Origin of the sequence: Pseudomonas sp. EA_65y_Pfl1_P113 (genome assembly GCF_963970525.1) — a bacterium.
Lineage (GTDB): Bacteria > Pseudomonadota > Gammaproteobacteria > Pseudomonadales > Pseudomonadaceae > Aquipseudomonas > Aquipseudomonas tritici.
The window spans coordinates 171,814-218,744 of the sequence record NZ_CAXAQM010000007.1 but is presented as its reverse complement, the minus strand read 5'-3'; the positions used below and the strand labels follow the sequence as shown (position 1 = coordinate 218,744).

Here is a 46,931-nt window from a genome sequence, read left to right as displayed (position 1 = left end):
TCCCACTCGGGTGCTGACACACCAGTGCTGGCTACGGCCTTTGCCCCGCACGCGTTCTATAACCTTACGATGAACCAGTTTGATGCGCGACAGCGCTACGTCGAAGATGTAGTGGGGCCTCCCACATTTATTTTCAGCGGTCTCAGGACCGAGTCCGACACATAAACACAACTCGTCCTCCCTCCCGTCCTACAGTTGAAATCCCCCTCGCCACCCCCATATCAGTTTCCATCAGGGCATTTTCGCCCCGCTGCGTGGAGACTCTCCCCTTGACCACCATCGTTTCAGTACGTCGCCACGGCAAAGTCGTCATGGGCGGCGACGGCCAGGTTTCCCTTGGCAATACCGTGATGAAAGGTAACGCCAAGAAAGTGCGTCGCCTTTACCACGGCCAGGTTCTCGCGGGCTTTGCCGGCGCTACCGCCGACGCCTTCACCCTCTTCGAGCGCTTCGAAGGCCAGCTGGAAAAACACCAGGGCCACCTCGTGCGCGCCGCCGTCGAGCTCGCCAAAGAATGGCGCACCGACCGTACGCTCAGCCGCCTGGAAGCCATGTTGGCCGTCGCAAACAAAGATGCCTCCCTGATCATCACCGGTAACGGCGATGTGGTTGAGCCCGAACATGGCCTGATCGCTATGGGTTCCGGCGGTGGTTACGCCCAAGCGGCAGCCAGCGCACTGTTGAAAAAAACCGAACTGTCGGCCCGCGAAATCGTCGAGACGGCCTTGGGCATTGCCGGCGATATCTGCGTGTTCACCAACCACAATCAGACCATTGAGGAGCAGGACCTCGCCGAATAAGCCGTAGGCTTATTCTCGCTTGAGGCCGCCAAACACTATGTCCATGACTCCCCGCGAAATCGTCCATGAACTCAACCGCCATATCATCGGCCAGGACGATGCCAAGCGCGCCGTTGCCATCGCGCTGCGTAACCGCTGGCGCCGCATGCAACTGCCCGAAGAGCTGCGTGTTGAAGTAACGCCGAAAAACATCCTGATGATCGGCCCTACCGGCGTCGGTAAAACCGAAATCGCCCGTCGCTTGGCCAAACTGGCCAATGCACCGTTCATCAAGGTCGAAGCCACCAAGTTCACCGAAGTGGGCTACGTGGGCCGCGACGTCGAGTCGATCATTCGTGACTTGGCCGATGCCGCGCTGAAACTGCTGCGCGAGCAGGAAATGACCAAGGTCAGCCATCGCGCCGAAGACGCCGCGGAAGAACGTATCCTTGATGCCCTGCTGCCACCGGCACGCGCGGGTTTCAACGAAGACGCCGCACCGGCCTCGGATTCCAACACCCGCCAGCTGTTCCGCAAGCGCCTGCGTGAAGGCCAGTTGGACGATAAGGAAATCGAGATCGAAGTCGCCGAAGTCTCCGGTGTCGACATCTCCGCCCCGCCGGGTATGGAAGAAATGACCAGCCAGTTGCAGAACCTGTTCGCCAACATGGGCAAGGGCAAGAAGAAAAGCCGCAAGCTCAAGGTGAAGGAAGCGCTGAAACTGGTACGAGACGAAGAAGCCGGGCGCCTGGTGAATGAGGAAGAGCTCAAGGCCAAGGCCCTGGAAGCGGTCGAGCAACACGGCATTGTGTTTATCGATGAGATCGACAAAGTCGCCAAGCGCGGTAACTCCGGTGGCGTCGACGTGTCCCGCGAAGGCGTGCAGCGCGACCTGCTGCCGCTGATCGAAGGCTGCACCGTGAACACCAAGCTGGGCATGGTCAAGACCGACCACATCCTGTTTATCGCCTCCGGTGCCTTCCACCTGAGCAAACCAAGCGATCTGGTGCCGGAGCTGCAAGGCCGCCTGCCGATTCGCGTCGAGCTCAAGGCACTGACCCCGGGCGACTTCGAGCGCATCCTCAGCGAGCCGCATGCTTCGCTGACCGAGCAATACCGTGAGTTGCTGAAAACCGAAGGCTTGGGTATCGAGTTCCAAGCGGACGGCATCAAGCGTCTGGCGGAGATCGCCTGGCAGGTCAACGAGAAGACCGAGAACATTGGTGCGCGTCGACTGCATACCCTGCTTGAGCGTTTGCTGGAGGAAGTGTCCTTCAGCGCCGGCGACCTGGCCGGTGCGCAGAATGGCGAAGTGATCAAAATTGATGCGGATTACGTCAATAGCCACTTGGGCGAATTGGCGCAGAACGAAGATCTGTCGCGCTACATTCTGTGAGCTCAAGCTGTAAGCTACAAGCTTCAAGTTGAGCCCATTCAACTTGCCGCTTGTAGCTTAAGGCTGGCCGCTGGAGGCTCCCATGTCCAAATTCCCTACAGCTGTAAACCTGCACAAAACCTCCAACACCCTCGGCCTTACCTACGGGCCCGACGAGGTGTACCAACTCCCCGCCGAACTGCTGCGCACCCACTCGCCTTCCGCAGAAGTCCAGGGTCACGGCAAACCCATCCTGCAATTCGGCAAACTCAACGTGCGTTTGGTCAAAATAGAACCGGCCGGTCAGTACGCACTGAAATTGACCTTCGACGACGGTCATGACAGCGGACTGTTCACCTGGGACTACCTCTACCAATTGGCCGTGCGCCAGGACGCGCTGTGGGCCGACTACCTTGCCGAACTCAAAGCGGCCGGCAAAACCCGCGATCCAAGTCAGTCGGTCGTGCGGCTGATGCTCTAGCCCAGGCGTCTTGCTCTTTAGAGGGCATTTTCTAATTTCATCTGCTTGAATGCCCTGTCGCGTGACCAACGCTTGGTCCGCTTGCGAAAAAAATTAAACTCGGGTAACCAATGGAGCTGGCAAGTTCCCTGCATTTGACGATGCGGTATCAACGGTCACCCGAGTCGCAGTACCTGGCTTGTGTTGTGTATCGAAACTGGGTGCACAGCGGCAGTAACGGGTACTCGTCTTTCGGACAATGGAGCGTCGTAGATGAGTAACAAGAATAACGATGACTTGAAACGCCAGGCCTCGGAAAACACCCTGGGGCTGAACCCGATCATCGCGTTACGTAAAAAGGATTTACTCGCCTCGGCGAAGATGGTGCTGACCCAAGCCATCAAGCAACCGTTGCACAGCGTCAAACACGTCGCGCATTTTGGCGTGGAATTGAAGAATGTGATGTTCGGCAAATCGCAGCTGGTACCCGAAAGCGACGACCGTCGTTTCCATGACCCTGCCTGGAGCCAGAACCCGCTCTACAAACGTTATTTGCAGACCTACCTGGCGTGGCGCAAGGAACTGCACGACTGGATCGGCGACAGCAACCTGTCGGAACAGGACGTCAGCCGCGGCCACTTCGTGATCAACCTGATGACCGAAGCCATGGCCCCGACCAACAGCGCGGCCAACCCGGCGGCGGTCAAACGCTTTTTTGAAACCGGCGGCAAAAGCCTGCTTGATGGCCTTTCCCACCTCGCCAAGGACATGGTGCACAACGGCGGCATGCCGAGCCAGGTCAACATGGGCGCCTTTGAAGTGGGCAAGAGCCTGGGCACCACCGAAGGTGCCGTAGTGTTTCGCAACGACGTGCTGGAGTTGATCCAGTACAAGCCGATCACCGAACAGGTGCACGAGCGCCCGCTGTTGGTGGTGCCGCCGCAGATCAACAAATTCTATGTGTTCGACTTGAGCCCGGATAAGAGCTTGGCGCGTTTTTGCCTGCGCAATGGCCAGCAGACGTTTATCGTCAGCTGGCGCAACCCGACCAAGGCCCAGCGCGAATGGGGCCTGTCGACCTATATCGAAGCGCTCAAGGAAGCGGTCGACGTGGTCACCGCGATCACGGGCAGCAAAGACATCAACATGCTCGGCGCCTGCTCCGGTGGCATTACCTGCACCGCGCTGCTGGGCCACTACGCGGCGCTGGGCGAGAAGAAAGTCAACGCACTGACCCTGCTGGTGAGCGTGCTGGACACCACGTTGGACACCCAGGTGGCGCTGTTTGTCGACGAACAGACCCTGGAAGCGGCCAAGCGCCATTCCTATCAAGCCGGCGTGCTGGAAGGCCGCGACATGGCCAAAGTGTTCGCCTGGATGCGCCCCAACGACCTGATCTGGAACTACTGGGTCAACAACTACCTGCTCGGCAACGAGCCGCCGGTGTTCGACATCCTGTTCTGGAACAACGACACCACGCGCTTGCCGGCCGCCTTCCACGGCGACCTCATCGAACTGTTCAAAAATAATCCACTGGTCCGCGCCAACGCCCTGGAAGTGTGCGGTACGCCGATTGACCTCAAGCAGGTCACCGCCGATATCTATTCACTGGCCGGCACCAACGACCACATCACGCCGTGGCAGTCTTGCTACAAGTCGGCGCAGCTGTTTGGTGGGAAGGTTGAATTCGTGTTGTCCAGCAGCGGTCACATCCAGAGCATTCTTAATCCACCGGGCAATCCCAAGGCGCGTTACCAGACCAGTGACAGCCTCACGGCGAAACCGCTGGAATGGCAGGAGAATGCAACCAAGCACACCGATTCCTGGTGGCTGCATTGGCAGGTATGGCAGGCGGAGCGGGCGGGGAAGTTGAAGAAAGCACCGACGGCATTAGGTAATAAAAAGTACGCCGCAGCCGAAGCGGCGCCGGGAACATATGTGCATGAACGATAGCTGCAAGCTACAAGCCTCAAGCTGATTGAGTTCAGCTTGTAGCTTGAAGCTCGCAACTGCCCCCCCTAACCCGAAGGGTTCCCCCATGCCTCAACCGTTCATCTTCCGTACCATCGACCTGGATGGCCAGACCATCCGCACGGCGGTGCGCCCGGGCAAGCCTCACTTGACGCCTTTGCTGATCTTCAATGGCATCGGCGCCAACCTTGAGCTGGTGTTTCCGTTCGTCCAGGCGTTGGACCCGGACCTGGAAGTGATCGCCTTCGATGTGCCCGGCGTGGGCGGTTCGTCGACGCCCAACCGGCCCTACCGTTTTCCCGGCCTGGCCAAACTTACCGCGCGCATGCTCGATTACCTGGACTACGGCCAGGTCAACGCAGTGGGTGTGTCGTGGGGTGGCGCGCTAGCGCAGCAATTCGCCTACGACTACCCGGAGCGTTGCAAAAAGCTGATCCTCGCGGCCACGGCAGCGGGTGCGGTGATGGTGCCGGGCAAGCCCAAAGTGCTGTGGCTGATGGCCAGCCCACGCCGTTACATCCAACCGTCCCACGTGGTGCGCATTGCGCCGATGATTTACGGCGGCTCGTTCCGCCGCGATTCGAAACTGGCCGCCGAACACGCGAGCAAAGTGCGCTCGGCCGGCAAGCTGGGTTACTACTGGCAGCTGTTTGCCGGGCTGGGTTGGACCAGCATCCATTGGCTGCACAAAATCCGCCAACCCACCCTGGTGCTGGCCGGGGACGACGACCCGCTGATCCCGCTGATCAACATGCGCATGCTCGCCTGGCGCATTCCCAATGCGCAGTTGCACATCATTGATGATGGCCACCTATTCCTGATCACCCGGGCCGAAGCCGTGGCGCCGATCATCATGAAATTTCTCGAAGAGGAGCGCATGCGCGCGGTGATTCATCCGCGACCGGCGGTGTAAGGACCACACCGCCGCGCAACTTGCCAGGAACCGACTATGGTTCTGAATTGGCGTGCCTGTTGATGGCTTGACGAAGGAGTGTTGGCTCATGCGAGAAAGACCCGTGACGAACCCGGCGCCCCCCCCTGCCGCGTTCATCAATGCGCAAAATGCGATCACCGGCCTGCGTGGCCGGGATTTACTGTCAACCCTGCGCAGCGTCGCCGCCCACGGCTTGCGCAACCCGGTGCATACCGCGCGCCACGCCGTGGCGCTGGGCGGGCAATTGGGCCGTGTATTGCTGGGCGAAACCGTGCATGCGCCCAACCCCAATGACAGCCGCTTCACCGACCCCACCTGGAAACTCAACCCCCTGTACCGGCGCAGCCTGCAAGCCTATTTGAGCTGGCAGAAGCAATCACGCCAGTGGATTGACGACAGCACCCTGAGCGACGATGACCGGGCACGGGCGCATTTTGCGTTCTCCCTGTTCAACGATGCCGTCTCGCCCTCCAACAGCCTGCTCAACCCGCTGGCCATCAAGGAACTGCTCAACTCCGGTGGCAACAGTGTGGTGCGCGGCGTGAGTAACCTGCTCGAGGACCTGCTGCACAACAATGGCCTGCCACGCCAGGTGAGCAAGCACGCGTTCGAAGTGGGTAAGACGGTCGCCACTACACACGGCTCAGTGGTGTTTCGCAATGAGCTGCTGGAGCTGATCCAGTACAAGCCCATGAGCGAAAAACAATATGCCAAGCCCCTGCTGGTGGTACCGCCGCAAATCAACAAGTACTACATTTTCGACCTGAGCCCGGCCAACAGCTTTGTGCAATACGCCCTGAAAAACGGCCTGCAGACCTTCATGATCAGTTGGCGAAACCCGGACGTGCGGCACCGCGAATGGGGCCTTTCGACCTACGTCGCCGCCGCAGAAGAAGCGCTCAACGTGTGCCGGGCGATCACCGGCGCCCGCGAGGTCAACCTGATGGGCGCCTGCGCCGGCGGTCTGACCATCGCCGCACTGCAAGGCCACCTGCAAGCCAAGCGTCAGTTGCGGCGCGTCTCCAGCGCCAGCTACCTGGTCAGTCTGCTGGACAGCCAGATCGACAGCCCCGCCACACTGTTCGCCGACGAGCAAACCCTGGAAGCCGCCAAGCGCCGCTCTTACCAGCAAGGCGTGCTGGATGGCCGCGACATGGCCAAAGTCTTTGCCTGGATGCGCCCCAATGACCTGATCTGGAACTATTGGATCAACAACTACCTGCTGGGCAAGGAACCGCCGGCCTTCGACATCCTGTACTGGAACAACGACAACACGCGCCTGCCCGCCGCGCTGCACGGCGACCTGCTGGACTTCTTCAAGCACAACCCACTCAGCCATTCCGGCGGCCTGGAGGTGTGCGGCACGCCTATCGATCTGCAAAAGGTCACGGTGGACAGTTTCAGTGTGGCCGGGATCAACGACCACATCACGCCGTGGGACGCGGTGTACCGTTCGACCCAACTGCTGGGCGGTAAGCGACGCTTCGTGCTCTCCAACAGCGGGCATATCCAGAGCATCCTCAACCCGCCCGGCAACCCAAAGGCCAATTACGTCGAAAACTCTAAGATGAGCAGCGACCCGCGCGCCTGGTACTACGACGCCCACCACGTCGAGGGTAGCTGGTGGCCGCAATGGCTGGAGTGGATCCAGCAACGCTCAGGCGTGCAACGCGAAACCCTCACCGCCCTGGGCAACCAGAATTACCCACCGATGGAAGCAGCGCCTGGCACCTATGTTCGGGTGCGTTGAGCTCAACGATCACATTAAGAAGACTGGATGAAGACGCGCGACCGTATCCTTGAATGTGCCCTGCAGTTGTTCAACCAGAAGGGCGAGCCAAACGTGTCGACCATGGAGGTGGCCAATGAAATGGGGATCAGCCCCGGCAACCTTTACTACCACTTCCATGGCAAGGAGCCGCTGGTCCTCGGCCTGTTCGAGCGCTTTCAGAATGAGCTGGCGCCGCTGCTCAACCCACCCGCCGACGCACAGCTGGAAGCCGAGGATTACTGGCTGTTCCTGCACCTGATCGTCGAGCGTATGGCCCATTACCGGTTCCTGTTCCAGGACCTGTCGAACCTGGCCGGGCGCCTGCCGAAGCTGGCCAAAGGTATTCGCAACCTGCTCACGGCGCTCAAGCGCACCCTGGCTTCGTTGCTGGCGAGGCTGAAGGCGGCGGGGCAGTTGGTGAGTGGCACTCAAGCCTTGGGGCAACTGGTGGAGCAGATCACCATGACCTTGTTGTTTTCCCTGGATTACCAGCGGATTCTCGACCGTGAAGGCGAGGTGCGGGTGGTGGTGTACCAAATCATGATGTTGGTGGCGCCGCATCTGTTATTGCCGGCGCGACTCGCAACCGAGACGTTCGCGCTGAAATACCTGGATGACCCCATCTGAAAATGTGAGAGCTGGCTTGCCTGCGAGAGCACTTGACCCGTCAGCTCACGTGGGGCCTGACACCCCGCAATCGCAGGCAAGCCAGCTCCCACCCATAAAAATGCCCGACCTTTGCAGGCCGGGCATTTTTTGTGTCCTGGGGAAAATCAGGACTGACTGGATGGCGTCGGGGTTGCCGGCGTTGCAGTCGGGGTCACAGCAGCAGGCGTCGGTGCGGACACCGAGTTGGCTGTGGAAGCGGTTGGTGCCGGAGTAGCAGGCTTGGGTGCGGCTGGTTTTTTCGCTACTGCTGGCTTCTTCGCGGCAGCAGGTTTCGCGACCGGCTTCGCGGCGGCGGGCTTGGATGCTGGTTTGGCAGCAGGCTTTGCAGCTGCGGTTTTAGCCGCAGGCTTGGCGGCTGGTTTTGCTGCTGCCTTGGCGGCGGGCTTAGCAGCAGCTTTAGCGGCTACCGGTTTAGCAGCAGGCTTTGCGGCGGGCTTGGCAGCTGCCGTTTTTGCCGCAGGCTTGGCGGCTGGTTTAGCAACAGCTTTGGCTGGTGCCTTGGTCGCAGCTTTGGCAGCCGGTTTGGCGGCAGCTTTCACGGCAGGTTTGGCAGCAGCGGTTTTAGCAGCCGGCTTGGCAGCGGGTTTAGCGGCGGCAGTTTTCGCCGGAGCTACTTTGGCACCCGTCAGCTTTTCAATTTGCTTGGTCAGGGTATCGACCTTACTGTGCAGCGTCTTCAGTTCTGCTTTGCTAGGCACGCCCAGTCGCGAAATGGCACTGTTAAGGCGCTTGTCGAAAGTTTCTTCCAACTTGCCCCAAGTGTCAGAAATGCTCGATTTGGCGGAACCGGCAGTTGCCTTGGCCGCATCAACTTTTTTACCAACCGTGGTTTTGGTCAACTTCTCGGCCTTCTCGCCGTCCTTGACCAAAGTCTCGAAGTACTTGCCACCGTCACTGCTAACCTTCGAGTACACGCCTAAACCAGCAAGCCAGATCTTACGGGAATATTTTTCAACTTCCCCGACCCACGAGCTGCCTTCTTTCTGAGTAGTCTTTTTAACAGCCATCCCGATGTCTCCTTAGTGTTTACGCGCGACACGTTCTAGCAATGTCGTCAGCTCTTCGAGCTTAGCAGAGAGTGTCTCAACGTCATGTTTAGATGCAATGCCGATTCGATTCAAGGCACTTGCAACACGAGTATCAAAAGCTTTTTCAACTTTATCCAGCTGAACTTCTACCAGGCCTTTGACGGAGGAGACATTACTCTTGACTTGATCAATCTGACTGTTGGCGGCCTCAAGTTGTTCAACTGCAACTTTTTTGCCTTTACTTTCAACATGTTGACCAGTTTTAACCAGCTCTTTGAAATACTCGCCGCCCTCACTTCCAACCTTGGCATAGGCACCAAGTCCTGCCAGCCAGATCTTGCGGGCGTAGGATTTAACGTCGCTCAGCGTAGTGGTCTCGACGTCGATTTTTTTCTTCAGGATAACTTTGGCCATGGTGCACCTCACGCAGAATAGGGTGGAGGAACGGCCCGCAGGAGTTGAGGGCTTGGGCACAAAGTAGGGTGAAAAATTAGAATCGGCACCCTAAGAACGAGCGGATCACGCCAGCGCCTTATCCAGCGCCTTTTCAATTTCAGACTTGATGGAGCCGCTCATGGCCGACATCAACAGGCCCAGCTCCACATCAATGCGTAAAGAATCGTCGGCCACTACTACCGTGCCTTTCACCCCTGAACGCTTGAGGTTCAAGGTGTCCCCGGACCACGACGGCTCGAGGCCGTATTGCTCCTTGAGTTTTTGCGCCAACTTTTCGGCCTTTGCCCGTGCGCCTTCTTTACCCAGGGAATGTGCACGCTCAACGGTTATACGGGCCATTGCAATGACTCCTCTTTATAGCGACGTTGTAAACCTTCCATGCGGCAAAAGGTCTCTGTGATGACCTATCTTACCTGCAGCCTTGCCAAGACAAAGCAGGCCTTGGGGATTATCATGTGCCGCATTCTCTTTTGGTGACAGCGATATGACTGATCAGCGCAAAGGCAGCGATGCCGAACCCACCACTCACTTCGGCTTCAAGAACGTCCCGGAAAGCCAAAAAGCGGAAAAAGTCGCTGAGGTGTTCCACTCTGTAGCCGCCAAGTACGACCTGATGAACGACGTGCTGTCGGGCGGTATGCACCGCCTGTGGAAGCGCTTCACCATCGAGCTGTCGGGTGTACGCACCGGCAACCGTGTGTTGGATATCGCCGGCGGCACGGGCGACCTGGCAGCGAAGTTCTCCAAGCTCGTTGGCCCGACCGGCCAGGTGGTGTTGGCGGACATCAACGGTTCGATGCTCAAGGTCGGTCGCGACCGCCTGCTCGACAAAGGCGTGGCCGGCAATATCGAATTCGTCCAGGCCGACGCTGAAAAGCTGCCGTTCCCCGACAACCATTTCGACTGCGTGACCATCGCTTTCGGCCTGCGCAACGTGACCCACAAGGAAGACGCGATCCGCTCGATGCTGCGCGTGCTCAAGCCGGGCGGCCGCCTGTTGGTGCTGGAATTCTCCAAGCCGACCAACGCGCTGATGTCCAAGGTCTACGACACCTACTCGTTCGCCTTCATGCCGTTGATGGGCAAGCTGATCACCAATGACGCCGAGAGCTACCGCTACCTGGCCGAATCGATCCGCATGCACCCTGACCAGGAAACCCTCAAGTCGATGATGGTAGAGGCCGGTTTCGACCGCGTGACTTACCACAACATGACCTCGGGCGTCGTCGCGCTGCACCGCGGCATCAAGCCCTGATGGTGTTCGCCGGACTTCTCGCCAGCGTCGAACACGGCCTCAATCGTGTACTGCGCCTGGACAGCACCGCCCTGGCGCGGCTTGCGCACCTCAACGGCAAAGTCATTGCCGTCGATTGCCGCAGCCCCGCCTTGCAGCTGTTTATCCTGCCCAGCGATGAAGGCCTGATGCTTGCGAGCCAATGGGCCGCCGAGGCCGATTGCACCTTGCGTGCGCCGGCATCGAGCCTGTTGCACCTGGCCCTGAGTCGCAACAAGACCGCCATCCTGCACAGTGCCGAAGTGGAGCTGGAAGGCGACAGCGCGGCGCTGATGGACCTGGCCGCCGTGTTGCAAGACCTGGAACTGGACTGGGAATACGAGCTGTCCCGCTGGATCGGCCCCGTGGCTACCCAGTTGATCAGCGGACACCTGCGCAGCAGGTCGCGTTGGTACCAGCAAGGGTTCGCCAGCCTCAACCAGAACCTTGCCGAATACCTGAGCGAAGAATCGCGCACCCTGGTCGGAGAACGGGAAGCGCAAGCGCGCTTTCGTGAACTCGACAAGGCCAAAATCGACCTGGAACGCCTTGAGGCACGCTTCGAGCGCCTGAGCCGTTCCCTTGATCCAAGCGATAACGCATGAAGCTGCTTGCCGTCCGCCGTTTGTTTCGTATCCAGCGCGTCGTAATCCGCTACCGCCTTGATGACCTGCTGTTCGCCCTGCCCCTGCCGTGGTTCCTGCTTGCCGTGCGCTATGTGCTGCCATGGCGTTGGTTCCCGCGTAAACAGCTGGAGCTGAGCAGGGGCGCACGCCTGCGCCTGGCCTTGCAGGACCTGGGGCCGATCTTTATCAAGTTCGGGCAGATCCTCTCGACCCGTCGCGATTTGTTACCGGAAGACATCGCCGACGAGCTGATGCTGCTGCAGGACCGCGTGCCACCCTTCGATTCCCAGCAATCGATGAAGCTGATCGAAGAGCAGCTTGGCAAGAAGATCAGCGAAGTCTTCAGCCGCTTCGACGTCGAGCCACTGGCCTCGGCCTCGGTCGCGCAAGTGCACGCAGCGCGGCTCAAGACCGGCGAAGAAGTGGTGGTGAAGGTGATCCGTCCAGGCCTCAAGCCAATCATCGGACAGGACCTGGCGTGGTTGTTCATCCTCGCCCGCGCCGCCGAGCGCTTCAGCGCCGATGCGCGCCTGTTGCACCCAGTGGACGTGGTCGCCGACTACGAAAAAACCATCTACGACGAACTCGACCTGCTGCGCGAAGCGGCCAACGCCAGCCAGCTCAAGCGCAACTTCGAAGGCTCGCCGTTGCTGTACGTGCCGCAAGTGTATTGGGACTGGTGCCGACCCAAAGTGCTGGTGATGGAGCGCATCTACGGCGTGCAGGTCACCGACCTGGCGACCCTGGCCGACCAGCGTACCGACATGAAGATGCTCGCCGAGCGTGGTGTGGAGATTTTCTTCACCCAGGTGTTCCGTGACAGTTTCTTCCACGCCGACATGCACCCGGGCAACATCTTCGTCAGCACCGTCAACCCGTGGAGCCCGCAATACATTGCGATCGACTGCGGTATCGTCGGCAGCCTGACCCCCGAGGACCAGGACTACCTGGCGCGTAACCTGTTTGCCTTCTTCAAGCGTGACTATCGCCGCGTGGCGCAGTTGCACATCGACTCGGGCTGGGTACCGGCAGAAACCAAACTCAACGAATTCGAAGCGGCGATCCGCACCGTGTGCGAGCCGATCTTTGAAAAACCGTTAAAAGATATTTCATTCGGCCAGGTGCTGATGCGCCTGTTCCAGACCGCTCGGCGCTTCAATATGGAAGTGCAGCCGCAACTGGTGCTGTTGCAAAAGACCCTGCTGAACATCGAAGGCCTGGGCCGTCAGCTGTACCCGGACCTCGACCTGTGGAACACCGCCCAACCGTTCCTGGAGCGCTGGATGCGCGAGCGGATGAGCCCGAAGACCATGCTGGGCAACCTGCACAGCCAGATGGAACAACTGCCGCATCTGGCCAACATGACCCGCGACTTGTTGGAGCGCATGTCCCAGCCCCACGCCAAGGACCCGGCGCCGCCGTGGCAGAAACGCAAGGACGACTGGTTCCTGCGCCTGCTGGGTGCAGCCCATCTGGTCGGCGGCGTAATGCTGGCGATTGGGGCCCCGCTGAACCCACTGGGGCACTGGCCGGCTGGCATCATGGTCGCCGTGGGTGTTTATCTGATCGTGCGTCGATAGCCAATCCGGTTATACACTGTCGCAAATTGCCGGAGCCGAACATGAAAGACTGGCTGGACGAGATCAAGTGGGACAGTGACGGCCTGGTGCCGGCCATTGCCCAGGACTACAAGACCGGGCGCGTGCTGATGATGGCCTGGATGAACCGCGAGGCCCTGAGCCTCACTGCCGCTGAGCAGCGCGCCATCTACTGGTCACGCTCGCGTGGCAAACTGTGGCGCAAGGGCGAAGAGTCCGGGCATGTGCAAACCTTGCACGAGCTACGCCTGGACTGCGACGCCGACGTGGTGATCCTCAAGGTCGAGCAGATCGGCGGCATCGCTTGCCATACCGGCCGTCACAGCTGCTTCTATCGCGTGTTCGAGCATGGCGAATGGAAGATCGTCGAGCCGGTACTCAAAGACCCGCACGCCATCTACCCGGCAGGACACTAGACATGAGCGATACCCTGAACCGTGTGGCCCAGGTGCTGGAGGACCGCAAAGGTGCGGATGCCGACAGCTCCTATGTCGCCAGCCTGTATCACAAGGGCCTGAACAAGATTCTGGAAAAACTCGGCGAAGAATCCGTCGAGACCATCATCGCGGCCAAAGACGCGCAAATCAGCGGCGACTGCAGCGATGTGATCTACGAAACCGCCGACCTTTGGTTCCACAGCCTGGTCATGCTCGCCCAACTGGGGCAGCATCCGCAGGCTGTACTGGATGAACTGGACCGTCGCTTTGGCTTGTCCGGGCATGCCGAAAAGGCTTCGCGTCCGTCCACTTGAATAACGTTGACTGAGGATTTGCAGCATGGGCATTTTTGACTGGAAACACTGGATCGTCATTCTGGTGGTCGTGGTACTGGTGTTCGGCACCAAGAAACTCAAAAACCTCGGTACCGACGTGGGCGAGTCGATCAAGGGCTTTCGCAAAGCCATGAACGATGATGAAAAACCGGCCGACCCGGTCGCCAACCCGGTACCGCCGGCCCAGCCTGTGCACCCGCAGGCCGCCCAGCCGATCACCGAACGTCGTACCTTCGACGTGCAGGCTGAGAAAGTCGAAGAGCCGACCCGCAAAGACTCGTGAGCACTGACTAATGTTTGGTATCAGCTTCTCTGAACTGCTGCTCGTCGGCCTCGTGGCCTTGCTGGTATTGGGGCCGGAACGCCTGCCCGGTGCAGCGCGCACGGCCGGCCTGTGGATCGGGCGCCTGAAACGCAGTTTCAACGCCATCAAACAGGAAGTTGAACGGGAAATCGGCGCCGACGAGATTCGTCGGCAACTGCACAACGAGCACATTCTGTCGTTGGAACAGGAAACGCGAAAGATTCTGTCGCCCGTGCAGGAGCCCGCCAAACCGGCGCAGCCTGTGGCCGAACACAGCATCGCGCCCGTCGCTGAAACCGCCCCCGTGGCACCGACCGCGCCAACCGAGCCTGCGCCGACGCCCGTTGCGTCGCCCGCGCCCCATGACCCTACATTGCCGCCGCGAGCCCCATGAGCGCTGATAAACCGGAAAACGACCAGCATATGCCGCTGGTCTCGCACCTCACTGAGCTGCGTACCCGCCTGCTGCGTTGCGTAGCGGCCATCTTCATCATTTTTGCCGGGTTGTTCGCCTTTACCCAGCAGATCTACACCTTTGTTTCGACGCCACTGCGCCAGTACCTGCCGGCCGGCGCGACGATGATCGCCACCGATGTGTCCTCGCCGTTCCTCACGCCGTTGAAGCTGACCATGATGGTTTCGCTGTTCCTGGCGATCCCGGTGATCCTGCACCAGATCTGGGGCTTTATCGCGCCAGGCCTGTACAAGCATGAGAAGCGCATCGCGGTGCCGTTGCTGGTGTCGAGCATCCTGCTGTTCTACACCGGCATGGCGTTCGCGTACTTCCTGGTGTTCCCGTTGATCTTCAAGTTCTTCGCCGCAGCCACTCCGGCCGGCGTGGAGATGATGACCGACATCACCAGCTACCTCGACTTCGTGATGACGTTGTTCTTCGCCTTTGGCGTGGCCTTCGAAATCCCGGTGGCCGTGGTGCTGCTGGTGTGGATCGGCGTGGTCAACGTGTCGTACCTGAAAAAGATCCGCCCCTACGTGATCATCGGCTGCTTCGTGGTCGGCATGATCCTCACGCCGCCGGATATCTTCTCCCAGACGCTGCTGGCCGTGCCGATGTGGATGCTGTTCGAAATTGGCATCCTGTTCAGTGCCTTGATCAGCAAGCGCGGCGAACACCGGGATGATCAACCCGCCGACGACGACCAGCCGCCAGCGACCCAGCCGTGAACCTGCTGCTGCTGGAAGAGGCCGATTTTATTACGGCCGAGCGAGTGGTGCTGCGCGATCGGCGCCTGGTGCATATGCAGGAAGTCCACCGCGCCGCCGTCGGCGACAGCCTGCGGGTCGGCCGTATCGGCGGGCTGATGGGCAATGCGCAGTTGCTGCGCCTGGACGCCGGTGAAGCCGAGCTGCAAGTGAGTGTCGATCAGCCGCCACCGGCCAAACTGCCGCTGACCCTGTTGCTGGCCCTGCCGCGCCCGAAAATGCTGCGCCGGGTGCTGCAGACCGTGGCCGCCATGGGCGTGCCCAAGGTAGTGCTGCTGAACAGCTACCGGGTCGAAAAGAGCTTCTGGCAAACCCCATTCCTGGAGCCCGAGGCGATTCGCGAGCAATTGATCCTGGGCCTGGAACAGGCGCGGGATACAGTGCTGCCCGAGATCGTTATCGAAAAGCGCTTCAAACCGTTCGTCGAAGACCGCCTGCCGGCCATGACTGAAGGCACCCTGGGCCTGATCGGTCACCCCGGCGATTACCCGGCCTGCCCGCGTGGGCTGGATGAGCCGGTGACGCTGGCGATTGGCCCGGAAGGCGGCTGGATCCCCTACGAAGTGGACTTGCTGGCCAAGGCCGGCATGCAGCCCGTGCAGCTCGGCGCGCGCATCCTGCGCGTCGAAACCGCCGTCACCGCCCTCCTCGCCCGACTTTTCTAACTACTCGGTCCAACAGACGCTCCCACATTGGAGCTGTGTCGCTACAGAATACTGCGTGCGTGCCGATACCCTTCGAATAAGTCCAAGCCTTGTTCCAGGGGAGTTTGCAGCATGTATCGATGGTTAGCCGAAAGGCTGGGGAATGTGAGTGTCAAAACCAAGCTGGGCGTAGGCTTCGGGCTGGTATTGCTGCTGACGCTGATGATCACGTTCACCGGCTGGACCGGGCTCTCCGGCGTGATCAGCCGCGGCGACAAACTGGGGTATATCGCCAGCCTCAACGACCTGAGCAAGGAATTGCGCATCGCGCGCCTGGATTTTGAAATGCGCCGTGGCGAGCAGGGTCCGACGACGGTCAATGGTTTTCTCGGCCAACTGGAAAGCGGCCTGAAAACCGCACGTACACTCATTGAGCAGCCCGCTGAGATTGCCTTGATCGATGATCAACTCGCGGCGGTCGACCAGTACAAGGGCGCATTCGAGGCCATGGTGCAGGCCGGCGCCAACCGGGAAAACGCCCGCAGCAAACTAGGCGACACGGCCGACAACGCAGTGGCCAACGTGAGTGAGGTTGAAAAAGCCCTGCTGCAAGGCGACAGCGTCAGCCAGTTCAACAGCGTTGTCGATTTGAGCAAGCTGATCCAGCAAGCCCGCTTCCAGGTGCGTGGCTACACCTATAGCGGCAGGGTCGAGGCCGAGCAACCAGCGCTGGACGCCATCGACAACGCCTTGAAGAAAATCACCGCCCTCGATAGCCAGCTACCCGAGCAATATACAAAAAACCTGCAACAGGCCAGCGTTTCGCTGCAAGCTTACCGTGCAGCGGTGAGCCAATACCGTGACTCTCAAGTCTCCAGCGCCGAGGCCTTGAAAATCATGGTCAACCAGGGCGAACTACTGCTGGACCGCAGCAACAAACTGACCGCCTCGCAAACGGTTGTGCGTGATACAGACGCCGCACGCGCCAAACAGTTGTTGCTGTTGGCCGCGACACTCGCGCTGATCTTTGGCCTGGTCGCCGCATGGGCCATCACCCGTCAGATCATCCTCCCGCTGAACGAGACCCTCCAGGTGGCCGAGCGCGTGGCCTTGGGTGACCTGAGCCACAACCTGACCTCCCTGCGCCAGGACGAACTGGGCCAACTGCAACGCGCCATGCAAAGCATGACCGTCGGCCTGCGTGAGCTGATTGGCGGGATCAGCGACGGCGTCACCCAGATCGCCAGCGCCGCCGAGCAACTGTCTGCCGTTACCGAGCAGACCAGCGCCGGGGTCAACAGCCAGAAGATCGAGACCGACCAGGTCGCCACTGCCATGAACGAAATGGCCGCCACCGTGCAGGAAGTCGCGCGCAACGCCGAGGAAGCGTCCGAAGCCGCCGTGGCCGCAGACCAGCAAGCCCGTGAGGGCGATAAAGTGGTCGGTGAAGCCATCGCTCAGATCGAACGCCTGGCCACCGAAGTCGGCAACTCCACCGCTGCCATGGGCGACTTGAAGCGCGAAAGCGACAAGATCGGCAGCGTGCTCGACGTGATCAAGTCCGTGGCCCAGCAAACCAACCTGCTGGCCCTCAACGCCGCGATTGAAGCCGCGCGTGCCGGTGAAGCCGGGCGTGGCTTTGCGGTGGTGGCCGATGAAGTGCGCAGCCTGGCCCAACGTACGCAGAAGTCCACCGAAGAGATCGAAGAGCTGATTGTCGGCCTGCAAAACGGCACCCAACAGGTGGCGACCATCATGGATAACAGCCGTGGCCTGACCGACAGCAGCGTTGAACTGACCCGCCGTGCCGGCAGCGCCTTGGCGAACATCACCCGCACGGTCTCGACCATCCAGGCAATGAACTCGCAGATCGCCACCGCCGCCGAGCAACAAAGCGCCGTGGCTGAAGAGATCAATCGCAGCGTACTGAACGTGCGCGATGTGTCGGAACAAACCTCTTCGGCCAGCGAAGAAACCGCCGCGTCCAGTGCTGAACTGGCACGTCTGGGCATCTACTTGCAGACGCTGGTCGGACGTTTCCGTATCTGATCGGTCCTACGCGGCGGCCAGTCGAGGCCGCCGCAAGTTGTGAAACTTCCTACGTAGTTATCAGCCCGCCATCACCCCGAATCGATTTAGCGTTGGTCTACGCGCTTTTTCAGATTTGGAGGTTCACCATGTTTCCTCGGCTGACCCGCTTGCTGGTCAACGCCAGCGTCCGTATCAAACTCGCCCTGGGATTTGGCCAGGTGCTGGTCCTCAGCCTCGTCATCGCCGTGACCGGCTGGCAGGCCCTGAATGACGTACTTCTGCGCTCAAGCAACTTGTCGACACTGGGCCAACTGGCGGCTGTCGCGGAGGCGATGCGCGCCGACCGTATCGTTTACCGCACCCTCACTGACACCGCCAGCCTGGGCAAGATGGCGCAACAGATTGAAACCATCGACCAGCATCTGCGCGACCTGGCAAACCACCTTGAGGACCCAGCAGAACTGCGGCGCATCCAGGAAGCGGAACGCCTGGTGGCCAGTTTCAAAGCCACGCTCGTAGAACTGCCACCCTTGATCGAACGGCGCGACAATACTCGCCCGCCGCTCCACGCGATGGCGCTGCAGGCCAGCGACACCCTCGCGCAGCTGGCCAGCGAACTGCCTGACCAGCAAGACCAGCAAGCACTGGATGCGATTGAAAACCTGCGCCACGTCATGGAGCAGGCCGCGGATCGCGCCCAGAGCCCCGCCTGGGCGGCCGAAACGTTGCAAGCCTACGCCGACGCCGTCAGCAACACCCTCGACGCGCTGGACGTTGCCCAGGCCGCCGTGACCCGCCTGCCTGTCGATTCGGCCCTGCTCAAAACAGACCTGGCGAACTACCGTGCGCAGCTCCTCACGCTCAAGGAAGCCCAGCTCACCACTGAGACCGTACAGAACCGCTTTGAACAACAACTCAACCAGTTACTGGAACACAATGAATTGCTGAGCCAAAGCCAGACCATCAAGCGCGACAGTGAGGCTGACCATACCCGCACCTTGCTTTCGAGTGTCACGGTGGCCGCCTTGTTGCTGGGTTCATTTGCCGCCTGGTGGATCGCCCGGCAGATTGCCGTGCCGCTGCGCGAAATCCTCACTGCCGCTCACCGTGTCGCCGACGGCGACTTGAGCCACGACATCCAGGTGGAACGTCGCGACGAACTGGGCCAGTTGCAGCAAAGCATCGGACAAATGACCCGCAACCTGCGCAGCCTGATCAGCAGCATTGGCGACAGCGCCCGGCAGATCGCCAGCGCCGCCACGCAGCTCTCAGCCGTCACCGAGCAGACTCGCGCCGGGATCAATGATCAGAAAGACGAAACAGACCAGATGGCCACAGCGATGAATGAAATGCTCGCCACCGCCCAAGAAGTCGCACGACATGCCGAACAAGCATCGGCGGCGGCCAATGAGGCCGATCAACAAGCCAGCACCGGGGACAAGGTCGTCGGGCAGGCGGTGGAGCAAATTGGCCATCTGGCCCACGAAATGGCGCGCTCCAGCCAGGCGATGATTGCATTGCAACGCGAAAGCCAAAAAATCGGAGGTGTGTTGGACGTCATAAAATCAGTGTCTCAACAAACCAACCTGCTGGCCCTGAACGCGGCCATTGAAGCGGCGCGTGCGGGCACGGCAGGCGAAGGGTTTGCTGTGGTCGCCGATGAAGTCCGCAGCCTGGCCTTGCGCACGCAGGCATCCGCTGAAGAAATCGAAGGACTGATCTGCGGCCTGCACACCGGCACCCAACAGGTGGCAGACATTTTGGACGGCAGCCGCGCGCTGACCGACAACAGTGTCGACCGGAGCCGCGACGCAGGCGATGCATTGGTAGCCATTATCCGTACAGTCTCGATCATCCAGGAAATGAACCCGCAGATTGCCGCTGCCGCCGAACAACAAAGTGCCGTGGCCGAGGAAATAAATTGCAGCGTGATGAAAGTGCGGGACGTGTCGGAGCAAACAGCGGCCGCCAGCGAGGAAACGGCGGCGGCCAGTGTTCAGTTGACGCGGCTGAGCCTGGACCTGCAGACACTGGTCGACAAGTTCCGGCTTTGACCTGTGGTTTGCGACATCAGAGGACTTGGCGCAGGAACGCCTGGGCCCTTGGGTCTTTGGGCGCAGCGAAGAACTCGGCCGGGGCCGCGTCTTCCAGCAACTTGCCATGGTCGAAAAACAGCACGCGGTCGGCCACTTCACGGGCAAAGCCCATTTCGTGGGTGACGCAGACCATGGTCATGCCTTCCATGGCCAGGGTCTTCATCACATCCAGCACCTCGCCGACCATTTCCGGGTCGAGCGCCGAAGTGGGCTCATCAAAGAGCATCACCTTGGGCTCCATCGCCAGGGCTCGGGCAATCGCGACCCGTTGTTGCTGGCCGCCGGACAAGCGGGATGGAAATTCATTGGCCTTTTGCGCGATACCGACCTTCTCCAGCAGCGCCAGGGCCTTGGCCTCACGCTCCTGCTTGCCGCGCTTGCGCACGACTTTCTGCGCCAGGCACAGGTTTTCCAGCACAGTCATGTGAGGGAACAGGTTGAAGTGCTGGAACACCATGCCAACTTCACGGCGGTAGGCGTTGACGTCGGTTTTCGGATCAGCCAGTTGCAGGCCGTCGATGCTCACCGAGCCGGAGTCGAACGCCTCAAGGCCATTAAGGCAACGCAGGAAGGTCGACTTGCCGGAGCCCGACGGGCCGATCACCACCAGCACTTCGCCCTTGGCCACCTGGGTGGTGACGTGGTCCACCGCGCGCACTACTTGGCCACGCGTGTCGAAGACTTTTACCAGATCGCGGACTTCAATCACTTTGCGCGAGCCTCCGCTCAAGCCGACTGGCGATTTTCGACAGCGGCAGGTTGATCAGCAGGTACAAGCCTGCGACGCAGAACAGGATTTCAAACGGCGAGAACGAAGTGGTGATCACCTCGCGGCCGCTCTTGAGCAGTTCGGTAATCGCGATCACCGACACCAGGGAAGTGTCCTTTACCAGGCTGATAAATTGCCCGGCCAACGGCGGCAGCACGCGCTTGAACGCCTGCGGCAATACCACATGGCGCATCGACTGGCTCGCGCTCAGGCCTAAGGAGCGAGCGGCTTCGTTCTGGCCACGGGTGATGGACTGCACGCCAGCGCGCACGATTTCCGCCACATACGCGCCAGTGAACAGCGACAGCGCGGCGATACCGGCAAATTCCCGGGACAGGTTGAGTACCGTGCCGATAAAGAAATAGAAAATGAAGATTTGCACCAACAGCGGCGTGCCGCGCACCAGCTCGACGTAGATCGTCGACAGATCGCGCAGGGTCGGGTTATTGGACAGCCGGCACAAGCCGGTCGCCAGCCCGATCGCCAGCCCGAGGATGCCGGATACCACCGACAGCCACAGCGTGGTCCACAACCCCCACATCAAAGGGCCCAACGCCCAATGCCGGGTCACGCCCACCACGTCGCCTTCGGCCACATCGTCGCCACGCGCCACTTGCAGGCTGTTGTCGGCAACGGTCAGCCTTTGCTCGGCACCCGCGTCGTTGCGCAGGGTCACTTCAGCCACATCGCCTTTGCGCACCAGTTCGACAACCGTGGAGATGTCGGCGGCACGCTGGGACGTCTCAGCCTGGTAGACGAAGTATTGCGGCACGCGGTTCCAACGCCACTCGTAGGACATCAGCGAGGTGGCGTAGTACAAGGCGCCAGCCAGGCCGACCAGCACGACCACGGTCAGCAGGTGCCAGGGCCATTGGGCTTTTTTCTGTTTCATTTTACTTTCCGGGTTTTGTGTCGCCTGTGAGGCCGCCTTCGCGAGCAAGTCGAAACGTCGAACCACCGCTCCCACTTTCGACCGCATTCTCATGTTGGAACTCGGTCAAATGTGGGAGCGGGCTTGCTCGCGAAGGACGCGACTCGGTATTCAGCCTGGCTTATTCCATATCCTTGAGCCACTCGGAGCGCTTGAACCACTTGTCATGGATACGATCGTAGGTGCCGTCGTTGCGGATCTGGTGCAGGAAGTTGTTGATGAAGTTGATGCTGTCGTAGTCGCCTTTTTTCAGGCCAAACGCCAGGGGTTCGAAGGTGAACGGTTCTTCGAGGAACACCAGCTTGCCGCTACCGACTTTCTTCTGGGCAACCACGTTGTACGGTGCGTCATACACAAAGGCATCGGCCTTGCCGTTGACCACGTCCAGCACGCCTTCCTGCTCGTTATCGTAGCCGTGGTACTTGGCCTTGGAGATCAGCTTCTTGGCGACCATCTCGCCCGTGGTACCCAGCTTGGAGGTCAGGCGGTATTTCTCGTCGTTCAGGTCTTTGTAAGACTTGATGGTGCCTTCCAGCTCCTTGCGAATCAGCAGGGTCTGGCCGACCACGATGAAGGGCTCGCTGAAGTTCAGGCGCAGGTTGCGTTCCTGGGTCAGGGTCATGCCGCTGCCGATCATGTCGAACTTGCCGGTCAGGAAGGCCGGGATGATGCCGTCATAGCCAGTGGATACCAGCTCCAGCTTGACGCCCATGGACTTGGCCATGGCCTTGAGGATGTCGACTTCGAAGCCGATGATTTCACCGCGCTTGTCGGTCATTTCAAACGGCATGTAGGTCGGGTCCATGCCGACTTTCAGCGTGCCACGCTTGACCGCATCATCGATTGCGCCGGCCTGGGCCGCGTTGGCCGCGACCAGCGCGGTGACGCCAAGCAGCAGCATCGAAAGATACTTCTTCATCATCAAGTCCCCTGAACGATTCTTGTAAGGTCGGCGCGCAAAAGGGCTGCACCATTTCGGGGTGCGATCCTAACCCACTCGCCTCCCGCTACAAAGGTTTCACGGCTATTTGTTATCGGCGTATCTCGCAAAAGCCCAGCAACGCCAAGGCAAAGCGCACGCATAGACATTTGGGCAGAGCGCAGCAGTAACGGATTGATGTGTATAGAGTTATGACTTTCAGTCGATTTCCGCCATCCAGGCCGTGTCCTTAAACCACTTGTCGTGCAAGCGATCGTAGGTCCCATCCAGGGCAACCTGGTTGAGGAAGTGGTTGATCCAGTTGAGGCTGTCGAAATCGCCTTTCTTCAAGCCAAACGCCAGGGGTTCAAAGGTGAAGGGTTGCTCAAGCGCCAGCAGCGCGCTGTTTTCCGGGCGACTCAAGGCGATGAGGTTATAGGGTGCGTCATGAATAAAGGCATCGGCCTCGCCTTGCACCACTTGGCGCACGCCCTCTTCCGGCGTTGCAAAACTGCTGAGCCGGGCCGCCCCCAGAAACCGTCGCGCCGCTGACTCGCCGGTGGTGCCTTCGGCGGTAGCGATTCGGTAGCTGGCATCGTCCAGGTCTTCGACACTGGCGACCTTGCCCATGAGACGTGGATGCAGCAACACTGACTGACCGACCACGATGAACGAATCGCTGAAGTTCAGCTTAATGTTGCGTTCCTGGGTGACGGTCATACCGCTGCCGATCAGGTCAAAATTTTTCGCCTGCAACCCCTCCACCAACTCGTTGTAAGGCACTGCAACCAATTCAAGATCAACCCCCAAGGCCTGGCTCATGACCTTGAGCAGGTCGATTTCAAAGCCGACGATGCGCCCTTGTTTATCGGTCATTTCAAAGGGCATGTAAGTGGGCGTGGTGCCGACTTTCAGCACACCGCGTCGAACCGCGTCGTCAATCGCGCCTGCCTGTGCCAGGCCTATGTGAATCAATGCGACAGCGCCTATCAACAGCGCCGAACAATAGCCTTTGCTCATGAATACCCCAGTGGCCGAGTCAAATTCGGGGGCGATGCTAACTCAGCCACGGGCACGGCAATACGCCTTGGACGAGGGTCTTTTGTTTCGAAATAACAGAAGGTTAACGAGAGAGGGAAAAGCTTGGAAACGCTGTAGGATCAGCGTTTCGAACGCCCCCGAGGTGAGCCCTCGGGGGCGTCTGAATCAGGCCGGTTGGGCCTGGGATGGCAGCGGTTGCAGGGGTAGCAACGGCGCGTGCGGATCGGCCTTGATCGAGTCCCGCCAGGCGGCGAGCCACTCGGCATGGCCTTCGCTCCACACCTGCTCGTGCAGGCGAGCCAGGGCTACCGGGTCGCTGAGCAATGCCACGCGTTCGCCGTTGTTAAGGCCGGCTGGGCCGACTTTCAACGCATGACGCACACGCTCTGTACGCAGGTGCTCGATCGGCTCGGACTCACGGTGCCGTGAGGTCGCCAGGGCACACGCCAGGGCGTTTTGCTGTGGATCAACCACCGAGCGCACAAAGCCGTCGTTCAGCGCGTGCCAACGGTTTTCGTGAGTGTACTGCTCGGTCGACAGCAACGCCTGCGGTGGATTGTATTCCTCAGGGATCAGGAACAGGCTCTCGTCGCGGGACTTGAGGCCCAGGTTGACCCGACTGGAAATCACCGACACCGGAATCGACAGCATCAACGAGCCGACAATCGGCACCAGCCACCACAGGAAGCTTGGATTCAACCACACCACCAGCAAGGCCCAGAGGAAGCCGAGCAAGGTTTGCGTACCGTGGCGTTTGAAGGCTTCACCCCAGGTAGTCGAGTCGTCATCACGCTTGGGCGAGTTCCATGTCGCGGCCCAGCCGAGGAACGCGGCAAGCACGAAACGCGTGTGAAAAATCATCCGCACCGGCGCCAGCAGCATAGAGAACAGCATCTCCAGCAGCATCGACATCGTCACCTTGAACTTGCCACCGAACTCTTTCGCGCCCTTGGCCCAGATCAAAATGATGCTCAGCAGCTTGGGCAGGAACAGCAGCACGATGGTGGTGGAGAACAGCGCCACCGCCTTGTCCGGATGCCATTGCGGCCACAGCGGGTACAACTGGCGTGGCGCCATGAAGTACTGCGGCTCCATCAGCGTGTTCACCGCCAGCAGCGCCGTGGACAACACCAGGAACAGGAACCATAACGGCGCCGACAGGTAGGACATCACGCCGGTCAGGAACACCGCGCGGTGCACCGGGTGCATGCCTTTAACCAGGAACAGGCGGAAGTTCATCAGGTTACCGTGGCACCAGCGACGGTCACGCTTGAGTTCGTCCAGCAGGTTCGGCGGCAGTTCTTCGTAACTGCCCGGCAGGTCGTAGGCAATCCACACGCCCCAGCCGGCACGGCGCATCAGCGCTGCTTCAACGAAGTCATGGGACAGAATCGAACCGGCGAACGCGCCCTTACCTGGCAATGGCGCCAAGGCGCAGTGCTCGATAAACGGCTTCATGCGGATGATCGCGTTGTGACCCCAATAGTGGGATTCACCCAGCTGCCAGAAGTGCAGGCCGGCCGTGAACAGCGGGCCATAAACACGCGTGGCGAACTGCTGCATGCGCGCATACAGGGTGTCCATGCCCGACGCGCGTGGCGCGGTCTGGATAATCCCCGCATCCGGCGTGGCTTCCATCAGGCGCACCAGGCTGGTCAGGCATTCGCCGCTCATCACGCTGTCAGCGTCAAGCACGACCATGTATTTGTAGTCACCGCCCCAACGACGGCAGAAGTCGTCGAGGTTGCCGCTCTTGCGCTTTACCCGACGGCGACGACGGCGATAGAAGAGCTTGCCGAAACCACCGGCTTCGCGGCACACGTCGAGCCAGGCTTGCTGTTCGGCGATGCAGATGTCGGCGTCATTGCTGTCGCTGAGCACGAAGAAGTCGAAGCGATCCAGGTCACCGGTGGCGGCGACCGACTCGAACGTAGCGCGCAGGCCGGCAAATACCCGGGGCACGTCTTCGTTGCAGATCGGCATCACCAGCGCAGTGCGGGCGTCTTTCGGGATCGGCTCATCACCGGCACTTTTACCGGAGATGCGGTATTTATCGTGGCCAGTGAGCAGTTCCAGGAAGCCCATCAACGCGGTCCAGAAACCGGCCGACACCCAGCAGAACAAGATCCCGAACATGATCAGGATGCTGGTTTGCAGGGCGTAAGGCAGTACCTGGGTAGCGGTTTGCAGCAGGGTCTGGTTGCGGATCTCGTCGAAGTCAACGAGCGACCAGCCCTGGTACGGCATGATGCCTTTCATGTACCAGCCGGCCACGATGGTCTGGCCGAGCATCAGCACCAGTAGGATGTAACGGCGGATCGAGCCGACGGTACGCCAGCGGGCGGCCGGCAGTACGCGTTCATCCTTCGGCGGTGCCGGCGGATTGCTGCGGCCGGTGATACGGCGCCAGCCGCGCACCAGGATATTGGTGCGCCACGGCTCCGGAACCACACGGGTACGACGAATCGGCGGCGTGGCCTTGAGGCACACGCGACCGCTGGCGTCGAGCACCAGCATTTCGGCGTCTTGCAGCTCTTCGGCAGTGTTGAGGGTCAACCGGCGGCCAACCGACGCCTGGGCGGCTTCGACGGGCGCGTCGAACGTCGACGATGACAAGCGCTCGTGCAACTCGGTGAAGGATGTGCAGCCCGCCAGTTCGGCGCGCTGCTCAGCGGTCATCGGTAGATGCGCCAGGTACTCGGACAGAGTCTCGGGCATGGCTTGAGAATTACTCATCGGCAGGCAACTGATAGCTCCAGGTTTCGGTCAGGACTTGCTCGGTCTTGATCGGCTCCGGTGTGGCTGGGGCAGCTTCTGGCTGCTTGGCGTCCTTGTTTTTTGCGTCTTTCTTGGCCTGTTTCTCGTGTTGCTTGGCCAGAACCTTGTCGGCCTTGAGCACGTGGCTCGAGTCCTGCTCTGGGGCAGGCGGGGCAACGTCCTGCACCAGTGCCGCACGCATTTCGGTCGGCTTGCCTGCGTCCTTGATCTTCATGCGCAGGGTCAGGCGCCACCCTTTGGTGTGCTCGTTGTAGCGCACGCTGTTTTCAACCAGTTCGGCGTTGTCGCTGACACTGACCTGGCTGCGAACCGCGGCGTCCGACGGCAGAGCCTTGAGGGACGGGCCCTCGAAGTCGACCAGGTAGGCCACGCTGCCATCCGGCTGGCGGATCAGGTTGGACTGCTTCACGTCACCGGTGGAACGCAGGGTCTGCTTGACCCAGGCGCTGTCGGCCGGGTGCAAGGCTTTCTCGTCCATGGTCCAGTGCATGCGGTAGGAAACGTCCAGCGGCTGGCCCACTTCCGGCAGTTTTTCCGGGCTCCAGAAAGCAACGATGTTGTCGTTGGTTTCATCGGCAGTCGGAATCTCTACCAGGTTGACGGTGCCTTTGCCCCAGTCGCCCTCAGGCTCGATCCAGGCGCTTGGGCGCTTGTCGTAGTTATCGTCAAGGTCTTCGTAGTGGCTGAAGTCGCGACCACGTTGCAGCAGGCCGAAACCTTTCGGGTTCTCGACGGTGAAGTTGCTGACCGACAGGTGTTTAGGGTTGTTCAGTGGGCGCCAGATCCACTCGCCGTTGCCGGCATGGATCGAAAGACCGCTGGAATCGTGGAGCTCACGACGGTAGTTGAGCACTTTGGACGGCTGGTTCGCGCCGAACAGGTACATGCTGGTCAACGGGGCAACGCCCAGTTTGGTGACCTTGTCGCGCAGGAACATCTGGGATTTCACATCGACAATGGTGTCGGTGCCCGGACGCAGGATCAGGCGGTAAGCGCCGGTTGCGCGTGGCGAGTCCAGCAAGGCAAAGATCACCAGGTGTTTTTCACCCGGCTTCGGACGCTCGATCCAGAACTCGGTGAAACGCGGGAATTCTTCGCCGGAAGGCAATGCAGTGTCGATCGCCATGCCGCGGGCAGACAGGCCATAGACCTGACCTTTGCCGACCACGCGGAAGTAGCTGGCGCCCAGCATGGTCATGATTTCGTCTTGCTTGTCGTTCTTGTTGATCGGGTAAAGCACACGGAAACCGGCATAACCCAGCTGATCGGTGGCTTTAGGATCAAATTTCACGTCACCGAAATCGAAACGCGTCGGGTCGTACTTGATTTCATTGACGCTGTCGGCGGTGACTTCGTTGATTTTCACCGGCGTATCGAAGTGCATACCCTGGTGATAGAAGGACAACTTGAACGGGGTGTTCTGATCGGCCCACTCGGCCTTTTCGTTACGGAAACGAATCTTTTGATAGTCGGCGAATTTCATTTCGCGGAATTCGTTCGGCAGATTGCTGCGCGGAGCTTCGTATTTCTGCCCGGCCAGCTCTTTTGCCTTGGCCGACACATCATCCAGACTGAATGCCCACAGTTGACCCGCGCCGAACAGGCAAAACAGGGCGGAGCCCGTCACCAGTGCGTTTCGTAACCGTTTGGCAGACAATTTTGGTGCATTACAGGGACTAACAATCACGAGCAACCCTCGCCGAAAACAGATCAAAAAACCAACGGCCAGCTATCTATATGCCAGGTTGGCGAGCATTGTTCCGACTCCCCTGGGACAAAATGATTCCCCATGGGTTGTCGGACAAGTCTCTACCTAAATCAAAAATGGACCAAACAACGCTGATCCCCGTAGCGCGCGATTATCTAGTAGCCCGCGAGACAACGCATCAGGGACAACGAAGTATTTGTAGCGAAACCCTGCGTTTTTAGGCATTAAAAGTCGTTTTTAATACATTCACGTCTGCAAGAGGAAGGTGACAGGCCCGTCATTGACCAAATGCACCTGCATATCGGCGCCAAAACGCCCCGACGCCACCTTGCCATGCAATTGTTTCGCTTGTAACAGCAAGTGATCAAAAAGCGCCGCTCCCAGTGCCGGTGGGGCCGCTGTGGAGAAGCTCGGTCGCAGCCCGCTCTTGGTATCCGCCGCCAGCGTGAACTGCGACACCAGCAACAACCCACCGCCGATGTCCTTCAACGACAGGTTCATCTTGCCCTCGTCATCGCTGAACACCCGGTAGTTCAACAGCTTGTGCAGCAATTTGTCGGCGCTCTCGGGGGTATCTGAAGGTTCGACGGCGACCAGCACCAGCAAACCCTGATCGATTGCGCCGACGACTTCGCCCGCCACCTCTACGCGGGCGCTACGCACCCGTTGCAACAGGCCCTTCATGCTTCTTCTGGCGGCAGGTCGAGCAAGCGCCGTGCCATTTCGCTGGTCGCACGCACCAACGCATCGGTGATCCCGGGTTCGGACGCCGCATGACCGGCCTCGCGAATCACCTGCAGTTCACTGTTGGGCCAAGCCTGGTGCAGCTCCCAGGCGTTATCCAATGGGCAGATCATATCGTAGCGTCCATGAATGATGACGCCAGGCAGATGAGCGATCTTGTGCATATCACGGATCAGCTGATTGGGCTCCAGGAAGGAGTTGTTGGTGAAGTAGTGGCACTCGATCCGCGCGATGGATAGGGCGCGTTGCGGTTCGGAAAACCGCTCCACGTGCTGCGGGCTCGGGCACAGGCCCAGCATGCGCCCTTCCCAGCCGGACCAGGCCTTGGCCGCGTGCATCTGGGCGATCTGGTCGTTGCCGGTGAGGCGCTTGTGGTAAGCGGCGATCATGTCGTGGCGCTCTTCCGGTGGGATCGGCGCGATGTAATCCTGCCAGTAATCCGGGAACAGCCGGCTCGCACCGGCCTGGTAGAACCATTCGATATCCTGCGGACGGGCCAGGAATATGCCACGCACGATCAGACCAAGCACGCGCTCCGGGTGGGTTTGCGCGTAGGCCAGGGCCAGGGTAGAGCCCCAGGAACCGCCGAACAGCACCCATTTGTCGATCCCCAAATGTTCGCGGATACGCTCGAGGTCGGCGACTAGATCCCATGTGGTGTTGTTTTCCAGACTGGCGCGAGGCGTGGAGCGACCGCAGCCACGCTGGTCGAAGGTCACAATATGGTAAAGGTTCGGATCGAAATAACAGCGGCTCTGGGCGTCGCAACCGGAACCTGGGCCACCATGGATGAAGACGACGGGCAAGCCTTCGGGGGAGCCACTTTCATCGACGTACAGCGTGTGGGTGTCATCGACTGCCAGATCGTGCCGGGCGTAGGGTTTGATCTGCGGGTACCAAGTCTGCATTGCGCGCTCCGTAAGGGGTCGGGTTCATCCCTGGGGGGACGTCTTTTATTCTGCCGTCTGGCACTATAAACCCGAATTGTGCAATGAGCATGTCCTTGCGCGCTTAGACCTGTGTCAGCCCTTCTCTCCCCAGGTACTGCAACAGGCAATCGTAGAGCTGATCCACCTCCGGCGCCTGCCGCCGCGCCCGCAGGCAGCCGTGGACAAGGCCCTTCCCTGGATAAAGTACGCTGACCACGCCCGCCGCTTGCAGGCGTTCGGCGTAGAGCAGGCCGTCGTCACGCAGTGGGTCGAACTGGGCCACAGCAATGAATGCCTTGGGCAAACCGCTGAGATCTTCGGCCAACAGCGGCATGGCGTAGGGCGACGGGTTGCCACTGCCCCGCAGGTACAGCGCCAGATAGCTCTCGGTGTCGGCGCTGCTGAGCAGCGGCGCGTCCATGCAGTCGCGGCGCGACGGCAGGTCGGATGGGCCACCCAGGCCCGGATAGATCAACACTTGGGCGCGGGGCAGCGGTTGCCGATCATCACGCAGCCCCAGGCATAACGCCGCTGCCAGATTGCCGCCCGCGCTGTCACCGATCACCACCAGTTGTTGCTGATTGATAACGTGCGGCCCTTGCCCCGACTGGATCGCCTGCCACACCGCACGACAATCTTCGTACGCGGCCGGGAACGGATGCTCAGGCGCCAGCCGGTAATCGATGGCGATCACCAGCACCTGCAGAGCGCTGGCGAGTTCGAAACAGATGAAGTCATGGGAATCCAGGCCGCCGACGACCCAGCCGCCACCGTGTATATAGAGAAGACATGACCAACCACCCGCTGGGGCCGGCGTGAAGGGCATGTAACTGCGCACGCCCACGCCGGCCAGGGAAAAGTCCGTGATGGATAAGTTGTCGGGTGCCGGCGGGGTGAATGCCTGGCACATACGGTCGTAGGCCTGGCGCAATCCAGCAAGCGATGAGTCGTCGCTGGCGAAGGACTCGGTTTTTGCGACGAACGCGGCAAGCTGTGGAGAAATCGGATACATGCGCCAATATCCCTGACACAGTTGATCGGTGCAGGTTCTCAGAGCTCCAGGCTGGCTTGTACAGCTGCCACTGCGTCCGTGCCATCAAACGCCGTGACCCCGACCAGCCAGCGCTGCAGGTCCTCGGGATGATCGCGCAACCATTGCCGGGCCACGTCCTGGGGCGATTCGCGCGCCATGATCGGCACCATCAACTGGCTTTCCTGGGCGGCAGTGAAGGTGAGGTTTACCAACAAACGGTTGGCGTTGGGGCAACGTTCGGCAAAGTCTGGCGCAGTGACGGTAGAGACGGTGGCGCGGCCTTCGCTGGGGCCGAACACATCTTCACTGCCAGTGAGGTAAGCCATTTTCATGTTGATGTTCATCGGGTGCGGCGTCCAACCGACAAAGACCACGAACTCCTTGCGATTCACCGCGCGCTGCACCGCCGCCAGCATCCCCGCTTCGCCAGAGGCAATCAGCTTGAAGCCGCCCAGGCCGAAGCGGTTGGTGTCGATCATTTTCTGGATATCGGTATTCGCGCCACTGCCGGGCTCGATGCCATAGAGCTTGCCGCCCAGTTTGTCCTTGAAGCGAGCAATGTCGGCAAAGGTCTTCAGGCCGGCATCCGCTACGTATTGCGGCACGGCCAGGGTGGCCTGGGCGTCGGTGAGGCTGGGTTTGTCGAAGACTTTGACCTGCTTGGCCGCCAGGAACGGCGCGATGTTGTTGTCCATCGCCGGCTTCCAGTAGCCGAGGAAGATATCCAGGCGCTTGTCGCGGATGCCGGCAAAAATGATCTGCTGCACGGCGCTGGTTTGTTTGCTGTCGTAGCCCAGACCATTGAGCAGCACGTCAACCATGCCGGAAGTGGCGACCACGTCGGTCCAACTGACCACGCCCATGCGGATGTTTTTGCAGGAGGCCGGTTCGGCGGCCATGGCGTTGGCACCAATCAATAGGGCGCTGGTGAGGGTCAACAACAGTCTTTTCATGGATAAGGGCTCACTCGGCTGTTTTTAATGCACAACCCTACCCAGTGAAGCCTTGGTTGACACGACCTGTGGCGACCGGCAATTGCACTGCGGCGACTGTAAGGCCGCCTTCGCGAGCAAGCCCGCAGGTTGACCGAGTTGCAGCATAAAAATGCGGTCAAAATGTGGGAGCGGGCTTGCTCGCGAAGGCTATCGCTGCAGCACCGAAAATTTACCGGTAATGCGCTGGCCCCCAAGCCAGGAACCCTTCCAGCAATTGCTTCAGTACAACGCGCGTCGGCTCGGCCAGATCCGGGCGATAGCGGAACGGTTCGAACTCCTCCATATAGGTGCTCTGGCACAACTCCAACTGCACCGCATGAATATCCTGCGCCGGATCCCCGTAATGCCGAGTGATATGCCCGCCCTTGAAACGCCCATTGAGTACATGGGTGTATTGCGGATGTTGGGCGCAGATGGCTTCCAACTGGCTGGCCAGCTCGGGATCACAGGCAGCACCGTTGAACGTGCCGAGGTTGAAGTCCGGCAGCTTGCCATCGAACAGGTGCGGGATGACCGAGCGAATCGAGTGCGCATCAAACAGCAAGGCGTAGCCGAACTTGGCCTTGAGTCGCGCCAGCTCCTCTTGCAGCGTGCGGTGATACGGGCCCCAGACCTTTTGCAGGTAACTGGCGCGCTCCGCCTCGCTCGGTTCCAACCCTTCGCGGAACAATGACACGCCATCAAACAGCGTCGCCGGGTACAGGCCGGTGGTGGCGCCCACGTACAACGGCTTGTCGTCGGACGGCCGGTTCAAATCGATGACAAACCGCGAGTACTCCGCCGCCAGGGTGCTGGCGCCCAGCTCTTCGGCAAAGTCATAAAGCGTGGGGATGTGCCAATCGGTATCCGGCAGGCTTTGCGCCTCGGGGATCAATCCGGCCTCCACGGCGGGCGTCAGGCGCAGGCCGGCGTGGGGCATGCTGATCAGCAGCGGCACGCGGCCTTGTTTGAAGTTCAGAACCTTATCCACAGCAACACTCCTCAGACAGTGACATCGACGCCATGGCGCACGACGCGTTTATCCAGCTCGCCGCCCAGCCAGTAAGCCAGGTCGGCGGGACGATCAATCTGCCAGGCAACAAAATCCGCGACCTTGCCCGCTTCCAGGGAACCATGGGTGTCACCCATGCCCAATGCGGTGGCCGCGTGTTGCGTGGCGCCGGCCAACGCTTCTTCAGGGGTCATGCGAAACAGCGTGCAGGCCATATTCAGCATCAAGCGCACCGACAGCGCCGGCGAGGTGCCGGGGTTGAGGTCGCTGGCGATGGCCATTTTCACACCGTGCTTGCGCAGGGCCTCCATGGGCGGCAATTGGGTTTCACGCAGGAAGTAGAACGCGCCTGGCAGCAATACCGCGACGGTGCCAGAGGCGGCCATGGCGATGGCGTCTTCTTCGGTCATGAACTCCAGGTGGTCCGCCGACAACGCGTGGTAACGCGCAGCCAGGCTGGAGCCGTGCAGCGACGAGAGTTGCTCGGCGTGCAGCTTCACCGGCAGGCCCAGTTGCTGGGCGACTTTGAACACGCGCTCCACCTGCTCGGTGGAAAACGCCAGGTATTCGCAGAACGCATCCACCGCATCCACCAGCCCTTCTGCCGCCAAGGCCGGCAGCATCTCGGCGCAGATGTGGTCGATGTAGTCGTCGGCGCGGTCCTTGTACTCCGGCGGCAACGCATGAGCCGCCAGGCACGTGGCACGCACGCTGACCGGCAGCGCTTCGCCAAGGCGACGGGCGACCCGCAGCATTTTGCGTTCGTTGACCAAGTCCAGGCCATAGCCGGACTTGATCTCTACCGTAGTGACGCCGTCGCGCAGCAAACTGCGCAAGCGCTTGTGGGCGCTGGCAAACAGTTCATCCTCGGTCGCGGCACGGGTAGCGCGCACGGTGCTGGCAATGCCACCGCCCTTGGCCGCGATTTCGGCGTAGCTCACGCCTTCGAGGCGCTGCTCGAATTCGCCGCTACGGTTACCGCCAAACACCGTGTGGGTATGGCAGTCGATCAGCCCGGGGGTGACCCACGCGCCTTGCAGGTCATGCACCTGGGCGTAATCCGCCGTGGATACCTGGCTGCGGGGGCCGATCCACTGGATGAGTGAACCGGCAGTCACCATGGCGGCATCCTCGATGATCGAGTACTTGCCCTGGGCCATGGTTGCGACGTGGCAGTGTTGCCAGAGCGTTTTCATCAACGCCTCCCTAAGTTATCGATGAGACAAAGCCGCGTCGTAATGGACCTTGGGCGCCTGCCCTTGCTGGCGGTGTATCAGTCACACATGTATCAACTGACAGATTGCTATCGCAGGCAAGCCAGCGCCCACAAGGGGCCGGTGTCGCGCTTAAAGGCTCGGCAGCAGGTTGGCCGGTACCAACTCATTCAGGCAACGGCTGGCGAGCAGTTCGCTGGCGGCATTGATGTCCGGCGCAAAGAAGCGGTCTTTTTCATAAAACGCCACTTTCTCGCGCAGAATGCCGCGCGCCTTTTCTAACTTCGGCGAAGTTTTCAGGCCTTCGCGCAGGTCCAGCCCCTGGCACGCCGCCAGCCACTCAACCGCCAGAACGCCACGGGTGTTCTCGGCCATTTCCCACAGACGCTTGCCGGCAGCAGGCGCCATTGACACATGGTCTTCCTGGTTGGCTGAAGTCGGCAGGCTGTCGACACTGTGCGGGTGAGCCAGCGCCTTGTTCTCGCTGGCGAGTGCGGCGGCAGTGACTTGAGCGATCATGAAGCCCGAGTTGACCCCACCATTGCCCACCAGGAACGGCGGCAATTGCGACATGTGCTTGTCCATCATCAGCGAGATACGGCGCTCGCTCAGGGAACCGATTTCAGCGATCGCCAGCGCCATGTTGTCAGCGGCCATGGCCACGGGTTCGGCGTGGAAGTTACCGCCGGAAATCACATCGCCTTCAGCGGCAAACACCAGCGGGTTATCCGACACCGCGTTGGCTTCCACCACCAGCACTTCGGCGGCCTGGCGGAACTGGGTCAGGCAGGCGCCCATGACTTGTGGCTGGCAGCGCAGGGAGTACGGGTCCTGCACCTTGTCGCAGTTCTGGTGCGACTGAGAGACCTGGCTGTTTTCGCCCAGCAGGTCACGGTAGGCCGCTGCTGAATCGATCTGCCCACGCTGGCCACGTGCGGCATGAATACGTGCGTCGAACGGCGAGCGCGAACCGAGTACCGCTTCCACCGTGAGGGCGCCGCACGCGAGGGCGCCGGCGAACAGGTCTTCGCCTTCGAACAGACCACGCAAGGCATAGGCGGTGGACACCTGAGTGCCGTTGAGCAACGCCAGGCCTTCTTTGGCGGCGAGGGTCAACGGCGTGAGGCCGGCGACTTTCAGCGCGTCGGTGGCTTCCAGCCATTCGCCTTTGTAGCGCGCCTTGCCTTCGCCCAGCAGCACCAGGGACATGTGCGCCAACGGCGCCAGGTCACCGGAAGCACCGACCGAGCCTTTCAACGGAATATGCGGGTACACCTCGGCGTTGATCAGCGCGATCAGCGCGTCGATCACCTGGCGACGAATGCCAGAGAACCCACGGCTCAGGCTGTTGACCTTGAGCACCATGACCAGCCGCACCAGCGCATCGCTGATCGGCTCACCCACACCGGCGGCATGGGACAGCACCAGGGAGCGCTGGAGGTTTTCCAAGTCTTCGCTGGCGATGCGGGTCGAGGCGAGCAGGCCGAAGCCGGTGTTGATGCCATAGGCGGTGCGGTTCTCGGCGAGAATCTGCTCCACGCAGGCAACGCTGGCTTCGATCTGGGCCGAGGCGCTGTCATCCAGGCTGAGGGCTACCGGCTGCTGGTAGATGGCCCGCACTTGGGCAAGGCTCAGTTGGCCTGGAATCAGATTTAGCGCAGTCACATTCATACTCCTTGTGAATTGTTCTTTTGAATAACGTGTTCAGTGCAAATTAGGGAAAGCGGTGTCTTTGATCAGCTGGGCAGCGCTCGCAATATCCGGCGCCAGCCAACGGTCCTGCTCATAAGCAGGTACAACGTCACGCAGCAGGCGCCAGGCGCGGTCAGTGCCTGCACCGAAACGCTGGTCTTTGAGGAACTCAAACGCCTGGGCCGCCAGCAAGTACTCGATGGCGAGGATCTGCGTCACGTTGGCCAACACTTGGTGCAGCTTGAGCGCGGCGTTGGTGCCCATGCTCAGGTGGTCTTCCTGCAGGCCCGAGGTGACGAAGTTGTCGAGCACCGCCGGTTGCGCCAGTTGGCGGTTTTGCCCGCACAGCGAGGCGGCGACGTACTGCACGATCATCATCCCGGAGTTGACTCCCGGGTTGCTGACCAGGAACGCCGGCAAGCCACTGACGTGCGGGTTAATAAGGCGATCCAGGCGGCGTTCGGCCACCGAACCGATTTCGGCCATGGCGATGGCGAGCATGTCTGCCGCCAATGCGACGGATTGGCCGTGAGGATTGGCCTGGGACACCACGCGGTAGTGGTCCGGCGTGCCGAGCAGCAGCGGGTTGTCGGTGGCGCTGTTGAGTTCAGTCTCAATCTGCCGCGTGGCGTGCTCCACCTGGTCGCGCGCCGCGCCGTGGATTTGCGGGATTGAGCGGATGCTCAGCGCGTCCTGGGTGCGAATGCCTTGGCTGCTGGCAATCACTTCACTGCCATCGAGCAAGGCGCGCAGGTTGATACCCACGTGTTGCATGCCAGGGTGCGGCTTGAGCGCGATGATTTCTTCATCGAAGGCATCGATCTGACCGCGCTGGGCTTCGAAGCTCATGGCACCGATCACGTCGGCCCATTGCAGCAAGTGATGCGCGTCGGCCAGGGTCAGGCAGCTCAGCCCGGTCATGCATGGCGTGCCGTTGACCAGGCACAGGCCGTCCTTGGCGCCAAGCACCACCGGCTGCAAACGTTCAGCCGCCAGGGCTTCTTGCGCCGAGACGATCTGGCCGCGATAACTCACCGTGCCAACACCCAGCAAGGCCACACCGACGTGGGCCATATGGGTCAGGTAACCCACCGAACCCTGGGACGGCACTTGCGGTGTGATGCCGTGGTTGAGCAACGCCAGCAGCGAATGCACCACCTGCGGATGCAGGCCGGACTTGCCGTGGCTGTAGTTGATGAGGGCGGCACAGATGATCGCGCGCGTCTGTTCATCGCTGAGCACCGGGCCGACGCCACAGGCATGGCTGAGCAGGGTATTGCGCGACAGTTGGCTGAGTTGTTCGCCCTTGAGCGACACATTGCACAGTGCGCCCAGGCCGGTGCTCACCCCATAGGCGCGCTCGCCGCTGGTAACGATGCGCTGCACGATGGCCTGGGCATTGTCGATGCGCGCCCAGGCTTGGCCCGACAGCTCAAGCATCGCGCCGTGGCGGGCAACGGCGACTATGTCTTGCCAGCGCAATGGCGTATCGGCGATGGTGATTTTTGTTGCCTGGGACATCTTCATACCTTCTTCATTCTTGTGCAGCTTTGCCGGCCTCTTCGCGGGCAAGCCCGCTCCCACATTTGGAATGCGTTCCCCCTGTGGGAGCGGGCTTGCTCGCGAAGAGGCCGGCCAACTCACCACAAAACCCGGGTCAGACCACCGCCGCCCGCCGCTGAACAAACCGATCCACATACTCATCCGCCGGCGAATGCAAAATCTCGCGCGGGGTGCCGACCTGGATCAGCTTGCCGTCCTTGAGGATCGCAATGCGGTTGCCTATGCGCACGGCTTCGTCGAGGTCGTGGGTGATGAACACGATGGTCTTGTGCAAGGTCTTTTGCAGTTCCAGCAGTTGGTCTTGCATCTCGGCGCGGATAAGCGGGTCGAGAGCGCTGAAGGCTTCATCCATCAGGATGATGTCGGTGTCAGCCGCCAATGCACGGGCCAGGCCGACGCGCTGGCGCATGCCGCCGGAAAGCTGGTGCGGGTATTTATTTTCGTAGCCTTTGAGGCCCACGGTTTCGATCCAGTGCAAGGCGCGCTCGGCGCACACCTGCTTGGTTTCGCCACGCACTTTCAGGCCGTAGGCAACGTTGTCGAGCACGCTCTTGTGCGGCAGCAGGCCGAAGCTCTGGAACACCATGCTGATCTTGTGCCGACGGAATTGGCGCAGGGCTTCCATGTCCAGTTTCAGAATGTCTTCGCCGTCCACCAGGATCGCGCCGCTGGTAGGGTCGATCAGGCGGTTGAAGTGGCGCACCAACGTGGATTTGCCGGAACCCGACAGGCCCATGATCACGAAGATCTCGCCAGTGCCGATGCTCAGCGACAGGTCATTCACGCCGACCACGCAGCCGGTCTCAGCCAGGACCTGATCCTTGGTCTTGCCCTGCCCAACCATCGCCAAGGCCTCCTTGGATCGGTTGCCGAAGATCTTGAAGACGTTTTTAACTTCGATTTTGCTGACAGTAGTCATTTGCTCGCCTCATGCCGTGGACGACCATAGGCCTGGGTAATGCGGTCGATGACCACTGCGAGAATCACGATCGCCAGCCCGGCTTCAAGACCACGGCCAACGTTGAGGGTCTGGATGCCGACGAGCACGTCTTCACCCAAGCCACGGGCGCCGATCATCGAGGCGATGACCACCATCGACAACGCCATCATCGTGGTCTGGTTGATCCCGGCCATGATGCTGGGCAATGCCAGCGGCAGTTGCACGCCGAACAGTTGCTGCCAGCGGTTGGCACCAAAGGCGTTGATGGCTTCCATGACTTCGCCGTCGACCTGGCGAATGCCTAAGTCGGTCAGGCGAATCAACGGCGGCACGGCGTAGATCACCGTGGCGAAAATCGCCGGGACCTTGCCCAGGCCGAACAGCATCAGCACCGGGATCAAGTACACGAAACTCGGCATGGTTTGCATGATGTCGAGCAGCGGCATCAGCACCGAACGCAGGCGATTGCTGCGCGCCGACAGAATGCCCAGCGGAATGCCGATCAACACCGAGATCACGGTGGCGACCATCATCAATGCGAGGGTTTGCATCAGCTTGTCCCACAGGCCAACCGCGCCCACCAGGAACAGCAAACCGACGATAACCGCCGTGGTCACCACCTTGCGCGTGGCGTGCCAGGCCAGCGCACCGACGATCGTCAGCATCAACCACCAGGGCGCCGCACGCAGCATCCCTTCCAGGTTGACGATGGCCCACAGCAGGGTATCGGAAATGTGCCGGAACACATCACCGTAGTTGGTGACCAATGAATCCACCCAACCGTTGACCCAGTCGGCGATGGAAAACGTAAAACTCTCAGGAAACATAGCGTGCTCTCGATCCAATGGGTTGTGGCCGGCTGTCCGACCAGCCCCTTAGGGTAGCCGGACAGGCTTGACCTACAAGGCCGCGTCGATTTTCTTGGCTGCGTCTTCGCTCACCCACGCATGCCAGACTTCAGGATGTTCCTTGAGGAATATTTTCGCCAGTTTCGGCGACTCAATTCGCTCCTTGGCCATACGACCCAGGTTCTGGTTCAGCAGGTCGATCGGCAGGTTGACCTTTTCCAGCACGGCCACCAGTTCCGGCGCTTGCTCGTGGAAAGCCTTGGACAGGCCGACCTTGATGCTCACGCTCTTATCCACGCCGGGTTTTTCTTCCAGCTTGACCAGGTCGACCTGGCCCATCAGCGGGGTCGGCGACCAGTAGTAAAACAGGATCGGTTCGCCACGCTTGTAGCTCGACAGCACCGCCGCATCCAGCGCCGGGCCGGTGCCTGGGCGGAAGTTGGTGTAGGTGCTTTCCAGGCCATAGCTCTTGAGCATTTCGCTGTTGTCCAGCTCGCAGGTCCAGCCAGCCGGGCAGTTGTAGAAGCGACCCTTGGACGGTTCTTCCTGGTCCTTGAACACCGAGGCGTACTTGGCCAGGTCGGCGATGGTTTTCAAGCCCGGGGCCTTGGCTTCCAGCTTGCGCTTGGCGTCGCCTTCGATCACATAGCGCGGCACGTACCAGCCTTCGATAGCACCGACAACAGGCGCGCCGACACCGACGACTTTGCCGGCCTTCTCGGCCTTGTTCCAGACCTCGCTGCGGCCGACCCACTCTTCGGCAAACACTTGGATATCATTGCTGCTCAGGGCGTTTTCCATGGTGATGGAGTTGCCTGGCAGGCTGTCGGTTTTGCAGTCGTAGCCTTTTTCCAACACGGTTTGCAGGATGTCAGTAAGCAACATGCCGCTTTCCCAGTTCAGGCCGGCGAATTTCACCGGTTTGCCGGATTCGCACCAGCCCGCCGCCTGGGCGCCAACGCTCGCCAGCACGCCCGCAGAGAACAGTGTGGCCAACAAGGTCTTATGCATTTTCATTGTTGTGACGCTCCCAATTTTGAAATGGATTACGGCAGTCAGTAGGCGTCCTGCCCTGTCCACGTCCCATCAGGCTTGTGCAGCCAGCCCGTTTGTTGTTGGTATGGCGCCCTGCTCTACTGGCAGGATCAATTGATTGGGCACCGTGCCGTGCCATTTTTTCGCACACACGTAGTACAAGGCTGCGGGAAGCACCAGCCCGATGATCCAAGAGATATCCACATCACCCAGCGCAGCCACCAGCGGACCTGTGAAGAACTGGGTGGAGATAAATGGCAACTGCACCAGCACGCCGAACACATACACGCTGATACCGAGCAGGTTCCAACGGCCGTAGCGACCGTTAGGGTCGGCCAGCGCCGGCACGTCATAGCGCTCGCGGGTAATGCAGTAGTAGTCGACCAGGTTGATCGCGCTCCATGGCGTAAAGAACGCCAGCAGGAACAGGATGAAAGACTTGAACGCGCCGAGGAATGAGTGCTGACCGAGCAACGCGATCAGGGTCGCCGTACCGACAATCACCAGCACAAACACCAGACGCTGCAGGCGCGTGACCTCCAGGCGGCCACGCAAGCCGCTGATGATGGTCGCGATGCACATGAAGCTGCCGTAGGAGTTCAGCGTGGAGATGGTGACCTTGCCGAACGCGATGCTGAAATACAGCAGCGCAGCGGTGGCGCCGGTACCGCTCAACCCCACGATGTAGGCCACTTCGTGACCGGCAAATTGCCCATTGGACATGGCCGCGGCAAACACGCCAAGGGTCATCGCCACCTGTGCCCCAATCACCGACCCCGCGCCAGCCGCGAAAAATGTCTTCACCGAAGACGTCTTGCTCGGCAGATAGCGTGAATAGTCAGCCACATAAGGGCCGAAGGCGATCTGCCAGGAGGCCGCGAGCGACACCGCCAGCAGGAAGCTGCTCCAGCTGAAGTGGCGGATTTGCAGGAGCGCGCCAACGTCGGTCTGGCCTATCAGACGGCTGAACAGGTAGATAAAGGCAATCACCCCAATGACGCTGGCGACACGCCCAATGAAATGGATCACCCGGTAACCCAGCACCGTGACCAGCACGATGACACTGGCGAAGATCAGGATCCCGACGCTGTCGCTGACACCGAACAACTGGCCCAGCGCCTGACCGGACAGCACGGTGCCGGTGGCGGTAAAACCGAGGTACATCAAACAGACCAGCACAATCGGAATAGCCGCGCCATACACACCGAACTGCACCCGGCTGGAGATCATCTGCGGCAGGCCCAGCTTGGGCCCTTGCGCCGCATGCAGCGCCATCACGCCGCCGCCAATCAGTTGGCCTATCAGCAAACCGATCAACGACCAGAACACATCACCGCCCAGCACCACGGCCAGGGCCCCGGTGACAATGGCGGTGATTTGCAGGTTGGCACCCATCCACAGGGTGAACTGGCTCAATAGACGACCGTGTCTTTCCGCTTCCGGGATGTAGTCGATCGAACGCCTTTCGATCAACGGGGTGGTGCTTGCACGTGCGTCATTTGCAACCATGGATGTTCAACCTCTGATGGATTGTTCATAAAGCCTGTGTAAAACCGCTTTTTTGTGGGAGCTGGCTTGCCCGCTCCCACATGGGTTATTTGATCATCGGGAGATTGAGGCCCTGCTCCTTGGCGCAGTCGATCGCGATCTGGTAACCCGCATCCGCATGACGCATCACCCCGGTGGCCGGGTCGTTATGCAGCACGCGGGCGATCCGCTCAGCCGCTTCGTCGGTACCGTCGCAGACGATGACCATGCCGGAGTGCTGGGAGAAGCCCATGCCCACGCCGCCGCCGTGGTGCAGCGAAACCCAGGTCGCGCCACTGGCAGTGTTGAGCAAGGCGTTGAGCAGCGGCCAGTCGGACACGGCGTCGGAACCGTCCTGCATGGCTTCAGTTTCGCGGTTCGGGCTGGCGACCGAGCCGGAATCGAGGTGGTCACGACCAATCACCACCGGTGCCGACAGCTCGCCGCTGCGTACCATTTCGTTGAACGCCAGGCCGAGCTTGGCGCGCTGGCCCAGCCCAACCCAGCAGATACGCGCCGGCAGGCCCTGGAAGCTGATGCGCTCGCGGGCCATGTCCAGCCAGTTGTGCAGGTGCGCGTCGTCGGGGATCAGCTCTTTGACTTTGGCGTCGGTCTTGTAGATGTCTTGCGGGTCGCCGGACAGTGCAGCCCAACGGAACGGGCCGATGCCACGGCAGAACAGTGGGCGGATGTACGCCGGTACAAAACCTGGGAAATCGAAGGCATTTTCTACGCCTTCTTCCTGGGCCATCTGGCGGATGTTGTTGCCGTAGTCGAAGGTCGGGATGCCTTGTTTCTGGAATTCCAGCATGGCTTTGACGTGCACGGCCATCGACTGCTTGGCGGCCTTGATTACGGCAGCCGGTTCGGTCTTGGCGCGGGCGCGGTATTCGTCCCAGGTCCAGCCGGCCGGCAGGTAGCCGTTGAGTGGGTCGTGGGCGCTGGTCTGGTCGGTGACCATGTCCGGGCGCACGCCACGCTTGACCAGTTCAGGCAGGATCTCTGCGGCGTTACCCAACAGGGCGATGGAGATAGCCTTGCCTTCCTGGGTGTATTTGGCGATGCGCGCCAGGGCGTCGTCGAGGTCTGTGGCTTGCTCGTCGACATAGCGGCTGCTGAGGCGGAAATCGATGCTGACCTGCTGGCACTCGATGTTCAGCGAGCACGCGCCGGCCAGGGTTGCAGCCAGTGGTTGCGCGCCGCCCATGCCGCCGAGGCCGGCGGTGAGGACCCAACGGCCGGTCAGGTCGCTGTTGTAATGCTGGCGACCGGCTTCGACGAAGGTTTCGTAGGTGCCTTGGACGATGCCCTGGCTACCGATGTAGATCCAGCTGCCGGCGGTCATCTGGCCGTACATGGCCAGGCCCTTGGCATCCAACTCGTTGAAGTGTTCCCAACTGGCCCAGTGCGGCACCAGGTTGGAGTTGGCGATCAGCACGCGCGGGGCGTTGCTGTGGGTCTTGAACACGCCAACCGGCTTGCCGGATTGCACCAGCAGGGTTTCGTCATCATTCAGGTTGGTGAGGCTCTCGACGATCTGGTCATAGCACTCCCAGTTACGCGCCGCACGGCCGATACCGCCGTATACCACCAGTTCTTTAGGGTTCTCGGCCACTTGTGGGTCGAGGTTGTTCATCAGCATGCGCAGCGGCGCTTCAGTCAGCCAGCTTTTGGCGGTGAGCTTGTTACCGTGGGCGGCGCGGATTTCTACGTCACGGTACTTGGTTGGCTTAGTCACAAAAAACTCCTCGGCGATTGATGCGCATACTTTGTTGGTGCGAAGTGGGCTCTTACGCACACACCTTTACTTGTACATACAAGCATATGCAATCAAGCGGCCAACTTTCTAAGAGAGCTGTCGAGAATTTTTGGTGATGCGTGCTCGAGCCTTGGAAATTAAGCCTTATAGGCTTGATGAAATTTCTTACGGAAGGCTTTTGCTGCGAGGGAGGTTTGTCACGACAATGTAGTTCTGCGCCACGCTGGGGCATTCAGTAACAAACTGGTGCAGAGACTGGAAACAGATTTAATGTTCCCCACAAAACAATTGTGGGAGCTGGCAAGCCAGCCCCCACATTTTTTAACCGCGTGCGGTCAGTTCGATGATGCAGCTACGGCCGGCGACGGAAATATCCAATAGGCCAGTGTTACCGTCGATTTGCAGGCAATCGTGATGCCCCAATTTCTCGTCCAGCACCTTCACCTCATCGGCAACGCTGAACACCAACACCGTCTGCGCCGTACTGAAGAAACGCTGCACACCGTCGGTCCATTGCAGCCGCGCGTGGTAACGCTGCGGCGAATAGATCAGGTTGAAATCGCGGATGGGCCCTGTGATCAATCGGCACTCCACCTGGCTGTCACCCTTGAACGCAAAAGGTTGCAGCGGTAACAACCCGCGCTGTTCTTCGCCATCCACGGTCAGCACCATGCCGGCGCCTTTGATCACGGTGATCACCCGATGGTAGCCGGCGAAGATGGAAAAACCGCCCGATTGCGCAATATCCGCAATCGACAGGCGCCAGCCAAAGCCATCCAGGTCTACGCCGGCATCACGGGCAATTTCTTCGGTACTGCCGCCGCCGTTTTTCCAGGGCATGCGCACATAATCGGCAGCGCGCCAGACTTTTACGGAACTCATTTACTGAAACGTCCTTCCAGGCTGTGACGCGAGCCGGGGTGGATCAAACGTGCGGCCGTCACCGGCTGGCGGCCCGACCAGGTGCGTCGACGGATCAACAGGCACGGTTCGCTGGGCTCGATCTGCAGCAACTTGCATTCGGCGGCGTCAGCGAGGATCGCTTCGACCACGTGCTCGCCTTCGGTCAACGGTGCAACCTGGTTCAAGTAGGCGTAGGGCGTTTGCTGGGTGAAATCCTGTTGCAGGTATTCCGGGGCGACCAGTGCATTGACGAAACGGTCTTCGATTTGCACGGGAATATCATTCTCGAAGTGCACGATCAACGAGTGGAACACCCGCCCGCCTTCGCGCATTTCCAGCGCGACGGCGCGCTCGGAACCGGCAGCTTCTTCGCCCAAGGTGATGACTTGGCAGGTGTGTCGATGACCGCGAGAAGCGATCTCATCGGCAATATTGTGCACTTCAAACAGCGCGGACTGGCTCTTGGGCTCAGCGACGAAGGTACCGACGCCCTGCATGCGCACCAACAAGCCCTCGGCGGTGAGCTCGCGCAGGGCGCGGTTGATAGTCATGCGGCTGAAACCCAACTGGCTGACCAGTTCGCTCTCCGACGGCACACGGTAGTGAGGCGGCCAGTTGCCGTGGAGGATCTGCTGGCTGATCATTTGTTTGACGCGGGCATACAAGGGCGCCGGACTTTCGTCCATGTGGGCAGCCAGCGAAGACTTGGCAGGCGGAGTCGGCACAGGGAATCCTTGCAGGGGAAAAAGATGCATAGATTGCCGGAGTTTACCGAGCAGGCAAACGTCTGTATATGTATATACAAATAAACACACGACTGGGGTGCCTTGATCATGTCCGCTTTCTTTGCCGAACGCGCGCTGCTGCCTAATGGATGGGCCAACGATGTACGTCTTGAAGTCAGCGCAGATGGGGTGCTGACAAGAGTTGAGGCCAATGCCAGCGCAGACGCTGCGGAACGGCTGAGAGGCCCGGTGTTGGCGGGCATGCCGAACCTGCACTCCCACGCTTTCCAGCGCGCAATGGCAGGTTTGGCAGAAGTGGCCGGAAACCCGAATGACAGTTTCTGGACCTGGCGCGATTTGATGTACCGCATGGTCGGCAAGATCAGTCCGGAGCAATTGCACGTCATCGCGCGCCAGCTGTACATCGAGATGCTCAAGGCCGGTTACACCTCGGTGGCCGAATTTCACTATGTGCACCACGATGTCAACGGCCAGCCGTATGCCGACCGCACGGAGCTGTCGCGGCAGATCAGCCAGGCAGCGACCAGCAGTGGCATTGGCCTGACATTGGTGCCTGTGCTTTACACCCACTCCGGGTTTGGCGGCCAGGCACCGAATGAAGGCCAGCGGCGGTTTATCAACAGCACTGAAAACTATCTGGACCTGCAGGCGCGGCTGAAACCGATCCTGGCGGCACAGCCGGCGCAGCAGTTAGGGTTGTGTTTCCACTCGCTGCGCGCCGTCACGCCCGAGCAAATCCATGCAGTGCTGGCCGCCAGCGACAAGGCGTGCCCGGTGCACATCCACATTGCCGAACAGCAGAAAGAAGTCGACGACTGCCTGGCCTGGAGCGGAAAGCGCCCGCTGCAATGGCTGTATGACAATGTCGAGGTGGATGAACGCTGGTGCCTGGTGCATGCCACGCATGCAGATCTTGAAGAGGTCACGCGCATGGCCAAGAGCCGCGCAATTGCCGGTTTGTGCATGACTACCGAGGCTAACTTGGGTGACGGGATTTTCCCGGCCGTGGATTTTCTCGCCCAAGGCGGACGCATGGGCATCGGTTCCGATAGCCATGTGTCACTGAGCGTGGTGGAGGAATTGCGCTGGCTCGAATATGGCCAGCGCCTGCGCGATCAAAGGCGTAACCGCCTGTATCGCAGTGATCAACCGATGGTGGGTCGCACGCTGTTTGACGCGGCGCTGGACGGCGGCGGCCAGGCATTGGGACAGCCGATTGGCCGATTGGAAGTGGGTAAACGTGCGGATTGGCTGGTACTGGATGGCAATGATCCGTACCTGGCGACGGCAAGCGAAGACGGGATTTTGAATCGCTGGTTGTTTGCCGGTGGGGATCGGCAGGTGCGTGATGTGCTGGTGAACGGGAAGTGGGTGGTGCGGGATGGGCGGCATGCCGGCGAGGAAGAAAGTAGCCGGGCCTTCACCCAAGTCTTGAGAGATTTGCTGAGTTAATAACCCCCTAAAACACATGTGGGAGCTGGCTTGCCAGCTCCCACATTTGAAAAACGGTGTTTTCGGGTTACTGCGAAGTCTTCGCCATCTGCTTGTCCGACATGCGCCAGATCAACCGCGTGGTGTCATAACCCTGCTGCCGCGCCCTGCTCAACAGGTCTTCGCGAGTGTCGGCGCTCACCGTAGGCGTGCGCGACAAAATCCACATGTACCGCCGGCTCGGGCTGCCAACAATCGCGGTCTTGTAGTCATCGCTGACATACAGCACCCAGTAATCGCCCTTGGCAACGCCCGGCAACAGTGCGGTAAACCAGTTATTGAATTCCACCCAAAGCTTGTCAGTCTTGCCCGGCACTTGCGGCGTAGCCGTGCCCTTGGCTTCTTCCCACTTCCACTCGGTCGTCAG

44 protein-coding genes (1 of these 44 running past the window's edge) are annotated in these 46,931 nt (G+C 60.4%); 19 read left to right on the top strand and 25 right to left on the bottom strand.

Translation table 11 applies throughout. The annotated features are described in order from the left end of the window. Positions 1 to 269 precede the first annotated feature (269 nt). The 7 genes from hslV (at position 270) to AACY52_RS09710 (ending at position 7,917) form a co-directional block, all read left to right on the top strand. Positions 270 to 800, top strand: a complete 531-nt coding sequence (gene hslV / locus AACY52_RS09740; RefSeq protein WP_339427283.1) for an ATP-dependent protease subunit HslV — start codon at positions 270 to 272, stop codon at positions 798 to 800. Positions 801 to 837: 37 nt separating this feature from the next. After that, a complete protein-coding gene (hslU, locus tag AACY52_RS09735; RefSeq protein WP_339415544.1) occupies positions 838 to 2,175 on the top strand; it encodes an ATP-dependent protease ATPase subunit HslU in 1,338 nt (445 codons plus the stop codon). Between the two features lie 82 nt (positions 2,176 to 2,257). Next, a complete protein-coding gene (locus AACY52_RS09730) occupies positions 2,258 to 2,635 on the top strand; it encodes a DUF971 domain-containing protein (protein WP_314561598.1) in 378 nt (125 codons plus the stop codon). Between the two features lie 252 nt (positions 2,636 to 2,887). Beyond that, positions 2,888 to 4,567, top strand: coding sequence for a class II poly(R)-hydroxyalkanoic acid synthase (gene phaC, locus AACY52_RS09725; protein ID WP_339415542.1), 1,680 nt, complete (start codon positions 2,888 to 2,890; stop codon positions 4,565 to 4,567). A gap of 85 nt (positions 4,568 to 4,652) precedes the next feature. After that, positions 4,653 to 5,498: a poly(3-hydroxyalkanoate) depolymerase gene (gene phaZ / locus AACY52_RS09720; protein ID WP_016979176.1), complete on the top strand. Its 846-nt coding sequence runs from the start codon at positions 4,653 to 4,655 to the stop codon at positions 5,496 to 5,498. 88 nt (positions 5,499 to 5,586) lie between these two features. After that, on the top strand, positions 5,587 to 7,269 hold the full coding sequence (gene phaC / locus AACY52_RS09715; protein WP_339560447.1) for a class II poly(R)-hydroxyalkanoic acid synthase: 1,683 nt from the start codon (positions 5,587 to 5,589) through the stop codon (positions 7,267 to 7,269). 27 nt (positions 7,270 to 7,296) lie between these two features. Beyond that, positions 7,297 to 7,917 carry a TetR/AcrR family transcriptional regulator gene (locus AACY52_RS09710; RefSeq protein WP_339415540.1) on the top strand — a complete coding sequence of 207 codons (621 nt, stop codon included), beginning with the start codon at positions 7,297 to 7,299 and terminating at the stop codon, positions 7,915 to 7,917. 146 nt (positions 7,918 to 8,063) lie between these two features. On the opposite strand, the gene AACY52_RS09705 is transcribed toward AACY52_RS09710, so the two are convergent. The 3 genes from AACY52_RS09705 to AACY52_RS09695 all read right to left on the bottom strand — a co-directional run bounded on the left by AACY52_RS09705 (position 8,064) and on the right by AACY52_RS09695 (position 9,782). After that, on the bottom strand, positions 8,064 to 8,966 hold the full coding sequence (locus tag AACY52_RS09705; RefSeq protein ID WP_339435785.1) for a phasin family protein: 903 nt from the start codon (positions 8,964 to 8,966) through the stop codon (positions 8,064 to 8,066). A gap of 12 nt (positions 8,967 to 8,978) precedes the next feature. Continuing rightward, the gene (locus AACY52_RS09700; RefSeq protein WP_065875741.1) at positions 8,979 to 9,401 is read right to left on the bottom strand and encodes a phasin family protein; all 423 of its coding nucleotides are present in this window, start codon (positions 9,399 to 9,401) and stop codon (positions 8,979 to 8,981) included. A gap of 105 nt (positions 9,402 to 9,506) precedes the next feature. Continuing rightward, entirely contained in the window at positions 9,507 to 9,782 is a 276-nt protein-coding gene (locus AACY52_RS09695) for a polyhydroxyalkanoic acid system family protein (RefSeq protein ID WP_339427287.1), read from the bottom strand. Between the two features lie 145 nt (positions 9,783 to 9,927). Between AACY52_RS09695 and ubiE the strand changes: the two genes are divergently transcribed. The 11 genes from ubiE to AACY52_RS09640 all read left to right on the top strand — a co-directional run bounded on the left by ubiE (position 9,928) and on the right by AACY52_RS09640 (position 19,966). After that, positions 9,928 to 10,698 (top strand): bifunctional demethylmenaquinone methyltransferase/2-methoxy-6-polyprenyl-1,4-benzoquinol methylase UbiE, encoded by a 771-nt coding sequence (ubiE, locus tag AACY52_RS09690; RefSeq protein ID WP_339415537.1) that lies wholly within the window; start codon positions 9,928 to 9,930, stop codon positions 10,696 to 10,698. Then, positions 10,698 to 11,321, top strand: a complete 624-nt coding sequence (locus AACY52_RS09685) for an SCP2 domain-containing protein (RefSeq protein WP_339415536.1) — start codon at positions 10,698 to 10,700, stop codon at positions 11,319 to 11,321. Before ubiE ends, AACY52_RS09685 begins: the two co-directional genes overlap by 1 nt. After that, complete coding sequence (gene ubiB / locus AACY52_RS09680) at positions 11,318 to 12,922, top strand: ubiquinone biosynthesis regulatory protein kinase UbiB (RefSeq protein ID WP_339493316.1); 1,605 nt, start codon at positions 11,318 to 11,320, stop codon at positions 12,920 to 12,922. Before AACY52_RS09685 ends, ubiB begins: the two co-directional genes overlap by 4 nt. Before the next feature lie 41 nt (positions 12,923 to 12,963). Beyond that, positions 12,964 to 13,356: a phosphoribosyl-AMP cyclohydrolase gene (gene hisI / locus AACY52_RS09675; protein WP_314561632.1), complete on the top strand. Its 393-nt coding sequence runs from the start codon at positions 12,964 to 12,966 to the stop codon at positions 13,354 to 13,356. 2 nt (positions 13,357 to 13,358) lie between these two features. Then, positions 13,359 to 13,691, top strand: coding sequence for a phosphoribosyl-ATP diphosphatase (locus AACY52_RS09670; protein ID WP_049710425.1), 333 nt, complete (start codon positions 13,359 to 13,361; stop codon positions 13,689 to 13,691). Positions 13,692 to 13,716: 25 nt separating this feature from the next. After that, complete coding sequence (locus AACY52_RS09665) at positions 13,717 to 13,995, top strand: twin-arginine translocase TatA/TatE family subunit (protein WP_105695034.1); 279 nt, start codon at positions 13,717 to 13,719, stop codon at positions 13,993 to 13,995. Positions 13,996 to 14,005: 10 nt separating this feature from the next. Then, positions 14,006 to 14,410 carry a Sec-independent protein translocase protein TatB gene (gene tatB, locus AACY52_RS09660; RefSeq protein WP_339415534.1) on the top strand — a complete coding sequence of 135 codons (405 nt, stop codon included), beginning with the start codon at positions 14,006 to 14,008 and terminating at the stop codon, positions 14,408 to 14,410. Continuing rightward, on the top strand, positions 14,407 to 15,198 hold the full coding sequence (gene tatC, locus AACY52_RS09655) for a twin-arginine translocase subunit TatC (protein ID WP_339415533.1): 792 nt from the start codon (positions 14,407 to 14,409) through the stop codon (positions 15,196 to 15,198). Before tatB ends, tatC begins: the two co-directional genes overlap by 4 nt. Continuing rightward, positions 15,195 to 15,902, top strand: a complete 708-nt coding sequence (locus tag AACY52_RS09650; RefSeq protein ID WP_339415532.1) for a 16S rRNA (uracil(1498)-N(3))-methyltransferase — start codon at positions 15,195 to 15,197, stop codon at positions 15,900 to 15,902. The genes tatC and AACY52_RS09650 overlap by 4 nt, the downstream gene beginning before the upstream one ends. A gap of 111 nt (positions 15,903 to 16,013) precedes the next feature. Beyond that, complete coding sequence (locus AACY52_RS09645; RefSeq protein ID WP_339493317.1) at positions 16,014 to 17,930, top strand: methyl-accepting chemotaxis protein; 1,917 nt, start codon at positions 16,014 to 16,016, stop codon at positions 17,928 to 17,930. Between the two features lie 128 nt (positions 17,931 to 18,058). Further along, positions 18,059 to 19,966, top strand: a complete 1,908-nt coding sequence (locus tag AACY52_RS09640; protein ID WP_339415530.1) for a methyl-accepting chemotaxis protein — start codon at positions 18,059 to 18,061, stop codon at positions 19,964 to 19,966. A 16-nt stretch (positions 19,967 to 19,982) separates the two neighbouring features. Here the strand turns inward: AACY52_RS09640 and AACY52_RS09635 are convergent, their stop codons facing one another. From AACY52_RS09635 to hutC, 21 genes are all read right to left on the bottom strand, one after another. Beyond that, entirely contained in the window at positions 19,983 to 20,717 is a 735-nt protein-coding gene (locus AACY52_RS09635; RefSeq protein WP_339415529.1) for an amino acid ABC transporter ATP-binding protein, read from the bottom strand. Continuing rightward, on the bottom strand, positions 20,710 to 21,669 hold the full coding sequence (locus tag AACY52_RS09630; protein WP_339415528.1) for an amino acid ABC transporter permease: 960 nt from the start codon (positions 21,667 to 21,669) through the stop codon (positions 20,710 to 20,712). The genes AACY52_RS09635 and AACY52_RS09630 overlap by 8 nt, the downstream gene beginning before the upstream one ends. A 160-nt stretch (positions 21,670 to 21,829) precedes the next feature. After that, positions 21,830 to 22,627: a transporter substrate-binding domain-containing protein gene (locus tag AACY52_RS09625; protein ID WP_339415527.1), complete on the bottom strand. Its 798-nt coding sequence runs from the start codon at positions 22,625 to 22,627 to the stop codon at positions 21,830 to 21,832. Between the two features lie 219 nt (positions 22,628 to 22,846). Continuing rightward, positions 22,847 to 23,647, bottom strand: coding sequence for a transporter substrate-binding domain-containing protein (locus tag AACY52_RS09620; RefSeq protein ID WP_339415526.1), 801 nt, complete (start codon positions 23,645 to 23,647; stop codon positions 22,847 to 22,849). 186 nt (positions 23,648 to 23,833) lie between these two features. Beyond that, positions 23,834 to 26,404 (bottom strand): glucans biosynthesis glucosyltransferase MdoH, encoded by a 2,571-nt coding sequence (gene mdoH, locus AACY52_RS09615; protein WP_339560446.1) that lies wholly within the window; start codon positions 26,402 to 26,404, stop codon positions 23,834 to 23,836. Then, positions 26,397 to 28,133 (bottom strand): glucan biosynthesis protein G, encoded by a 1,737-nt coding sequence (locus AACY52_RS09610; protein ID WP_339415524.1) that lies wholly within the window; start codon positions 28,131 to 28,133, stop codon positions 26,397 to 26,399. Before AACY52_RS09610 ends, mdoH begins: the two co-directional genes overlap by 8 nt. 267 nt (positions 28,134 to 28,400) lie before the next feature. Next, the gene (gene dtd, locus AACY52_RS09605; RefSeq protein ID WP_339415523.1) at positions 28,401 to 28,838 is read right to left on the bottom strand and encodes a D-aminoacyl-tRNA deacylase; all 438 of its coding nucleotides are present in this window, start codon (positions 28,836 to 28,838) and stop codon (positions 28,401 to 28,403) included. Further along, entirely contained in the window at positions 28,835 to 29,806 is a 972-nt protein-coding gene (pip, locus tag AACY52_RS09600; protein ID WP_339438074.1) for a prolyl aminopeptidase, read from the bottom strand. The genes dtd and pip overlap by 4 nt, the downstream gene beginning before the upstream one ends. Positions 29,807 to 29,909: 103 nt before the next feature. Next, a complete protein-coding gene (locus AACY52_RS09595) occupies positions 29,910 to 30,839 on the bottom strand; it encodes an alpha/beta hydrolase (RefSeq protein ID WP_339497321.1) in 930 nt (309 codons plus the stop codon). A gap of 38 nt (positions 30,840 to 30,877) precedes the next feature. Then, positions 30,878 to 31,813 (bottom strand): choline ABC transporter substrate-binding protein, encoded by a 936-nt coding sequence (gene choX / locus AACY52_RS09590; protein ID WP_339560445.1) that lies wholly within the window; start codon positions 31,811 to 31,813, stop codon positions 30,878 to 30,880. Between the two features lie 211 nt (positions 31,814 to 32,024). Further along, a complete protein-coding gene (gene hutG, locus AACY52_RS09585) occupies positions 32,025 to 32,825 on the bottom strand; it encodes an N-formylglutamate deformylase (RefSeq protein ID WP_339427291.1) in 801 nt (266 codons plus the stop codon). A gap of 11 nt (positions 32,826 to 32,836) precedes the next feature. Further along, positions 32,837 to 34,042 carry an imidazolonepropionase gene (gene hutI, locus AACY52_RS09580; RefSeq protein WP_339560444.1) on the bottom strand — a complete coding sequence of 402 codons (1,206 nt, stop codon included), beginning with the start codon at positions 34,040 to 34,042 and terminating at the stop codon, positions 32,837 to 32,839. A gap of 150 nt (positions 34,043 to 34,192) precedes the next feature. Further along, positions 34,193 to 35,731 carry a histidine ammonia-lyase gene (gene hutH / locus AACY52_RS09575; RefSeq protein ID WP_339560443.1) on the bottom strand — a complete coding sequence of 513 codons (1,539 nt, stop codon included), beginning with the start codon at positions 35,729 to 35,731 and terminating at the stop codon, positions 34,193 to 34,195. 33 nt (positions 35,732 to 35,764) lie between these two features. Further along, on the bottom strand, positions 35,765 to 37,273 hold the full coding sequence (gene hutH / locus AACY52_RS09570; RefSeq protein ID WP_339427382.1) for a histidine ammonia-lyase: 1,509 nt from the start codon (positions 37,271 to 37,273) through the stop codon (positions 35,765 to 35,767). 136 nt (positions 37,274 to 37,409) lie between these two features. Further along, on the bottom strand, positions 37,410 to 38,234 hold the full coding sequence (locus AACY52_RS09565; RefSeq protein ID WP_339415516.1) for a glycine betaine/L-proline ABC transporter ATP-binding protein: 825 nt from the start codon (positions 38,232 to 38,234) through the stop codon (positions 37,410 to 37,412). Then, positions 38,231 to 39,082: a proline/glycine betaine ABC transporter permease gene (locus tag AACY52_RS09560; RefSeq protein WP_339415515.1), complete on the bottom strand. Its 852-nt coding sequence runs from the start codon at positions 39,080 to 39,082 to the stop codon at positions 38,231 to 38,233. The genes AACY52_RS09565 and AACY52_RS09560 overlap by 4 nt, the downstream gene beginning before the upstream one ends. 72 nt (positions 39,083 to 39,154) lie before the next feature. Continuing rightward, on the bottom strand, positions 39,155 to 40,120 hold the full coding sequence (locus tag AACY52_RS09555) for an ABC transporter substrate-binding protein (RefSeq protein ID WP_339427293.1): 966 nt from the start codon (positions 40,118 to 40,120) through the stop codon (positions 39,155 to 39,157). Positions 40,121 to 40,189: 69 nt separating this feature from the next. After that, positions 40,190 to 41,647: a cytosine permease gene (locus AACY52_RS09550; RefSeq protein WP_339427294.1), complete on the bottom strand. Its 1,458-nt coding sequence runs from the start codon at positions 41,645 to 41,647 to the stop codon at positions 40,190 to 40,192. A gap of 85 nt (positions 41,648 to 41,732) precedes the next feature. Then, a complete protein-coding gene (gene hutU, locus AACY52_RS09545; protein WP_339427295.1) occupies positions 41,733 to 43,403 on the bottom strand; it encodes a urocanate hydratase in 1,671 nt (556 codons plus the stop codon). Between the two features lie 342 nt (positions 43,404 to 43,745). After that, on the bottom strand, positions 43,746 to 44,306 hold the full coding sequence (locus AACY52_RS09540) for a HutD family protein (protein WP_339415511.1): 561 nt from the start codon (positions 44,304 to 44,306) through the stop codon (positions 43,746 to 43,748). Further along, complete coding sequence (gene hutC, locus AACY52_RS09535; protein WP_339427383.1) at positions 44,303 to 45,013, bottom strand: histidine utilization repressor; 711 nt, start codon at positions 45,011 to 45,013, stop codon at positions 44,303 to 44,305. The genes AACY52_RS09540 and hutC overlap by 4 nt, the downstream gene beginning before the upstream one ends. A 147-nt stretch (positions 45,014 to 45,160) precedes the next feature. Between hutC and AACY52_RS09530 the strand changes: the two genes are divergently transcribed. Continuing rightward, entirely contained in the window at positions 45,161 to 46,525 is a 1,365-nt protein-coding gene (locus AACY52_RS09530; RefSeq protein ID WP_339560442.1) for a formimidoylglutamate deiminase, read from the top strand. Positions 46,526 to 46,592: 67 nt separating this feature from the next. Here AACY52_RS09530 and AACY52_RS09525 read toward each other — a convergent pair whose 3' ends face one another. Beyond that, positions 46,593 to 46,931, bottom strand: the 3' portion of a protein-coding gene (locus AACY52_RS09525) for a lipocalin family protein (RefSeq protein WP_339427297.1). It continues 231 nt past the right edge of the window; only the last 339 of its 570 coding nucleotides appear in the window; its start codon lies off the right edge, out of view — the gene reads right to left on this strand; its stop codon occupies positions 46,593 to 46,595.

Coding starts and splice junctions, on each gene's coding strand:
- AACY52_RS09620 (WP_339415526.1), bottom strand. CDS start 23,647: ATGAGCAAAGGCTATTGTTCGGCGCTGTTGATAGGCGCTGTCGCATTG.
- hutC (WP_339427383.1), bottom strand. CDS start 45,013: ATGGACGAAAGTCCGGCGCCCTTGTATGCCCGCGTCAAACAAATGATC.
- AACY52_RS09625 (WP_339415527.1), bottom strand. CDS start 22,627: ATGAAGAAGTATCTTTCGATGCTGCTGCTTGGCGTCACCGCGCTGGTC.
- tatB (WP_339415534.1), top strand. CDS start 14,006: ATGTTTGGTATCAGCTTCTCTGAACTGCTGCTCGTCGGCCTCGTGGCC.
- AACY52_RS09695 (WP_339427287.1), bottom strand. CDS start 9,782: ATGGCCCGTATAACCGTTGAGCGTGCACATTCCCTGGGTAAAGAAGGC.
- AACY52_RS09685 (WP_339415536.1), top strand. CDS start 10,698: ATGGTGTTCGCCGGACTTCTCGCCAGCGTCGAACACGGCCTCAATCGT.
- AACY52_RS09640 (WP_339415530.1), top strand. CDS start 18,059: ATGTTTCCTCGGCTGACCCGCTTGCTGGTCAACGCCAGCGTCCGTATC.
- AACY52_RS09550 (WP_339427294.1), bottom strand. CDS start 41,647: ATGGTTGCAAATGACGCACGTGCAAGCACCACCCCGTTGATCGAAAGG.
- phaC (WP_339560447.1), top strand. CDS start 5,587: ATGCGAGAAAGACCCGTGACGAACCCGGCGCCCCCCCCTGCCGCGTTC.
- AACY52_RS09665 (WP_105695034.1), top strand. CDS start 13,717: ATGGGCATTTTTGACTGGAAACACTGGATCGTCATTCTGGTGGTCGTG.
- mdoH (WP_339560446.1), bottom strand. CDS start 26,404: ATGAGTAATTCTCAAGCCATGCCCGAGACTCTGTCCGAGTACCTGGCG.
- AACY52_RS09530 (WP_339560442.1), top strand. CDS start 45,161: ATGTCCGCTTTCTTTGCCGAACGCGCGCTGCTGCCTAATGGATGGGCC.
- pip (WP_339438074.1), bottom strand. CDS start 29,806: ATGCAGACTTGGTACCCGCAGATCAAACCCTACGCCCGGCACGATCTG.
- AACY52_RS09710 (WP_339415540.1), top strand. CDS start 7,297: ATGAAGACGCGCGACCGTATCCTTGAATGTGCCCTGCAGTTGTTCAAC.
- AACY52_RS09540 (WP_339415511.1), bottom strand. CDS start 44,306: ATGAGTTCCGTAAAAGTCTGGCGCGCTGCCGATTATGTGCGCATGCCC.
- AACY52_RS09705 (WP_339435785.1), bottom strand. CDS start 8,966: ATGGCTGTTAAAAAGACTACTCAGAAAGAAGGCAGCTCGTGGGTCGGG.
- hisI (WP_314561632.1), top strand. CDS start 12,964: ATGAAAGACTGGCTGGACGAGATCAAGTGGGACAGTGACGGCCTGGTG.
- choX (WP_339560445.1), bottom strand. CDS start 31,813: ATGAAAAGACTGTTGTTGACCCTCACCAGCGCCCTATTGATTGGTGCC.
- ubiE (WP_339415537.1), top strand. CDS start 9,928: ATGACTGATCAGCGCAAAGGCAGCGATGCCGAACCCACCACTCACTTC.
- AACY52_RS09555 (WP_339427293.1), bottom strand. CDS start 40,120: ATGAAAATGCATAAGACCTTGTTGGCCACACTGTTCTCTGCGGGCGTG.
- AACY52_RS09645 (WP_339493317.1), top strand. CDS start 16,014: ATGTATCGATGGTTAGCCGAAAGGCTGGGGAATGTGAGTGTCAAAACC.
- AACY52_RS09565 (WP_339415516.1), bottom strand. CDS start 38,234: ATGACTACTGTCAGCAAAATCGAAGTTAAAAACGTCTTCAAGATCTTC.
- AACY52_RS09630 (WP_339415528.1), bottom strand. CDS start 21,669: ATGAAACAGAAAAAAGCCCAATGGCCCTGGCACCTGCTGACCGTGGTC.
- AACY52_RS09560 (WP_339415515.1), bottom strand. CDS start 39,082: ATGTTTCCTGAGAGTTTTACGTTTTCCATCGCCGACTGGGTCAACGGT.
- tatC (WP_339415533.1), top strand. CDS start 14,407: ATGAGCGCTGATAAACCGGAAAACGACCAGCATATGCCGCTGGTCTCG.
- AACY52_RS09730 (WP_314561598.1), top strand. CDS start 2,258: ATGTCCAAATTCCCTACAGCTGTAAACCTGCACAAAACCTCCAACACC.
- hutI (WP_339560444.1), bottom strand. CDS start 34,042: ATGAAAACGCTCTGGCAACACTGCCACGTCGCAACCATGGCCCAGGGC.
- AACY52_RS09700 (WP_065875741.1), bottom strand. CDS start 9,401: ATGGCCAAAGTTATCCTGAAGAAAAAAATCGACGTCGAGACCACTACG.
- phaZ (WP_016979176.1), top strand. CDS start 4,653: ATGCCTCAACCGTTCATCTTCCGTACCATCGACCTGGATGGCCAGACC.
- AACY52_RS09670 (WP_049710425.1), top strand. CDS start 13,359: ATGAGCGATACCCTGAACCGTGTGGCCCAGGTGCTGGAGGACCGCAAA.
- phaC (WP_339415542.1), top strand. CDS start 2,888: ATGAGTAACAAGAATAACGATGACTTGAAACGCCAGGCCTCGGAAAAC.
- hutH (WP_339560443.1), bottom strand. CDS start 35,731: ATGAATGTGACTGCGCTAAATCTGATTCCAGGCCAACTGAGCCTTGCC.
- dtd (WP_339415523.1), bottom strand. CDS start 28,838: ATGAAGGGCCTGTTGCAACGGGTGCGTAGCGCCCGCGTAGAGGTGGCG.
- AACY52_RS09595 (WP_339497321.1), bottom strand. CDS start 30,839: ATGTATCCGATTTCTCCACAGCTTGCCGCGTTCGTCGCAAAAACCGAG.
- hutH (WP_339427382.1), bottom strand. CDS start 37,273: ATGTCCCAGGCAACAAAAATCACCATCGCCGATACGCCATTGCGCTGG.
- ubiB (WP_339493316.1), top strand. CDS start 11,318: ATGAAGCTGCTTGCCGTCCGCCGTTTGTTTCGTATCCAGCGCGTCGTA.
- hslU (WP_339415544.1), top strand. CDS start 838: ATGTCCATGACTCCCCGCGAAATCGTCCATGAACTCAACCGCCATATC.